Genomic DNA, 56,509 nt, shown 5'->3' with positions numbered 1-56,509 from the left:
ATCGAGATCGAGGGCCGCGACGTCGCGCGCATGCCGCGCAGCGAGCTGATCGCGCTCCGGCGCCGCGACATCAGCATGGTCTTCCAGTCCTTCGCGCTGCTGCCGAACCGCACCGTCATCGACAATGCCGCCTTCGGGCTGGAGGTTGCCGGCATGGGCGAGGCCGAGCGCAGGCAGCGCGCCCGCGCCGCGCTCAGGGCCGTCGGGCTGGACGGCTATGACGACAGCCGCACCGACCAGCTTTCCGGCGGCATGAAGCAGCGCGTCGGCCTTGCCCGGGCGCTTGCCGGCGAGCCGACCGTGCTCCTGATGGACGAGGCCTTTTCCGCGCTCGATCCGCTCATCCGCACGGAGATGCAGGACGAGCTGGTGCGCCTCCAGGCCGAGCACAGCCGGACCATCGTCTTCGTCAGCCACGACCTCGACGAGGCCATGCGCATCGGCGACCGCATCTGCATCATGCAGAACGGTGCGGTCGTGCAGGTCGGCACGCCCGACGAGATCGTGCTGAAGCCCGCCAACGACTATGTCCGCTCCTTCTTCCGCAATGTCGATGTCTCGCAGGTCTTCCGCGCCGGGGACGTCGCGCGCAAGACGCAGGTGACCATCATCGAGCGCCAGGGCGTCTCCGCTGCCGCGGCCCTGGAACGCATGGAGCATTTCGACCGGGATGTCGCCATCATCCTCGGCCGCGACAAGACCTTCCACGGCATGGTCAGCCGCACATCGCTGATCGAGACCAGCCGCGACGGCGCGAGCGATCCCTATCGCCGGGCGTTCCTGCCGGGCATCGAGCCGATCCCCGCCTCGGAAAACCTCGCCAACGTCCTCGGCAAGGTCGCCGCCAGCGCCTTTCCGGTCCCGGTCGTCGACGAGGCCAACCGCTACCTCGGCTCGATCAGCAAATCCGCGCTTCTCGAAGCGCTCGACCGCACCGCCTGATCCCGCCAGCCCGGAGAAAAATCCATGACATTCGATATCGGCGACGGCGTCGACAACGCCGTCAACTACATCCTCGACAACTTCGCCCCGCTGCTCGACTTCATCGCCGCCGTGATCGGCGCGGTGACGAACGGCATCCAGGCGGCGCTTCTCGCAACGCCGATGCCTGTCGGCCTTGCGATCTTCGTGCTGCTGTCGCTCTGGCGCGTCGGCTTCGGCTTTGCCGCCTTCACCGCCGCCGCGCTCTGGCTCGTCGATCATATGGGCCTGTGGTCCGCCGTGATGGAGACGCTGTCGCTGGTTCTCGCCTCGACGCTTGTCGCCATGCTCGTCGGCCTGCCGCTCGGCATCGCCATGGCGCGCAGCGACCGGGTCGCGGCCGTCGTCCGCCCCGTGCTCGACCTCATGCAGACCATGCCCGCCTTCGTCTACCTGATCCCGGCTGCGATGTTCTTCGGCCTCGGCGCCGTGCCCGGCACCATCGCGACCGTCATCTTCTCGATGCCGCCGGTCGTGCGCCTCACCAATCTCGGCATCCGCCAGGTGCATGTGGAATATATCGAGGCCGGCAACGCCTTCGGCTGCACGGCCCCGCAGCTGCTCTTCAAGGTGCAGCTGCCCAACGCCATGCCCTCCATCATGGCCGGCATCAACCAGACGATCATGCTGTCGCTGTCCATGGTGGTGATCGCCTCGATGATCGGCGCGGGCGGTATCGGCAACACGGTGCTGACCGGGATCCAGCGTCTCGATGTCGGCACCGGTTTCGAGGGCGGCATCGCCGTCGTCATTCTCGCGGTGATCCTCGACCGGATCACCCAGAGCCTCGGAAAGGAACGCGCCGGCCTCTGGCGCACCGTCTTCCGAACCCGGACGCAGGCCCCGGCGGCGTCCATCGCCACGGCCTGACGCCCGAAAGCCGGCGGCGCGCGCCGCCGAATGCGAACCTTCCAAAAGGAGCAAAGATGTTCAAGACACTCGTTACCCTCGGCCTTGCGGCCGGAATGTTCATCGGTGCGGCCGGCACGACGCTGGCCGAAGACAAGGCGCCGGTGAAGATCGGCTGGGCCGCCTGGTCCGACGCCGAATTCGTGACGAAGCTTGCCGCCAAGCTCATCAAGGACGAACTCGGCCACGAGGTCGAGCTCGTCCAGACCGACGTCGCGCCGCTCTACCAGGGCGTCGGCCGCGGCGACCTCGACGTCATGATGATGGCCTGGCTGCCACAGACCCATGCCGACTACTTCGCCAAGGTGAAGGACAAGGTGACGACGCTCGGCACCGTCTATGACGGCGCGAAGCTCGGCTGGGTGGTGCCCGCCTATGTGCCGGAAGACGCCATCGCCTCCATCGAGGACCTGAAGAAGGACGACGTGAAGGCGAAGCTGAAGGGCAGCATCGAGGGCATCGATCCTGGCGCCGGCCTCACCCGCCTTTCGGAACAGGCGGTCAAGGACTACGACCTCGACGGCTACAAGCTGCAGATCTCCAGCGAAGCCGGCATGCTGACGACGGTCGACCGGGCGATCCGCAAGGAGGAATGGTTCGTCGCCACTTCCTGGAGCCCGCACTGGATGTTCGGCAAATACGAGCTGCGCTACATCGACGACCCGAAGGGCACCCTCGGCAAGGCCGAGCATGTCGATGTGATCGCCCGCAAGGATTTCGACAAGGACAATCCGGAGGTCGCGGCCTTCCTGTCGCGCATGAAGCTGCCGATCGGCGACCTCGAGGCCGCGATGTTCGACGCGCAGGAGACCTCGTATGAGAAGGCCGTCGACGCGTACATCGCGAACCATGCCGACCAGATCAAGGCCTGGCTTGCCAAGGAAGACGGCTGACGCCGGCCGCAGGACCGACAGCCTGCCTCGCGCGAACCGCGCGGGGCATCCCTCCACGAACAAAGGATATCGACATGTACAACGACGCCACGCTTGCCCCAAGGACCGCTGTCGACACGGCCTATGACACGATCGGCGGGCGGATTTCGCTCGCGCGCGATGCCGTCGGCCTTACCGTCGAAGAGATCTCCGCCATTGCCGGCGTGACGGTCGAGACCTGGACCAACTGGGAGAACGACCGCGCGGAGCCCCGCGCCAACCGCCTCGACATGCTCGCGCGCATCCTGCAGGTCAGCATCGCCTGGCTGCTCGACGGGCAGGGCAAGGGGCCCATGGAGAGCTAAGTCCTAGCTTGCGTCGAGCGCCTGCACCAGATCGGCCACCAGGTCATCGGGATGCTCGATGCCGATGGACAGGCGAATGGTCGATTCGAGCACGCCGATGCGCTGGCGCACCTCGACGGGGATACCCGAATGGGTCATCGTCGCGGGATGCGAGGCGAGCGATTCCGTGCCGCCGAGGCTGACAGCGAGCTTGAAGATCTTCAGCGCGTTGAGGAACCGGAACGAGGCCGGCTGCCCGCCCTTTATGTCGAAGGAGAAGGTCGAGCCGGCACCGCTGCACTGGGTGGCAAAGGTCCGGCCGGCCGGCGATGCGGGGTCGTAGAAGGGCAGGTAGTGGATCGCCTCCACCTTGGGATGCTCGCGCAGGAATTCGGCGACTGCTGCCGCATTGCTGTTCGCCCGCTCCATGCGGATCTGCAGCGTCTCCAGCGAGCGCCCGAGCATCCAGCAGGAATGCGGGTCGAGCTGCGTGCCGATCGCGCCGCGCAGCGCCTTGACCTGCTTCATGACCGCCTTGCGGCCGAGGGCCGCCCCGGCGATCAGGTCCGAATGACCGCCGACATATTTGGTCAGCGAATAGAGCGAGAGATCCGCCCCATGCTCGATCGGCCGCTGGAAGACCGGGCCGAGCAGCGTGTTGTCGCAGGCAACGACCGGCACATGCCCCTGCCGCTTGCCGATCGCATCGGCGACCCGGCGGATCATCGCGATATCGACGAGGCTGTTGGTGGGGTTTGCCGGCGTTTCGACGAGGATCACGGAGACGCGGCCCTTCTGCATCGCCGCCTCCGCCGCGGCCTGCACCGACGCCTCGCTGACGCCATCGGCAAAACCCACGGCCGAGACGCCGAGATTGAGGAAGGTCTTTGCCAGCAGGGTTTCGGTGCCGCCATAAAGGGGCTGCGAATGCAGCACGGCATCGCCCGGCCGCACGAGGGCGAGGAGCGTGGTGGCGATCGCCGACATGCCCGAGGAGAACAGCGCACAGCTTTCCGTCCGCTCGTAGACGGCCAGGCGATCCTCGACGATCTCGCTGTTGGGATGGTTGAAGCGCGAATAGACGAGGCCGGCGCCCCTGCCTTCCGGCGGCTCCTTGCGCCCGGAGACGTAGTCGAAGAAGTCGCGCCCGTCCTCGGCGGATGCGAAGACGAAGGTCGACGTCAGGAAGACCGGCGGCTTGACGGCGCCTTCGGAGAGTTCTGGATCATAGCCATAGTTCAGCATCTGCGTTTCGGGATGCAGGGCGTGGTTGCCGATATGGGTTCTCGACGGATGCGGCGCGGTCATGAAACGTCTCCCTCGTTCGTGTAGCGATCTCCAACGACAAATTATATCAGAGGCGGCGGCGTTTCCTTGCTATTTGGTGCGGCTTGTTGTTTTTTAAAGCAACTTCTTGCGAGGAAAGCTGAAAATTGTCGCAGAAAATTGCAGATGACATCGACCGGCGCATCCTGCGCGAGCTCGCCGCGGATGCCCGCATCACCAACAACGAACTGGCCGAGCGCGTCGGCCTGTCCGCATCGGCGTGCCTGCGACGGCTGCGGCGCCTCGAGGAAACCGGGATTATCCGCGGATATACCACGATCATCGATCCGGCCGTCGAGGGCTGGACGATGACCGCCATCGCGTCGATCCGCCTCAGCCGCCAGCACGACGACGAAATCCGCATGTTCGAGGAGGCCGTCAAGGGCTGGGACGAGGTGATCGAGTGCCAGCTGGTGACGGGTGCGCGGGACTATGTGCTGATGGTGATGAGCGCCGGCCTCGATCACTACGAGCGCTTCATCAAGGACAAGATCGCCAAGCTGAAATGCGTCGACACGATCGAGACCAGCTTCGTGATGAACACGATCAAGGCGCGGCGATCCTAGCGCCGCGCCTTGAGGAGGCTGCAAATTCCAGGGCTCAGGCGAGGGCCGCGGTCACTCCGCCGGCTGCAGGACCGGCACTGGTACCGGTGTTTCCTCGATGCCGCCGCTCAGCGCCGCATTCAGCTTGGCGACGTCCAGCTCGTCTTCCCACCGGGCGACGACGATCGTCGCGACGGCATTGCCGATGAAGTTGGTAAGCGCCCGGCACTCCGACATGAAACGGTCGATGCCGAGGATGAGCGCCATGCCGGCAACCGGCACGGAGGGCACGACGGAAAGCGTCGCGGCAAGCGTGATGAAGCCGGCACCGGTAATGCCAGCGGCGCCTTTTGAGCTCAGCATCGCCACGAGCAGCAGCAGGATCTGGTCGCCCATCGACAGCGGAATGTCGACGGCCTGCGCGATGAAGAGCGCGGCAAGCGTCATGTAGATATTCGTGCCGTCGAGATTGAACGAGTAGCCCGTCGGAATGACGAGGCCGACGACCGAGCGCTTGCAACCCGCCCGTTCCATCTTCTGCATCAGGCCCGGAAGCGCCGCCTCGGACGAAGACGTGCCGAGGACGAGCAGCAGCTCTTCCTTGATATAGCGGATGAGCGCGATGATCGAGAAGCCGTTGTACCGGGCAACGGTGCCCAGCACGACGAAGACGAAGAGGAAGGCGGTGAGGTAGAAGGTGGCGATCAGGAAGGCGAGGTTGGCGACCGAGCCGATGCCGTATTTGCCGATGGTGAAGGCCATGGCACCGAAGGCACCGATCGGCGCCGCCTTCATGAGGATGGCGACCAGCCGGAAGATCGGCGTCGTCAGGGCCTGCAGGAAATCGACGACGGGCTTGCCCTGCTCGCCGACCATGCCGAGCGCAATGCCGAACAGCACCGAGAAGAACAGCACCTGCAGGATGTCACCCTCGGCGAAGGCGCCGACGATGGTTTGCGGTATGATGTTCATCAGGAAGCCGGTGATGGTGGATTCATGCGCCTTGCTGGCATAGGTCGCCACCGCATCGGCGTCGAGCGAGGCCGGATCGATATGCATGCCGGCGCCAGGCTGCACGACATTGGCGACGAGCATGCCCACGGCGAGCGCGAGCGTGGAGAAGGTGAGGAAATAGATCATCGCCTTGCCGGCAACGCGCCCCACCTTCTTGAGGTCCGACATGCCGGCAATGCCGGTCGCGACCGTCAGGAAGATCACCGGCGCGATGATCATCTTGACGAGCCGGATGAAGGCATCGCCGAGCGGCTTCAGGCCGGCGCCGAAATCGGGATAGTAGTGGCCGACCAGCATGCCGGCGACGATGGCGACGATCACCTGGACATAGAGGTGGCGGTAGAACGGCAACGGGCCACGGTCGGGCGTGGCGACAGACGAGATGTGCATGGCTTCCTCCTTTCGCACCCCAACCAGCGCACTGGCTCTTCCCGGGGTGGCTTTGCTGCAATCGCAGGAGGTTCAGCAAGCGGCGTGCCAGTTTGCATTTCTTCATTTAAGTGGCTGTAATAAATAAATTATTTTAAAACCATGCAAATCTCTAAAAGCAAAGGAGTGCGGGTTTTCGCACTATTCTTCTTGAGGATCGTGCGGTTTCATGCTCAAAATCTCCGATGAACCCGCTTCCGACGACGAGCAGCCAGATCGCCCTCGACCGCGCGACGCGGCGGCAATGGGTGGCGTTCGCCATTGCCGTCCTCGTCCTCACTCTTGCCGCGCTCCACGCTGCCGGCCTCTACGGCCGCGCCTCGGCCCTTTCGGGACTTGAGGCGCAGGGCCGGATCGATGCGAACCTCAAGGTCGCGCTCCTGCAGGCCGTTCTGGAACGCCCGCGGGCCCTTCCCTTCCTGCTGTCCCGCGACCGGGACGTCATGGAGGCCCTGGCAGACACCGACGCCGCCCGGCGCTCCTTCCTCGACCGCAAGCTGGAGGAACTGGTTGCCGGCACCAATGCGGCGGTGATCTATGCCATCGACGGCAAGGGCGCGGCGATCGCCGCCAGCAACTGGCGCGAGCCGACGAGCTTCGTCGGCAACGACTATTCGTTCCGCGCCTACTTTTCCCGCGCGATGGCGGAGGGCACGGCAGAGCATTTCGCGCTCGGCTCGGTCAGCAAGCGGCCCGGCCTCTACATTTCCCACCGGATCGGCCCGGCCGCCGCGCCCCTCGGCGTCATCGTCGTCAAGATGGAATTCGACCAGCTGGAGCGCGACTGGCACGAAACGCAGCGTCCGTCCTACGTGGTGGATGCCAATCATGTGGTGCTGATCACCAGCATCCCCTCCTGGCGCTTCATGACCACGCAGCCGCTGCCGGCCGAAAGCCTCGCGGCCATTCGCGAAAGCCTGCAGTTCGGCGAGGCGCCCCTCGCCCCCCTCCCCTTCGATCCGGTGGAGGGAAGCCTGCTGCTGCGCGCCGTCCAGCCGGGCGGCGGCGCGGAGACCTATCTCAGGATCATCGCGCCCGTCGCCTCGACGCCGTGGCATTTCGAATATCTCGTACCGGCCCGCGGCGCCGTCGACGCCGGCATGCGGGAGGCGCGCCTCCTGGCCCTCGTGGCCGTCGGCGCGGTCACACTCATAGCCGCGCTCTGGCTGCGCCGGCGCCAGACGGCGCTTGCCGACGCCGCGCGCGACCAGGCGGCGCGCGAAGAACTCGAACGCCGCGTGATCGAGCGCACGCGCGACCTCAGCCTCGCCCGCGACCACCTGCAGGCCGAGATTGCCGATCACCGGGAAACCGAAACGAAGCTGCAGGCCGTGCAGGAGGACCTGGTGCAGGCCAACCGGCTCGCCATCCTCGGCCAGGTCGCCGCCGGCGTCGCCCATGAAATCAACCAGCCGCTCGCCACCATTCGCGCCTATGCCGACAATGCAAAGGTTTTTCTGACGCGCAACCGGCCAGAGCCGGCAAAGGAGAACCTCGATCTCATCGCCGGCCTCACCGACCGGATCGCCGGCATCACGGAAGACCTGAAGGCGCTGGCGCGCAAGGGGCGCACCGCCGCGGAGCCCGTCGTGCTGCAGGAGGTCATCGACGGCGCGATCCTCCTGCTGCGCAGCCGCTTCACCGGCCGGCTCGAACGCCTGATCGTCGCCCCGCTGTCGGAGGGCCTGCGCGTGACCGGCAACCGGCTGCGGCTGGAACAGGTCTTCATCAACCTGTTCCAGAACGCCCTCGAGGCCGTGGAGGACCGCGCGGACGGGCGCGTTACTGTCTCCATCGCCGCCGGGAAAAGCGATGTCGTCGTTTCGGTGGCCGACAACGGTCCCGGCCTGCCGGCCGACATCCTCGCCTCGCTCTTCGAGCCGTTCAACACCTCCAAGGAAAAGGGCCTCGGCCTTGGCCTCGTCATCGCCAAGGACATCGTCTCCGATTATGGCGGCCGGCTGGAGGTCGAGACGGGCGAGCGCGGCGCCACCTTCCGGGTCCACCTGCGAAAGGCTGACGCATGAGCACGCCCGTTCTCCTCATCGATGACGACAGGCAGCTTCTGCGCGCCACGGCCCAGACGCTGGACCTCGCGGGCTTTGCCGTGTCGCCGCTCGGTTCCGCCGCCGAGGCGCTGGACCTGCTGAACACGGATTTTGCCGGCGTCGTCGTCTCCGACATCCGCATGCCCGGCATGGACGGCCTCCAGCTTTTCGCGCGCGTTCGCGCGCTCGACGCCGAGATCCCGGTCGTGCTCGTCACCGGCCACGGCGACATCGCAACGGCGGTCAAGGCCATCCAGGAGGGAGTCTACGATTTCATCGCAAAGCCCTTTCCCGCCGAACGGCTGATCCAGTGCGTCCAGCGCGCGGCGGAAAAACGCAGCCTCGTCCTGGAGAACCGTCGCCTGCGGGAAAGCGTCCGGCAGGCAGAGGACGACATCCCCCTGATCGGCCAGACGCCGGCGATGGACCGGCTTCGCCAGACGTTGCGCCAGATCGCCGATACGGATGTCGACGTGCTCGTCACTGGCGAGACAGGGAGCGGCAAGGAGGTCGTGGCCCGTCTGCTGCATGGCTGGAGCCGCCGGGCGAAGGGTAACTTCGTGGCGCTCAACTGCGGCGCCCTGCCCGAGCAGGTTATCGAAAGCGAGCTTTTCGGCCATGAACCCGGCGCCTTCACCGGCGCGCAGAAGAAACGCATCGGCCGCATCGAACATTCGAGCGGCGGCACGCTTTTCCTCGACGAACTGGAAAGCATGCCGCTTTCCACGCAGGTCCAGATGCTGCGCGTGCTCGAACTGCGCGAGGTGACGCCGCTCGGCACGAACGAGGTCCGGCCGGTGGATATCCGCATCGTCGCGGCCGCCAAGGTCGATCTCGCCGATCCCGCCCAGCGGAAGACCTTCCGCGAAGACCTCTACTACCGGCTGAACGTCGTTTCCCTCACCATTCCGCCGCTGCGCGAGCGCCGTGAGGACATTCCGCTGCTGTTCAGCTATTTCGCCGAGCGCGCCGCCCGGCGCTTCCAGCGCGCGGCGCCCGGTCTTTCGGCCGATATCCTGCGCCACCTGCGCGAGCACGACTGGCCCGGCAATGTGCGCGAACTCTCCCATTTCGCCGAGCGCACCGTGCTCGGCATGACGTCCGCGGTGCTTTCGTCGCAAAGCCCCTCGCCCGAGACCGGCGGCGCCGGCTCGCTGCCGGAACGGCTGGAGCGGCTCGAGGCCGAGATCATCCGCGACACGCTCAGCGCCCATGACGGCGACGTGCAGGAAACGATCGCCGCCCTCGGCATCCCGCGCAAGACCTTCTACGACAAGCTCCAGCGCCACGGCATCGTCCGGCGGGATTTTTCCGCCGGAAGCGACAAGGCGGCCCCGGCGAAAACCCGTCGTTGACAGGGTCTCTCAGCGGTTGGGAAGGCCGGATGCTTGACGGGCCGATATCATGGGCCGATCTCTCAATCTTGTTTGCCTCGCGTGGCTATACGAGAGGCCCTGCCACGGGTTGACTCTGCAAGCCGTTTACGTTGATATCAACATCAATATCCCCAGGCAGCGGATCCTGCGTCGCGGACAAAACGACAACCACGAGGAGGAATGAAGCATGAAGATCGTGACCAGCCTGAGTTTCCAGGGACAGTGCCGCGAGGCATTCGAATTCTACGCCAAGGTTCTGGGCGGCAAGATCACCGCCGCCATGCCCTATGGCGAAGGCCCGCCGGACATGCCGATCAGCGATGCGAAGTACAAGGACTGGCTGATGCACTGTTGGCTGGACGTCGGCGACCAGGCACTGATGGGCGCCGACATGGATGTCGGATGGGCGCCCAACATCGACAAGCCCAAGAACGGCTTCGACGTCACGCTGCACACCACGGACAAGGCCGAGGCACAACGCTGGTTCGACCAGCTCGCCGAAGGCGGCAAGGCCGTCATGCCGTTCGGCGAGACCTTCTGGTCGCCGGGGTTCGGCTCCGTGGTCGACAAGTTCGGCGTCCCGTGGATGATAAACTGCATTCCTCCGGCGGACTGGAAGCCGGCGCAGGGCTGACAGGCGGCCGCTTGCCCGCCCGCAATCCACCGCCCCGGCTCCGGGGCGGCGTTCTCCTTACCGGTATCGGGATATACGCCCCTACGCCTTCACGCGCAGCGCCTTCGGATCGTAGGCCGGCGCGAGGCAGGGCGTCAGCGGGAACCGCTCGCCCGCAAGGTCGATCTCGAAGCGCCCGCTCTCCAGGAAGGCCTTGTCGACGCCCGAAGGGTTCTCGATGAGGCCGAGAGCGACGGAGCGGGCGAGCGTGTGGCCATAGGCCGCCGACCGGGCCTCCCCGACGGGCTTGCCGTCCCGAAGAATGAGCTCGCCGCCCCAGAGCATGGGCAGCGGGTCATCGACGGTGAACTGCACGATGCGCTTCGTCGGCGTGCCCCTGGCCTTTGCCGCGACCAGCGCCTCCCTCCCGATGAAGCCGCCTGCCTTGTCGAGGCAGACCGCAAAGGCAAGGCCCGCCTCGTAGGGGTTGATGTCCGGCGTCAGTTCGCGGCTCCAGGCGCGGTATCCCTTTTCCAGCCGGAGCGCTTCCAGCGCATAATAGCCGCAATCCACCAGCCCGAGATCACGCCCGGCCTCCTGCAGCGCCTCGTAGACCCCGACGGCAAATTCCGTCGGCACGATCAATTCCCAGCCGAGCTCGCCGACATAGGTCATGCGGTTGGCATAGGCGGTGGCGTAACCGATGTCGATCTCACGGATCGTGGCGAAGGGGAAGCCTTCGCCGGAAAGGTCGGTGGAGGTGAGGCGGGCGAGGATATCGCGCGATTTCGGGCCCATCAGCGCCAGCACGGCATAGGCCGACGTGACATCGGTGAGGCTCACATGAGCGTCCACGGGGATGTTCTTGCGAATCCAGTCCGCGTCATGGACCGCCTGCGCCGAACCGGTGACGAGAAGGAAACGGTCGGCCGCAAGACGCATGACCGTCAAGTCGCTCTCATAGCCGCCGCGCTCGTTCAGCAGGCCGGTATAGACGGAGCGGCCGATTTCCACATCGATCACCGCTGCACAGATACGGTTCAGCGCTGCGGCGGCATCCCGTCCCTGCACGAGCAGCTTGGCGAAGGAGGTCTGGTCGAAGATGCCGGCCGCCTCGCGCGTCGCCTTCATCTCGCGCTTCACCGCCGCGTGCCAGTTCTGCCGGCCGAAGGCGTATTCCGTGACCGGCCGCTCGCCCTCCGCGGCAAACCAGTTCGCACGCTCCCAGCCCATTTTCGAACCGAAGCAGGCCCCTTTCGCGGCCAGCCGGTCATAGAGCGGCGAGCGGCGGAAGGGCCGCGCGGTGTCCAGCTCCCGGTTCGGCCAGGGCATGGCATAGTGCAGGCCGAGCGTTTCCTTGACACGGTCGTGCAGCCAGCGCGGATTGTTGTTGAAGCCTGCGAAACGGCGGATGTCGACGGGCCAAAGGTCCATGGTCGGCGCGCCGTTGACGATCCATTCGGCCAGCGCCCGCCCCGCCCCGCCCGCACTGGCGATGCCCATGGAGTTGAAACCGGCGCCGACATAGAAGTTCTTCAGCTCCGGCGCTTCGCCGAGGATGAAATTGTTGTCCGGCGTGAAACTTTCCGGGCCGTTGTAGAACGTCCTGACCTCCGAGGTTGCCAGCTGCGGCACGCGCTGCAGCGCGCTCTGCATGAGGATCTCGAACTGGTCCCAGTCGTCGGGCAGCAGGGCGAATTCGAAATCGTCCGGAATACCGGCCATGCCCCAGGGTTTGGCCTCCGGCTCGAAACCGCCCATGACGAGCCCGCCGACCTCTTCCTTGAAATAGATGTAACCGTCGGGATCGCGCATCACCGGCAGGTCGGGATGCACGCCCTCGATGCGGCCGGTGACGATATACATGTGCTCGGCCGAATGGAGCGGCACGGCGACGCCGCACATCTTCCCGACCTTGCGCGCCCATTGACCGGCGCAGTTGACGACGATTTCGGCGGCGATCGGCCCGCGATCCGTCTCCACGCCGGTGACAGCGCCTTTCGCCGTGGCGATGCCGGTGACCCGGACGCGTTCGAAAATGCGCGCGCCACGGCTGCGCGCGCCCTTGGCGAGCGATTGCGTGAGATCCGTCGGATTGGCCTTGCCGTCTCCCGGCAGCCAGACGGCGCCGACGAGGTCGTCGATCGCCATGACCGGCCAGAGATCCTGCGCTTCCTTCGGCGAGATCACCTCGATGGCGACACCCTGCGCACGGGCGGAGGCGACGGTACGCTTCAGCACGGTCATGCGATCCGCCGTGCGCGCGACGGAAAGCGAACCGCAATTCTTCCAGCCCGTGGCAAGTCCGGTCTCGGCCTCCAGCTCGCTGTAGAGCTGCGTCGAATATTTGATGAGGCTCGTCATGTTGGCGTGGCTGCGCAGCTGGCCGACGAGGCCGGCGGCGTGCCAGGTGGTGCCGCCGCTCAGCTGGCCCTGCTCCAGGAGAACCACGTCCCGCCAGCCGAGCTTGGTCAGGTGATAGGCGAGCGAGCAGCCGATGATGCCGCCGCCGATGATGACAACCTGCGCCTGGGTTGGAAATGCCTGCGCCATGAAACGACCTCCCGAAGTGATGGAAGGCCGAAAGGTACCAAATCACCGAGAAAGAACAAGACAAAATATTACAAAAAATTACATTTCATCACGCAGGAATGAGCAATGCCGGCCCCCTGCGCTCCAGTGCCTCGCAGATCGCCTCCGGCGGGCGGCGGTCCGCGATCACCCCTGCTGCCATCTCGAAGCGTGGAATACGCAGCGGCGTCAGCCGGCCGAACTTGGAGCTGTCGAGCACGAAATAGGCCTTGCCCGCCGTCGCCACCATGCGGGAGCGCTGCTCGGCACCGTTGCGGGTGAAGTCGGTCACCTCGCCGTCGGGCGATAGGCCGCCGCCGCCCAGGAAGGCGACATCGACGCGGAAATGGCCGATCCCCTCCAGCGCATCGATGCCGACGGCCGCCTCCTCGTCCGGGTCGATCTCGCCGCCGAGCATATGCACACGCACCAGCGGCTGGCGGCACATGAGCAGCGCGATGGACAGCGACGTCGTGCAGATCGTCAGGTTCTTCCGCTCGGAAAGCGCCTGCGCGACGGCCAGCGTCGTCGTACCGGAATCGAGGAAGACCACCATGCCATCGCGCACCAGGCCGGCCGCCACGCGGCCGATCGCCGCCTTGGCATCGGCATTTTCCTCCCGCCGCTCCGTGAAGGCGGCCTCGGTCGGCTCGAACAGGGTCGCCCCGCCATGAACGAGATCGAGCTGGCCGCGATCGGCAAGCAGCTTCAGGTCCCGCCGGATCGTCTGCCGCGACACGTCGAAGAAATCGGCGAGCTCCGTGATGCTCACCGTCCCATCCGCCGCAAGGCGGCGCAGGATTTCACCGTGGCGACGAGGAGCCAAGGCTCGCGTGCTTTGAGAGTCAGACATGCCGCTATCTGCGATCATTTTTGTCGTTTTGACAAGCCGGACGGGAAAAGCCCGATCCAGACGGGCTTTTCCCATTGCCCAAGCGGTGTTCTTGCTTCCGACACATCAGAAACGCCCGTGATGGCGTCCATTTATGTTGCATTATGTAATCTTTTTTCCCATCTTGCATTCTTGCCAACCCTTCACGCTCAGGAGGAGACAATGCAACAGGCATGCACGGGCGACCGCTTCTTCACCTTCTATCTGCTCGACGGCTTTGCGCTGCATGGATTTTCCGCGGCCGTCGAGGCGCTGCGGCTCGCCAATGACGTAGCCGGCCGGCCGGTCTACGATTGGCTTGCCGTCACGGCGGATGGGCAGCCGGCCGTTTCGTCCTGCGGCATGCGCATCGCGGCCGACAGGTCGCTCGCCGAGGAGCGGGACCGACTGTTGCGGGTGGCGCCGCCCCGGTGCATCGTCGTTTGCGGCGGGCGCATGGCACCGCCGCCCGACCGGGCACTGGAGGCCTGGCTACGGCTGTGCGGCCGCAACCGCCTGGCCCTCGGCAGCTTTGCCAGCGGCCTTTATCCCCTTGCGCGCGCCGGCCTCACGGACGGGCGCCGCTGCGCAGTACACTGGGAGCATTTTCCGGATTTTTCCGAGCGGTTCTTCACCGCAAAGGCGCGCCAGACCGCGTTCGAGATCGACGGCAGCCTCTATACCTGCGCGGGTGGCAACGCGCCATTCGACCTGTTCCTGCGCCTCATCGAGGCGGATCTCGGCACGGACACCGTCAATCGCATCTGCGAGATCGCGCTTCGCGAGCGGTTGCGCGAGACCGGCGAGCGCCAGCGCCTGCCGCTTCAGGCCCGCCTCGGCACCGACAATGCCTTCCTGATCCGGGTCATCGAGCAAATGGAGGCGAACCTGTCCGAGCCGCTGAGGCTCACGGCCCTCTCGCCCGCCAGCGGGCTTTCCCGCCGGCAGATGGAGCGCCTGTTCCGGCGGGAGATGGGGCGCACGCCCGCGCGCTACTATCTGGATCTGCGGTTGGAGCGCGCGCATCTCCTGCTCCTGACCGCGTCCCAGCCCATCATCGAGATCGCCATGGCCTGCGGCTTCTCCACCGCCTCGCACTTTTCCCGAACATACCGGGAGCGTTACGGCTGCACGCCGCAGCAGACCCGCCTGGCGGAAACCGCGCGCCGCCGTGCGGGCGGCAGAGGCAATGCTCCGGAGATGGAACACGAGCGGCATGTCGCCTGAGGAGAAGGTGCCGGGCGGTGCGGCCGCCCGGCATGAGGCCTATCGCCAGGCCTGGGTGCGTGCCAGCAATCCCCGGGCGATCAGCGCATGGATCAGCTTGGCGGCGACATTGGTGTAGAAGATCATCATGCCCATCGCCGCCGCCGGAGCGATGTCGCCGGCATCGTCCATGTTGAGCACGGCGACCGAGGCGAGCTTGGTGTCCGTGGCATAGAGGAAGACCACGGCGGAGACCGTCGTCATCGCATTGACGAAGAGATAGATGGCGATGTTGAGGATTGCCGGCAGGCAAACCGGCACCGTGACCCGGAAGAACAGCCGGTGGAAGGGCTGCTTCAGCGAGGCGGCGACGGATTCGAATTCCGGATCCATCTGCTTGAGGGCAGTGAGCGCGGTCAGGTGCGCGACCGTGTAGAAATGAGTCACAGTGCAGACGACGAGGATCGTCATCGTGCCGTAGATCGGGTTGAGCGGGTTGGCCGGGTTGTTGAAGAAGAAGATATAGGCAAGGCCGAGAACCATACCCGGCACGGCCATGGGCATCATCGCCAGGAAGTGGAAGAGGCCGCGGCCGAACCGAAAGCCATCCGCCTTCTCGACCATATAGGCGCCGGCGAAGACGACAAGCGAGCCGAACAGCGCCGTCAGCAAGGCGAGCCGGATGGAGTTGCCATAGGCCGCCCAGCCGCCGCCGTCCATCAGGTCGAAGGCGAAGTTCTTCGTCGTCAGCGTCAGGTCATAGGGCCAGAACTTCACCACCGCCGCGACCTGGCACATGGCGATCATGCCGAGGATGAACAGGCTGACGAGGCAGGCGAAGGCAAAGCACGGTGCGTCCACGCGCACGTTCGGCTTCGGCGCATAGGGCACCGCCCGGGCCGAGAGCAGCGCCACCTGCCGCTTCTGCATGCGCCGGTCGACGGCAAAGGCGAGCACGGCCGGCACGAGCAGGATGACGGAGACGACCGCCCCCATCTCGAAATTCTGCTGGCCGATGACCTGCTTGTAGATGTCGACGGCGAGCATGCCGTACTGCCCGCCGATCACCTTGGGCAGACCGAAGTCGGTGATGACCAGCGTGAAGACGACAAAGGCGGCCGAGACGATGCCATAGCGCGCGCCGGGCACCGTGACCGTCCGGAAGGTACGCCACTTGCTCGCCTTCAGCGAGGCGGCGGCCTCGTAGTGCCGCGCATCGGCGACGGACAGCGCCGTCAGGATGATCAGGAAGGCATGCGGCAGGGTGAAGAACACCGAGCCGATGACGATGCCGATCGGCCCATAGATGGAGTAGCCGAGCAGCCAGTCCTTGAAGACCCCCTGGTTGCCGAAGAGATAGACGAGCGCAATGCCGGGAAGCAGCGAGGGCACGAGGATCGGAATCGTCAGGATGCCGCGGAAGAGGCCTTTCAGCGGCATGCAGCTGCGCGTCAGCCCATAGGCGAGCGCAAAGGCTATGGAAACGGTGACGACCGTGCTGATCGCCGCCATCAGCACCGAATTGTAGATCGACTGGGCGAGCGCCGGCGTGGAAAAATAGTTCGAAAAGTTCTCAAGGCCGATGGTGCGCGCCGGGCGCAGCACGACGCGGCGGAACGTGCCGGAATCGTATTCACGCCACGCCGTCCCCTTCTCCAGCGTCGAACCGACGAGAAAAGCCGCGTCCTCGTCCACGCCGCGGATTCGGTAGTTCACAGGGCTGCGGAAGCTGAATTCCGGGAAGAATTTTGTCGCCGCAAGCCGGCCGTCGGAATTGGTGGACAGGTCCGCCTCCGCCACGGCCCCGGCCTGCCGGTTGAGCGCGTCGGCCGTGACGACCGGCCCCCAGTTCGCACCCGTCCCGTCACTTACCTGGAACTCGTAGGCCGTAAGGTCGAACCGGTAGGTCGACAGCGACTTCGACAGCATGACGAAGAGCGGCGCGCCGAGCGCGATGACGAGATAAAGGCCGATGACGGCCATGAAGCCGAGCTTGATGCGGTCGTCGCGGGAGGTCTGCTGGCGCAGGTGCTTGCCGGCGAGCGGCGGGTGGGCTGTCTCAAGGGCGATGGCCATCCTCAGGCGCTCCTCGGATAGAGCAGCAGGCGCTCGCGCGGGATTTCCACCTGGATGACTCCCCCCGTCTCGATGCTGAGCCGGCGCACGGCATTGACGGAGAAATCGGCGACGAGCGTGCGCTCGCCGAGCCGTGGCGCGGTCAGGCGCGTGCGCCAGAACATGCCGAGGAACTCCATTTCCCGCACCTCGGCGTCGATGAGGTTTTGCGGCGTCGCGGGCCGGTCGATGGCGTTGACGGCATGGGCATGCGCACCGTGCGGGATGATGTCGACCGGGCGCACGACGGCGGTTGCGGCTTGCCCGGCCGCAAAACCGTCCGTCGCGCAGCAGAAGGCCGAATGGCCAATCTCGACCTCGCCGCCCCGGACGACCCTCGCCGGGAACTGGTTGGTCTCGCCGATGAAATCGGCGACGAACAGCGTTTCGGGATAACGGTAGATCTCCGTGGGCGAGCCGACCTGCTCGATGATGCCATGGTTCATCACGACGATGCGGTCGGCCATGGCAAGCGCCTCTTCCTGGTCGTGCGTCACCATGATGGTGGTGACGCCGAGCTTGCGCTGCAACGCCTTGATCTCGTGGCGCAGGTGCACGCGCACCTTGGCGTCGAGCGCCGAGAGCGGCTCGTCGAGCAGGAGCAGGCCCGGCGAGATGGCGATGGCGCGGGCGAGCGCGATGCGCTGCTGCTGGCCGCCGGAAAGCTGGGCGGGATACTTCTTGCCATGAGCCGAAAGGCCGACCGTTTCCAGCAGTTCGGACACGCGGGAGGCCACCGCCGCCTTGGACCGGCCGGTATTCTCCAGGCCGAAGGCGATGTTCTGCTCGATGGTGAGGTTCGGGAAGAGCGCGTAGGATTGGAAGACGATGCCGTAGTCGCGGCTGGACGCCGGCAGGGTGGAGATATTGCGGCCGCCTTGCAGGATGGTGCCCTGCGACTGCAGGTCAAGGCCGGCGACCGCCCTGAGAAGAGTCGTCTTGCCGCAACCGGAAGGGCCGAGGAAACAGATGAACTCGCCCCTGGCGATGCTGAGCGAAATATCGCGCAGCGCGACGAAATCGCCGTACGCCTTCCACAGATCGGTGATCTCCAGATAGGGGGCCGCGGGATCGGCGGCGCGGGGAAGGCTCGTGGGCGTCGGTTCGATCGACAGGGCATGTCTCATCGGCAAGCTCCGCTGGCTTCAGGGATTTCAGGAGAATGCGATGGGCGGAGCGCAAAAAGGCACCCCGCCCGGCCGATCGGTCAGCTCTTCGGCTCCGACTTGGCGTCGTAGCGCTTCTGCCATTCCTTCAGAATGGTGGTGCGGTTGTTGGCCGCCCATTCGAAGTCGTTGTCGATCATCCTGGAGGCGATGTCCGACGGCAGGTGCTCGACCTCCTTGGCGACGCCCGGATAGGCAACCACCGCGTAGCCGACGTTGTACATCTCGTTGGCTTCCTTGGTGATCGACCAGTCGACCAGCGTCTTGGCGGCCTCAAGGTTCGCCGTGCCGGCGATGATCGCCGTCGCCTCGGCTTCCCAGCCGGAGCCTTCCGAGGGGAAGATGATGTCGATCGGCGCGCCGGCGCTCTTGGCCTTGGCGCCGGGGAACTCGAAGGAGACGCCGATCACCGCTTCGCCGGCGCCCGCCATCTTGCAGGGCTTCGAGCCGGAATGGGTATAGGCGGAGATGTTCTCGTGGAGCTTGTCCATGAAGTCCCAGGCCTTCTCCTCGCCCCACATCTGCATCCAGCCGGAGACGTCGAGGAAGCCTGTGCCCGACGACGCCGGGTTCGGCATCACGATATGGCCCTTGTATTCCGGCTTGGTGAGATCCTCCCAGCTCGCCGGCGCCGTCAGGCCGAGCTTTTCGCCTTCCACCGTGTTGTAGCAGAGCGCGGCGACATAGGCGTCCATGCCGACCCAGCTCGGCGGATTGTCCTTGTCGACGAATTTCTTGTCGAGCGCTTCGACGCCCTTCGGCGCGTAGCTTTCCAGCATGCCCTCCGTCTTGAGAAGAAGCAGCGAGGTGGCGGCAAGGCCCCAGACGACGTCTGCCTGCGGATTGTCCTTTTCGGCGAGCAGCTTGGCGGTCATCACGCCGGTGGAATCGCGCACCCAGTTGATCTTGATGTCGGGGTGGGCCTTCTCGAAGGTCGCCTTGTAGCGGTCGAGGTCGACGGCCTCGACGGCGGTATAGACAGTGAGCTGGGTTTCAGCGAAGGCAATGGTCGGAAGCACGGCGGAAACCGCGCCGGCAAGCATAAAAAGCATGCGTCTGTTCATGATTGAAAATCTCCTCTGAAGGCCTGGAAAAATCCGGGAAGCGCGGCGGGCGATCTAGATGTCACCCTTCATATGATCGGCTTCCAAAGGCATTCTGGCAGGGGTTTTGGGTAAGTAAAATTTATTATTCTTATCGTTTGGAAGATAAAAATTATAAGAAAACTGCCGTTTGAACAGGCAATTCGGAACCCGTAGCCGCCGGAATCATCACGCTCCGCGAGAAAAACAGGCAACAAAAAAGGGAGCCGCACGAAGCGGCTCCCAGAAGGGGTGATCCCGCAGGGGATTGCTTCAGATCACCACGGCAAGGAGAAGGTTTTCACGTTGGTAAAGCTCTTCATCGCCTCGATGACGCCTTCCTTGTAGCCGTTGCCCGAATCCTTGATGCCGCCGAAGGGGCTCATCTCGATGCGATAGCCAGGCACCTCCCAGATGTTCACCGTACCGACCTTCAGGCCGGCGATGTATTTCTGCATGCGGCGGAAATCGTTGGTGCAGACGCCGGAGGAAAGGCCGAAGGCGGTGGAGTTGGAGAGCGCGATCAGCGCATCGTCATCATCCGGTGCCCGGACGATCGGGATGATCGGCGCAAAGGTCTCCTCCATGACGAGCTCGCTCGAATGGGAGACGCGGTCGACGACGATCGGCGGCAGGAGGGCGCCCTTGCGGCCGGGATCGTAGAGGATCTCCGCCCCTTCTTCCGCTGCCTGGTGCACCCGGCGCTCGAAGACCTCCGCGGCCTTGGCGTGCACCACCGTGCCGAGTTCCGTGGCGCGGTCCATGGGATCGCCGAATTTCAGCTTCTTCGCCCGCTCCAGCACCAGCGGCACGAAGCGGTCGGCGACGCGCTCCTGGCAGAGGATGCGCTTGACCGCCGTGCAGCGCTGGCCGGAATTCTTCGTCGCGCCGGCCACCGCAAGGTCGGCCGCCCTGGCGAGGTCGTCGTCGGAGAGGTCGTTGAGGATGATCAGCGGATCGTTGCCGCCGAGTTCCAGGATCTGGCGCTTGTAGTGGGCGTGCGCGGCGATCAGCTTGCCGACGGGCACGCTGCCGGTGAAGGTGATCAGGTCGAAATTCGGGTTGGTGATCATCTCCATGCCGATATCGCCCGGCCAGCCGGTGACGACGGAGAGCATTTCAGGCGGCAGGCCGGCTTCATAGAGGATGTCGGCGAAGACGAGCGCCGTCATCGGCGTCAGCTCCGTCGGCTTCAGCACGACGCAATTGTTGGTCGCGATCGCCGGGGCGACCTTGTGTGCCACCATGTTGAGCGGGTGGTTGAAGGGCGTGATCGCCGAGATGGCGGTCAGCGGCTCGCGCGTGGTGAAGATCTTGCGCGCCTTGCCGTGCGGAGTGAGATCGCAGGAGAAGATCTCGCCGTCGTCGTGGATGCACATCTGGCCGGACAGCGTCAGCACGTCGAAGGCGCGGCCCACCTCGTAGAGCGAATCCTGCTTGGAAATGCCGAGCTCCAGCGTGATGAGGTCGGAAATCTCCTCCTTGCGGGCGACCAGCAGTTCGGCCGCCTTCAGGAGAATGCGCTGGCGCTCGTAGCGCGTCAGCTTCGGCTGGTAGGCGGCCGCGATCTCGAAGGCCTTTCTGGCATGCTCGGCATTGCCGGCCGGCACGGTGCCGATGACGGCATCGTTCCAGGGGTAGTGCACCTCGACTCGCCCCTCGGTATCGACCATCCTGCCGGCGATCCGCATGGGCTCGTGGCGGATCGCGAATGTCGTTTCCACTTTGGTCATCGCTCCCTCCTCAGTGCGCCGGCTGCGCGGCGGCGACGAGCGCGTAGTAGAAGGCGTCGAAATTGCGCAGCGTACCGGCGGAAGACAGTTCCGGCAGCGTGCGGTTGGCAATGAAGGGCACTTCCTGTTCCGTCAGGCCGCCATGCGAGCGCAACGGCTCGTTGAGCGCGGCAAGGTCATGCCGGTGCTCGCTGGTGCCGAGCGTCTTGTTCTCCGAGGAGACGAGCACGATGTCGCCGATGCGGTCGTCCGGCAGCTCGAAGCGGACACAGGCTTCCGGCCGCGACAGCACGACATCGATACCCTCGATCGACTTCAGCCGCTCGATGATCTCCTCCTTGTCGGCCATTTCCGGCAGATAGGCGGTGGCGAAGGAGCCGAGCGCGCCGTGATGCACGACATAGGGGTCGGTGATCGGCAGGATGACGCGGGCGGCATCCTTGCCGAGCCATTCGTCGAGCAGGTCCTGCACGTAGATGACATCGGGCGAACCGTCCGCCTTGTGCTTCGGCTTCATGCCATGGTCGGCCGTGACGACGATCGCCGCACCGAGCGCGTCGAGTTCGGTCAGGTACTTGTCGAACATCTCGTAGAAGGAATTGGCCTCCGGCACGCCCGGCGCATATTTGTGCTGCACATAGTCGGTGGTGGTCAGGTACATGACGTCGGGGCGGAATTCCTTGAGAAGCTTCACACCCGCGGCGAAGACGAATTCCGAGAGATCGGCGGAATAGACCTCCGGCACCGGCCGGCCGAGCCAGGCCGAGGCGTTGTCGAGGCCGTTTTCGGCCTTGGTCGTGGTATCGGACTTTTCCGAGGAGAAGCAGACGGCGCGGCCCTCGTCGAACTTCAGGCCATGGCCGAGCAGCGCCCGCAGCTTGTCCTTCGCCGTCACCACGGCGACCTTGGCGCTGGCATCGTAGAAGGCCTTGAAGACGGTCGGCGCGCGGAGGAACCGCGGGTCGTTCATCATCACTTCCTTGCCGGTCGCGGGCTCGTAGAGGTAGTTGCCGCAGATGCCGTGGATCGCCGGCGGGCGGCCGGTGGCGATGGACAGGTTGTTCGGGTTGGTGAAGCTCGGGATGACGCTGAGCGCGGTGCGCTCCGTGCCGGTCTTGCGGATGCGTGCCAGCGTCGGCATCAGGCCGGCCTTGATGGCCTCGTCGAGATAGGCCGGCTCGCAGCCGTCGAGGCAGATGGCGATGGCCGGGACGTTCGGCCAGGGATAGGTGCGGCGGTTGGCGGTGACGGTGATCTTGGACATCTGGTTCATCGAAAAATTCCGTTCTCGGTTAGGCCGCAAGGCGGCTGCGTTCTTCAAGGGCGATGGCCGGCGGGGCGGCGCTGTCGACGCCCATTTCGGCAAGGGAAGTGCGGGCGGCGTCCACCACGCGGCCCATGACATGCTCGTCCATGCGGCCGATGCAGCCGACGCGGAAACTGTCGACCACCGTCAGCTTGCCGGGATAGATGATGAAGCCCTTGTTCTTCATGAGATCGTAGAAGCGGTCGAAGGCGAAGGCCGGGTGGGCCGGGCTGAAGAAGGTGACGATGATCGGCGAGAGCCACTCGTCGGCGAGCAGCGTCTCGAAGCCGGCCTCGCGCATGCCCGCCACCATGACGTCGCGGTTGCGGGCGTAGCGCGCGCCGCGGGCGCCGACGCCGCCCTCTTCGCGATGGATGCGCAGTGCCTCCAGGAAGGCGGCGACGACATGGGTCGGCGGCGTGAAGCGCCATTGGCCGGTCTTGTTCATGTAGTCCCATTGGGCATGCATATCGAGGCTCAGCGAATGGCTGCGGCCCTTGGCGGCCTCCAGCTCGCTCTTACGGGCGATGACGAAGCCGAAACCCGGCACACCCTCGATGCATTTGTTGGCCGAGGAGACGATCGCCTCGTAGCGGAAATCGGAAATGCCCGCCGGCACCGCACCGAAGGCGCTCATGGAATCGACGAGCAGCTTGCGGCCGTGCGCATAGACGGTGTCGGAGATTTCCTTCAGCGGATTGAGGATGCCGGAGCTGGTCTCGCAATGGACGACGACGACATGGCTGATGGCGGGGTCGGCATCCAGCGCCGCGGCAACCTCGGCCCCGCGCGGCGGCATGTAGTCGCCCTTGTCGATCACCGCATGGTCGCGGCCAAGATAGGAGAGCGTCTGGGCGATGCGCTTGCCGTAGGCGCCGTTGCTCAGCACCAGCACCTTGCCGTCCTTCGGCACAAAGCTGGCGAGCATGGCCTCCACCGAGAACGAGCCGCTGCCCTGCATGGGCACGCAATCGAATTCGCCCGCCGTATCGCCGGCGATCTCCAGCAACTGGCGGCGCAGGTCGGCCGTCATGGCGCGGAAATCACCGTCCCAGGAGCCCCAGTCCCGCAGCATGGCTTCCTTGACCGCATAGGCCGTCGTCAGCGGGCCGGGCGTCAGGAGATACGGCTCGCCGAGCCGCGGCGTTTCCAGCGGCGCGATGGTTCTGTCAGAAGCAGTGTTGGGCATGGTCCGTCCTCGCGTTTGGCTTATCCGGACGTGACAATGCGGGGGAAACATATATCTGTAAAATCGTTCTTTTGTATCAATCCATCGATTTAATTTATAATTTTCAGGCGGCCGGGATCAGCCGGCTTTCCAGGAGGTCACCGGTCTCGCGCAGGCGCGGATAGGCCATGGTCGTGACGAGGGAATTGACCTCCTTCAAGGCGCGCACGATCTCCAGATGCATGTCGCTGGACTGGATGCTGGCGGCGATGCCCTGGCGCAGCCGCTCCAGATGGCTCTTGCTGCTGCCCTCGACGAGACGGCGCACATGCTCCTTTTGCCGCACCATCTCGCGGGCGATGACCGGGTCCGGCGAGACGAGCAGATTGGCGGCAAGCCGGACATTGGAAAACACCGCGGCATGCAGCAGCGTCAGCTCGCGCCAACCCTCCTGCGAGAAGGCGCCCGCCCCGGCGATGCGCTCCTCCGCCATCTGCAGCAGGCTCTTCGCCACCACGTCGCCGGCATATTCGAGGTGGATCGCCGCCTCGGTGAGTTCGATGCCGCGTGCGGACTGCTCCTCCGTCAGCACGCCGCGGTTGACGGCGGCGATATAGAGCTTGATCTCGCTGTGGGCGCGGTGGATGTCGCCGTCGATACGACGGAGCGCCTTCACGGCCTCGGGCGTCGGCGCCTCGATGACCGTCATTACCGGCTCCAGCATGCGGGTGATGAGGTTGCCCATGTGCAGCACCTCGCGCGCCGCGGCCGCCAGCGCCTGCGCCGGCTTGTCGATCAGCGCACGGTCGAGCGCGCTGGCATGGGCGGTGAGGTCGCCTTCCCGCGCCGCCTCGGGCGTCAGCAGCCGGACGAGACGCGCCATCGGACCGCAGGTGACGAGCCCGACGAGAACCAGCGCAGCATTGAACAGCACGTGCAGGTTGACAAGCTTGCCGGCGACCGTGTCGCCCGGCAGCCAGGCGAAGGGCGCATGCAGCGAAAACAGGATAAAGGCCGCCACGCTGAACAGCGCGCGGAAGATGAGATTGCCGAGCGGCAGGCGCCGGCCCTCGACCGGCAGGCCGCGCGTCAGCCAGAGCGCGATCAGCCCGCCGCCGAGATTGACGCCGAGGATGAGCGGAATGCCGACATCGAACGGCACGATGCCCTTGGCCGCGAAGGTGAGGATGAGGAGGATCGCCGCGACGGTGGAATGCAGTGCCCAGGTAAAGAGCGCGGCAAGGATCATCACCGTCAGCCCGTCCTTGCCGATGAAGGCGATGGCGGAAGGCAGCAACGGGCTTTGCGCCAAGGGCGCCGTCGCATGGCCGATCATCTGCAGCGACAGCAGCAGGAGGCCGATGCCGAGCACGGCGCGGCCGGCCTCGACGCTCTTGCGCTTATGTGTCTTCAGGTGCAGCAGCCCGCCGATGGCGACGAGGAGCGGCGCCAGCCAGTGGAGGTCGAAGGACAGGATCTTGACGACCAGCGCCGAGCCGAGATCGGCCCCGAGCAGCACCGCGAGACCGACATCGAGCGCCAGAGCGCCGCTGATGGCGAAGCCGGCCGCGAGCATGGCGACCGCCGTGGAGCTCTGCAGGCCGATAGCGACGAGACAGCCATAGAGCGCGGCGCGCGGTCGGCTGCCGCCACCGCCGACGCTGCGCGCCACGAGATCGCCCGAGGCCGCCTCGACACCCGCTTTCACGAGGCTGACGGCATAGAGCAGAAGGACGGTGGCAGCGGCAAGTTCGAGGGCGACGGCCGGCAGACTCATGGGCGTGCTCCGCAGGAGGATGGGAATCCGAAAACTATCCGTCGCGGCTTTACATAAATCAAATCGTTCGTATTAATGAAAGCATAGATATAATCTATTCATAGGGGTCGCCGCATGCGCTATGTCCAGCTTCGCGCCTTCCACAATGTCGCCATCCATGGCGGCTTTTCGCGCGCGGCGGAGGCGCTGTTCCTGACCCAGCCGGCGGTGTCCGACCAGGTGCGCAAGCTGGAGGAGGAATACGACGTCCTGCTCTTCAACCGGAACAAGAAGCAGGTGACGCTGACCCAGGCCGGCCAGCATCTTCTGGAAATCACCCGGCGCATGTTCGACGTCGAGCAGCAGGCGCTGGACCTGCTGTCGGAATCGCGCGCGCTCAGGGCAGGCAAGCTGCGCATCGTTGCCGACGCCGCCCACCATCTCCTGCACATCCTCGCCGCCTTCCGCCGCGCCTATCCGACCGTGCAGGTGTCGATCGACGCCGGCAACACCGAGACGGTCATCACCAGCCTGCACGCCTACGAGGCGGATATCGGCGTGCTCGGCGAGGTGCCGCAATCCAGCGACTTCGAGATCCTGAAGCTCAACTCGACGCCGATCATCGCCTTTACCAGCCGCGACTACCCCCTCGCCGGCCAGACGACCGTCACATTCCCGGAGCTGGCGACGCATCCCCTCGTCATGCGCGAGCGCGGCTCCAAGACCCGCCAGAAGCTGGAGGCCATGGCCGCCGAATGCGGCGTGCCGCTGACGCCGCTCATCGAGGCGGAAGGCCGCGAGGCGGTCCGCGAGATCGTGGCCGCCGGCGGCGGGGTCGGCTTCGTATCCTCGGCCGAGTTCGGCCAGGACAACCGGCTCGTGCCCATCTCCATCGACGCACCGGAAATGCTGATGGACGAGGCTCTCATCTGCCTGCGCGAGCGCGCCAACGGCAAGCTTGTCAACGCCTTCTTCGACATTGCGCGAAGGCTCGCGCCCGCCGCGGCGTGACAAGTACGAAAGGGCGGCCTCAGCGGGGCTTGAACTCGACCAGCAGTGATTTGAGCTCGATCTCGCGCACGCGCCGCGCCGCCTCGTCCGGGCTGACCCAGGCAAGCTGGCGCTCGCCCTTCTCCTTGAATTTCGTGGCAAGCTCGGTGGCCTCGATCTGGAACACATCCACGATGCAGGGCGCCACGTCGCCGTCGTCCAGCAGTTTCAGATAGGTGTAGCTGCCGACCGGCTTCTTGCGGACCTTCCCCCGAATGCCGGCCTCCTGGAAGGCTTCGATCGCGGCCGCCTCATAGGGCTTCCTGTCCTTCATCGGCCAGCCTTTCGGGATGATCCAGCGGCCGGTATCACGCGAGGTCACAACGAGGATCTCGATCCCGGCCCCATCCGGCGCGCTGCGGAAGCACAGGGCAGCATATTGCTGGCGAAACGCCCCCGAAAACAGCTTTTCGGGGGTAGCCGCCAGCTTCTGCAGAAGGGTCTTGGGCCTGCGGCTCTTCTGCGCCTTGGTCTTCTTGGTCGTTTTCAGGGTTCTTGCCGCCAAAGCATCGGAAAATGGGGCAAAACCTATGACGAGTTGCCCATCATGTCAAAGGCGCGCCCTCAGCCGACGACCATCTGGAACCAGGCATCGAGGAACCGGCTGCGCTTGATCATGTCGCGGAAGACCAAAAGCTCCGGCCCGAGCTCGATCTTCTGCAATCCCTCGAAACCCGACGGCTGCTGCGGAGGCACGAAGCCCGCTGCGACAAGCGCGGCCTTGCCCTCCGGTGCCAGCAGCATGTGCAGCAGGATGCGGGCCTCGCGCAGGTTCGCCGCCCCCTTCGGCATCAGCACCGTCCACGGCACGGCGAGCACGTAATCCTGCGGGACGAGGACTTCCATGCCCTGGGGCAGCTCGCCGCCGGCGCGAAGTGCCGAGAGCGGCACGTTGTACGCAACGTCGAGATCGCCCGCCTGCAAGGCCTCCAGGAGATCGTCCGTCGTGTCGTAGATCCTTGCCTTCGCCCCGCCGAGCGCCCGGATCAGCCGCCAGTAGAGCGAGGTCCGGATCGAATCCTGCGAGGCCAGCAGGTAGCCGACATCGTCGATGCCGACATTGACGACGCCGACCCGGCGGGCGAAGCGGCCGGTATTCTGCTCGAGCATGCGCACCAGCTCGATGCGGGTGCGCGGCACGCGGTTCTCGAATGCCGCCTTGCGCACGACAATGACGGCAGGGTCGGACCAGAAGCCGAAGACCTCGTTGCGCCACTGCACGCCGGCCATCGCTCCGGCCGCCTCGTCGGATATGGCATACCCTTCATTGGCAATGGAGACGGCGACATCGGGCGAGGACAGGAAGGCGATGTCGAACGGCGCGTCGTGCGGGCGGCGGGCGGCGGCGGCGATCTGCGCGGAGGAAAGCCGGCTATAGACGAGCCGCGTGCCGGGCAGGTGCACCGAGAGCGAGACGATCAACGGTGCCATGCGCGCCTCGGAAACGACGCCCGCCAGCCGCAGCGTCCGCTCCTGCGCTGCCGCAAAGCCCGGCATGACCACGGCCACGAAGAGGAGAAGGGCAAGGGCGCCCCTAAGCCGAAGGAATTCAGGCAGAAACAGCATCATCCCGTCCTTTCCCGGACGACCGGCAGGACGACCTCGACGACGAGCCCGCCGCCCTCGCGGTCGGCCACCGTGATGGCGCCGCCGAAGGCGACGGCCACATCCTTCGCGATCGCCAGGCCGAGGCCCGAGCCGGCGGACCGGTGATCGGCGCGCACGAAGCGCTGGAACACCCTGCCCTTGGCGCTGTCCGGTATGCCCGGTCCCCGGTCCATGACCTGCAGCACGGCCTGTCCCTGCCGCTCGAACAGCCGTACGAGCGTCGGTCCCGGCGCATGGATGAAGGCATTCTCGACGATGTTGCGGACCATTTCCCGCAAGACCACCGGTTCGGCCATGACATGCAGGGCGCTGCCCTCCATGTGAAGGGCAAGCGATTGCATCAGCCCGGCATAGGCGCTCTCCGCCCGAAGCATCTGCAGCGCGTCCTGCACCGACTGCCCGACATCGACGGCCTCGCGCTCCTGCGTTTCGAGGCGATGTAGCGTCGTCGCGTCGGAGAGCAGCTGGTTGGCCAGGAGGCCCGCCTCGCGCGCATTGTGATGGATACGCGTCAGCCGCCGCTTCACCCGTTCGCCGGCGGCCTCTTCCAGCGCCACCTCGGCCTGCGCCTGGATGGCCGCGAGCGGGGTCCTCAGCTGGTGGGCCGCATCCGCCGTGACGCGCTTGACGCCGTCAAGCACCGAACCCAGCCGGTCCATGAAATCGTTGAGCGCGGAAACGAGCGCCGAGACCTCGACCGGCACCTCGGTCTCGATGCGGCTGAGATCGGACGGGCGACGGCTCCGCAGATTGCTTTCGATGAGGCGCAGCGGCGAGAAGGCCGAGCGCACCGAGGCGAGGATGAGGCCGCAGGCAAGCAGCGCGATCGCCACTGCCGGCAGCATGCCGTTGAGCGTCAGCTGCCCCGCCAGCTCCCGGCGGGCCTCCCGCGTCTCGGCCACCTGGATGCCGATCCAGCCGCCCGTTCCGGTGACCGTGTCGGCGCGGTAGCGCTGCACGGCGGCGATACGCACCGGTTCGCCGCGATAGACAGCGTCGTGCAGATGCAGCGTCTCGTTCGCGCTCGCCGGTATGTCGAGGCCAAGCGTCGGCGAGCCGGTCACCAGGCTGCCATCCGGCGCCGTGATCCGGTAGAAGACCCGGTTGAGGCGGGACGTGCCGAGAATGGCGAAGGCCGAATAGGGAATGTCGACGGCGACGGCCCCCTCCTCGATGGCGACCGTATCGGCGATGGAGAGGGCCGAGGCCGTCAGCACCCGGTCGAATGCCTCGTCGGCGGCACGGCGCGCATAGGCACGCACCGTCAGCGCCAGGACGCTGCCGATGACCAGGAAGAGGCAGGCGGTCGTGATCAGAAGCCGGCGCTCGATCGACAGTCGCGCCATCAGGTCACCGTGCCGGCCTTGCTGCGCAGCACGTAGCCGGCGCCGCGATGGGTGACGATTTCCACATCGCCCGATTCCAGCTTCTTGCGGACGCGCGAGACCAGGAGCTCCACGGCATTCGGCGTTCCCACGTCGTCATGGCCGAAGAGCTTCACATAGAGCCGGTCCTTGCTTACCGTGCTGCCGGCATGGGCCGCGAGCATCTCCAGCACCTCGAACTCGCGGCGCCCCAGTTCGAGCGGCCGGCCGGCGATCTGCGCCGCCCGGGCGGACATGTCCACCTCGAGCGGACCGACCCGGATGAGCGACTTTGAAAGGCCCTGGTGCCGCCGTGTGACGGCCCGCAGCCGCGCTTCCAGCTCGCCGATATCGAACGGCTTGACGATATAGTCGTCGGCACCGAGATCGAGCAGGCTGATCTTGTCGTCCAGCTGGTTGCGGGCGGTTATGACGAGCACGGGCGTCGGGGAGTTGCGGCCGCGCATATGCGCCATCACGTCGAAGCCGCTGCGCCCCGGCAGGTTGATGTCGAGCACCACCACGTCGAATTCGCCGTGGATGGCGAGCTCCTCGCCGGATATGCCGTCTTCCGCCAGCGTGACATGATGGCCGGCCCGCGAGAGCTTCGCGTCGATCGCCTCGGCGATGTCGATGGAATCTTCGATGACCAGGATGCGCATGATGCTGACAGGACTCTGACAGGAACTTTGAAGTATTCCCTCATCCTATAGCAAGGGCTTTGCCGAACGCGAGACGGTAATACCCTTCGGGAGGATAAAATGAAACGCTACAGCGCCATTGCAGCCTGCATGATGCTGGTCGGCTTCCTGTCGGCCGGCAGCGTCGCGGCCCGCGCCGATCCTTGCCGGCCGGGAACAGGCCTGGACGAAGCTTACTGCGACGCCGACGGTGACCTCGTGGCGGACCTGCCGTCGGACCCGGCCAAGTGGCGCAATCCCGATACGCTCGTCTGGGCCTTCGCCCCTATCGAGGATCCGGCGGTCTATGCGCAATTGTTCCGGCCGTTCACGCAGCACCTGTCACAGTGCCTCGACCGCCAGATCGTCTATTATCCTGTGCAGTCGAGCGCGGCGGAAATCAGCGCGATGCGCGCCGGGCGCCTGCATTTCGCCGGCTTCTCCACCGGCCCGACGGTTGAAGCCGTCAACAAGGCGGGGGCGGTGCCCTTTGCCGGCAAGGGCGAGAACGGCGCGTTGCGCGGCTATCATCTGGTCGCCATCGTGCGCGCGGATTCGCCCTACCAGACACTTGCGGACCTCAAGGGCAAGCGCGTTGCCCATGTCTCCGCGGCGTCGAATTCCGGCAATCTCGCGCCCCGGGCGCTCTTTCCCGTCGAAGGCCTGGTTCCCGATACGGACTACAGGCCGATCCTCTCCGGCGCGCACGACAAGTCGGTAATGGGCGTGCTTTCCGGCGACTACGACATGGCGGCCGTCGCCTCCGACGTGCTCGAGCGGCTGGTGGAACGCGGCGCGGTGGAGCGTAATGCCCTGCGGATCCTCTATCAGAGCCCGCTGTTCCCGACATCGTCCTTCGCCCATGCCCACGACCTCGATCCCGCGCTGACGAAGAAGCTGACGGCCTGTTTCTTCGCCTTCCGCTTTCCGCCGGAGATGACGGCGGCCTTCAATGGCGACGAACAGTTCCTGCCGCTCCGCTACGACACGGCCTGGCAGGCGGTCCGCGACGTCGTCGCCGCGGTTGGCGCCTTACCGGACTGACACGCCCGAACCCCTTTCGTCCCGCACGCAAGAGTGAGCCCATGACCCTGCAAATCCCTTTGCCGGAGGACCGTTCGCGTCCCGAGCCGGCCTCACCCTGGAGACGCGTCTCCTACCTGATGCGCGTCAACAGCGCGGATCCGACGCTGCTGCTCGGCCTCGCCCTGCTCGCCGTCTTCGCCTATCTCATCCTCGCGCCCGTCCTGCTTCTGCTCGCGGACGCCGTCACCGTGCATTTCGCCGATACCGCGCGCACCAGGCAGGAGCTCGGCGCGTTCACGCTCTACTACCTCAACCGCGTCCTCCTCTCGCCCATCGCACGGGACCTCTTCTGGTGGCCGCTCGCCAATACGGCGATCATCTCCGCCGGCGCAATCGCCATCGCCTTCCTCGTCGGCGGTCCGATCGGCTGGCTGCTCGCCCGCACGGATCTCATCGGCAAGAAGTGGCTCTCGACGGCCCTGCTTGTCCCCTACATGCTGCCGTCCTGGACCTTCGCGCTCGCCTGGCTGACCCTCTTCAAGAACCGCACGACGGGCGGGCTTCCCGGCTGGATGGAGACCTTCGGCGTCACCCCGCCGGACTGGCTCGCCTATGGCGCCCTGCCGATCGCGCTCATCCTCGCCCTGCACTATGCGCCCTTCGTCATCCTCCTCTTCGGCAATGCGCTGAAGCAGTTCGACACGCAGCTGGAGGATTCCGCCCGCAGCCTCGGCGCCAGCCCGCTCGACGTGGCGCACAAGATCATCCTGCCGCTGATGCTGCCCTCGCTCATTTCGGCCGCCACGCTGATCTTCGCCAAGTGCCTCGGCGATTTCGGCGTCGCCTATGTGCTCGGCGTGCCGGTGGGCTTCGACGTGCTGGCGACCTCGCTGTTCCGGGCAATCTCGACCAGCCAGACCGGCGCCTCCGCCGTGCTTGCCGGCGTGATCGTGCTGCTCGGCACCTTCTCCATCCTCATCGACATGCGCCTCCTGAAGGAAGCAAAACGCTTCGTCACCATCGGTTCAAAGGGCGCGATGGTGCGCGCCACGTCGCTCGGCAAGTGGCAGACGCCCGCCTTTCTCTGGGCGCTTGCCGTCTTCACCTTCAGCGCCGGCATTCCGCTCGTCGCGCTGGCGCTGACCACGGTCATGCGGGTCCCAGGCGCCTTCAGCCTCGACAATTTCACGCTCAATTACTGGATCGGCACAGAGCTCGGCACGACCGCGCTGCGCCAGGGCATTCTCCTGACCGGCGAATTCTGGCTGGCGCTGTGGAACACGGTGTGGATGGTGGGCCTTGCCGCCCTCGGCGCCGGCGTGCTCGGCCTGCTTGTCGGCTATGCCGTCGTGCGCTCGCCCGTCCGCTTCGTCTCCGTCGCGCTGCGGCAGGTCACCTTCCTGCCCTATCTGGTGCCGGGCATCGCCTTTGCGGCCGCCTATCTCTCGATGTTCGCCGTTCCCCGTCCGCCACTGCCCGCGCTCTACGGCACGCCGGTCATCCTCGTGCTCGCGATCCTCGCGGACCAGATGCCCTTCGCCTCGCGCGCCGGCATCGCCTCGATGATGCAGCTCGGCCGCGAGCCGGAAGAGGCCGGCCAGATCGTCGGCGCCGGCTGGCTGCGCCGCATGCGCTCCATCGTGCTGCCGATCCAGCGCGGCGCCCTCGTCTCGGCGATCCTCTTGCCCTTCATTTCCGGCATCAAGGGGCTCAGCCTCGTCGTCGTCCTTGCCGTTCCCGGCACGGACCTGCTCACCACCTACGCAATCCGCCTCGTCGACTACGGCTACAGCCAGGCTGCCAATGCGGTCGTCCTGATGCTCTGCGTCGTCGCCTTCACCGGCACGATGCTCGTCCAGAAGATCGGCCGGGCCAACCTCTCAGACGGCATGGGAAGCAAGTAATGTCCAGCATCACCTTGGAAAACATCCGCAAGACCTATGGCCGCGGCGGCCCTGCCGCCATCGGCGATCTCAGCATGGCAATCGGCAAGTCGGAATTCCTCTGCCTGCTCGGCCCTTCCGGCTGCGGCAAGACGACGACGCTGCGCATGATCGCCGGCCTCGAACATCCGACCGGCGGGCGCATCCTCGTCGACGGCGAGCCGATCGTCTCCGTCGCCGACGGCGTCTTCACCGTGCCGGAAAAGCGCAATATGGGCCTCGTCTTCCAGAACTACGCCCTCTGGCCGCACATGACGATCCGCGAGAACGTCGCCTTCGGCCTGAAGCTGCGCAAGACGCCCGCCGCCGAGCGCGACGCCACCGTCGAGCGGGTGATGACCAAACTCGGCATCGCCCGCTATGCCGCCCGCTACCCGGCGGAACTTTCCGGCGGCCAGCAGCAACGCGTGGCGCTTGCCCGCATGCTGGCGCTGAACCCGTCCGTCATCCTGCTCGACGAGCCGCTTTCCAACCTCGACGCCAAGCTGCGGCTGGAAATGCGCGCGGAACTGAAGCGCATCCATGCGGAAGCCGGCTCCACCATCGTCTTCGTCACCCACGACCAATGGGAAGCGATGACGCTGGCGACGACCATCGCCGTGATGAGCGAGGGCGAATTGCAGCAGGTCGGCACGCCCGACGACATCTACGAGCGCCCCGCCAACCGCTTCGTCGCGGAATTCGTCGGCAGCCTGCCGATCAACATCGTCGAGCGGGGCGAAGCGCAATCCGGCCCGCTGCATGGCTGGGTCGATCGCCTTCTCGCACATTTCGCGATCGACGGCACACAAGTCGCCTCGGCCGGCATCCGGCCGGAGGCCGTGCGCCTTGCCGATCTCGACGAGGCGGCGGCCGCGCGCTGCGCCGCCGGCCGGGGAACCATCGTCGACATCGTGCCCACCGGCGGCAGCTGGATCGTCGAGCTCGACGTCGACGGCAGCCGCTTCTTCGCGATCGCGACCGAAAACCCGCGCAAGGCCGCGGGCGAGACTACCCATTTCTGGGTCGAAAGGCAGCATCTGCACCTTTTCGACCGGGACAGGAATCGCATCGCCCTGTGACGGGGCATGCGCCATCGAGGCAAAGGAGGAAATGATGCCTAAGACATTGATCTGCCTGTTCACGACCGCATCCGTCCTGGCCATGGGCCTGACAGGCGCCATAGCTCAGGAGGCCAAGGAGATCGGCATTCCCGACAGCGACTATTCGCTGGAGGCGCTGATCGAGGCAGCCAGGAAGGAAGAACCGATCACGGTCATCGACGCGACCGGCAAGATCGTCACTATGGCCGAGAACTTCTCGGCGAAATACGGGCTGAAGGCGACCGGCGTGAAGATGAGCGGCCAGGACCAGGAACAGGTCATCGCCCGGGAAGCGGCCGCCGGCAATGTGCGCACCGACGTCTTCAACATGAGCAACCTGCCCTCGGTGACCAGCCAGATCCTGCCGCAGGGTTTCGGCATCTCCTGGCTCGCGCCCGACCTCAAGGACAAGATTCCGGCCGCCTACCAGAGCCCGGCGATCACCAGCAACAACCCTTGGGTCTTCGCCTACAACACCGACGTCAACGGCGAGACCTGCCCGGTCGACAATCTCTGGGCGCTGACCACCGAGGAATGGAAGGGCCGCGTCGCCATTCCCGATCCGCTGCTGCGCAACGAGACGATGTTCTGGTTCAACCAGCTCGCCACGCACGAGGACGCCGCGATGCGCGAGGCCTACAAGGCTCAGTTCGGCGAAGAGCTGACGACCGACGAGGCGAGCGCGACGGCCGAATGGGTCAAGCGTCTTGCCAAGAACCAGTCGAAGGTCACGCGCAGCGACACTGATGTCGGCCCCATCGTCGGCGCGAAGGAGGAAAAGCCGCCGATCGGCTTCCTTTCCGCCGCCATCTTCCGCGACGCCAAGAAGGACGGCTACGGCATGGGCATCTGCAAGGAGATGAAGCCGTGGATCGGCCAGCTGACGCCGCGCGTCGCCGTCATCGCCGCCGGCACGAAGAGCCCGAACACCGCAAAGCTCTTCGCCCGCTTCATGATGACCGAGGAAGGCATGGCCCCGCAGCTCGGCGACGGCAAGATCTCGACCAACACGGAGGCCAAGATGCCCGAGAGCGAGGTCTCCGGCATCGCGAACCATGTCGACAAGCTCTACGTCAACCACTCCGAAACGAGCCAGGACGATTTCGCCAAGCTGCAGGACTGGCAGGATTTCTGGCTTCAGCACTCCCGTTGATCCCTGCCCCGCGCGCTCCGGCGCGCGGGTCTTCCATCCCGGTCGCCGATTGCGCATCACGGCCGACGGGTATTCTCCCGGTCGGACCTATTTCTCCTGCCGGAAGGCGATCTGGACGGCGCGGTTGAGTGCAACGGGCAGAACGGACATATGGTTCTCGCCGGCATATTCCTCGAAACGGGCAACACCCGCGAGGCCCGGGGACGCCTCCCAACGTTCCGCCATCGCCCGGGCAAGCTCCACCGTTCGGGTTTCGAGGGCGCGGGCCTGTCTTTGCGCCTCGTCGGGCCGGCCCTTGTGGAAGGGCGCTATGCGCGCCTTGCTTTCGTATTGCCCCGCCGAAAGGTGCAGTTCGATGCCCGCAGGCACGTCGGAACGTTCCAGAAACGCCTGCTCCGTCGACAGAATGGCCGCATCCTCCCAGTAGATCGCCGGGCTTGCCGCGATCCAGCGCCGATAGGCATGGGGCCTGGTAAACAGCGCGTGGAGCACGAGCAGCCCCCCGAAGGAGTGGCCGAAAAGCGCCTGGCGAGACCGGTCGATCGGCACCTGTCGTTCGACCCAGGGCTTCACCTCGTCCTCGATCGCAGAAAGAAAACCGTCACCGCCACCGGTCTTGACATCAGGCGTATCGGGAAAGAACGGCGGATAGATCCGGCCGGGCGGCGGGCTGAGATCCCAGGAACGGCGGAAGGGATCATAGGCCTCATCGGAGGGGTAGCCGATCGCCACGATCACGCCATCGCAGATGTTCGTGCCGCTCGGATAGGACATCTGCACCTTGCACGCATCGACAGCCGTCGCAAAGCAGGCATTGCCGTCCGTCATGTAGAGAACGGGCCAACCTTGGGGCGGCGCGGGCCTTGGCGGGCGATAGAGGAAGATCCGGTGCGGCTGGTCGCCCGTGCCGAGCGTCATATCGGTGAATGTCGCGCCGGCGAGCGTGACGGGCGATGACTGGGACATGCTTTCTCCGGGCAGCCGAAGGGGACGACGCGAAACGCTGCCGTTACCGCATAAAGTTGACTGGAATTCCCCTGTTATATGATTCGCCACCGGGCAGAAATGCCGGCGAAGGGGCCTTGGAACTGAGGCTATCGGGCGACATCACGCCGCCCGATCTCGCGCGTGTTTCTCAAGGCCGCGCGGCACGCGTCCTCACTCCGGCCGCGGCCGGTTCGCATGCATCCGATCCTCGATATCGCGAATGTGCTTCTCAAGCTGCTCATCGCTCATATAGGCGCTGAGGGAGCCGATGCGCTTGCCCCTGTAGAGATCATTGCCTTCGGCCGCCTTGAGGCGAGCCAGGAGATCGATGCGTTTCATGTCCCCTCCTTTGATTTCAGATGGAGTGTTCAGGCGGCCTCGCAGCGGCGACGGAGCACCGGACGAGGACACCGGCAAAAAGGTCGGAAATTTGGCGGGCATGCCAATGCTATAGGCGACGACACCGGCGCCATCGCCATGAACAGATTCCGGCTTTTCATGTATTCATCCCTTCAAGGGATGTAGAACAGCCGACGTCCTAGCCGAGGGCCAGGCTGGAAAAGAATTCCATCATACGGTTGATGATGATTGCCGGCATACAACGGTTCCGAATTCTTCTGCTGCGCCCATTCCTCCAGGGAATGCAGGCGATGACGATGCCCGCAGGAAGAAGACACCGGCAAAGCGCAATGTCAATCGGTTTGTCCATGCCAAACCGGAATGCCTGGCGATCTTCCGCCGAAGCGGCGCGCCGGACGCCTCTGCAGGGCACCGGCGCGCGGGGATAGTCTCAGATATCCTTGGCAAGGCGCAGCGCATCATAGATGGCCGCATGCGTGTTGCGGGCGGCGACCGCATCGCCGATCCGGAAGAGCTGGTAGGCGCCGTCGGGATTGCGCGCGATGGTCTGTGGCACGCCGGCAAGCAGGTCGTCGTAGGAGACCTCGCCGAGGTTCTTCGAGCCCGGCTTCAATTCGAAATAGAGATCGTCCAGCGGGATAGTGCCGTGGTTGACGACGATCTGATCAACCACGCGCTCCTTGGCGACGCCGCCGTAATCGCTGCCGACATGGGCGATGAGCTGGTTGCCGCTCCTTTCCGCCGCCTCCAGTCGGTAGGTGACGGTGAAGGTCGTGTCGAGTTTCTGCAGCGCGCGCATGTAGGGAACGAGGTTCATCGCCATGACCTCCGGCGCGAAGGCGCGGTCCGGCGTCATGATCTCCACCTTGCCGCCCGCCCTGGCGATCATTTCGGCCGCCTGCAGGCCGGCATGGTCGCCGGCATCGTCATAGACGAGCACGTTGGTGCCCGGCTTCACGTCGCCGGAAATGATGTCCCAGGAGGAGACCACCAGCTCGTTGCCCTTCGAAAGAACCTCGGTGTGCGGCAAGCCGCCCGTCGCGACGATCACGACATCGGGGTTTTCCGCAAGGATCGTGTCCGCCTCGGCCCAGCTGTTGAAGTGGAAGGTCACGCCGTGCTTCTCGCACTGGCTCATGCGCCAGTCGATGATGCCGATCATCTCGCGCCGCCGCTCGCTCTGCGCCGTCAGCCGGATCTGGCCGCCCGGATCGCTCGCCGCCTCGAACACCACCACCTCGTGGCCGCGTTCGGCGGAGACCCGCGCCGCTTCGAGGCCGGCCGGGCCGGCACCGATGATCACCACCTTCCTGCGCACCGCCGCCTTCGGGATCGCATGCGGCATCGTCTCCTCGCGGCCGGTCGCCGCATTGTGGATGCAGAAGGCAAGGCCGCCCTGGTAGATGCGGTCGAGACAGTAATTCGCGCCGACGCAGGGACGGATATCGTCCTCGCGCTTTTCGATGATCTTGCGCACGATATGCGGGTCGGTCATGTGGGCGCGGGTCATGCCGATCATGTCGACCTTGCCGGTGGCGATCGCATGGCGCGCCGTCGCGACATCCTGGATCTTCGCCGCATGGAAGGTCGGGAACCTGGTGGCGGCGCGGATGTCGCCGGCGAAATCCAGATGCGGCGCGCTTGCCATGCCCTGGATCGGGATGACGTCCGTCAGGCCCGGATCCGTATCGATATGGCCGCGGATGACATTCAGGTAGTCGATGAGACCGCTTTCCTTGAGACGACGGGAGATTTCCAGGCCCTCGGCCTTTCCGGTCCCGCCGGGAAGACATTCGTCAGCCGTGTAGCGCACGCCGAGGATGAAATCCTCGCCAACCCTTTCGCGCATCGCCCTGAACACGTCGAGACAGAAGCGCAGGCGGTTGTCGAGCGAGCCGCCATAGGGACCGTCGAGCTCGTTGGTCAGCGGCGAGGTGAACTGGTCGATGAGGTGGCCATAGGCCTCCAGCTCGACCCCGTCCATGCCGCCCGCCTTCATGCGCTCGGCGGCATCGGCGAAATCCTTGATGATGCGCGCGATGTCCCAGTCTTCCAGCTTCTTGGGAAAGGCGCGGTGCGCCGCCTCGCGATGATGGGAAGGCGCAAGGACGGGCAGCCAGTCGCCCTTGTCCCAGCGCGTGCGGCGGCCGAGATGGGTGAGCTGGATCATGATCGCCGCACCCTCTTCATGCACGGCGTCGGTCATTTCCCGGATCCACGGCACGATCTCGTCCTTGTAGGCGAGCAGGTTGTTGAAGACCGGCGGGCTGTCCTTCGAGACAGCGGCGGACCCGGCCGTCATCGTCAGCGCCACGCCGCCGCGCGCCCGCTCCACCGTATAGGCCCGGTAGCGCCCCTTCGGCATGCCGTCCTCGGGATAGGCCGGCTCATGCGAGGTGACGATGATGCGGTTGCGCAGGGTCAGATGCTTCAACTGATAGGGCTGAAGCAGGGGATCGTTCGACATGCGACGGGCTCCGGACTTGGGGGGACTTTCGCGAACGGTAAGGGGAAATGTACACATGTGTCAACGTCCAAAACACCATAGTCAATAATATCGACATGACTGTACATTCCACTTGCCGCGACATACCGGATTTGTTAGGAGGGCACCATGGAACAGGCGACGAGTGACAGCGGCTGGCGCGGCTCCCCGGAAGGGTGGCTGGAGGCCGCCTACGACTGCCTGCTCGAATCCGGCGTGGAATCGGTGAAGATCCTGCCGCTCGCCAAGCGGCTCAATCTGTCCCGCACCAGCTTCTACTGGTTCTTCAAGGACCGGGAGGAACTGCTGGGCGCCCTCATCGCGCGCTGGCGGGAGAAGAACACGGGCAATCTCGTGAAGCAGTCCGAGGCCTATGCGGAAACGCTTGCCGAAGCGATGCTCAACGTCTTCGACTGCTGGCTGGACAAGGACCTGTTCGATTCCCAGTTCGAGTTCGCCGTGCGCAGCTGGGCGCTGCAATCGCCGGACATCCTGGCGGAGGTGCAGGCGGCCGACCAGGCGAGAATAGAGGCGCTCGGCCGCATGTTCGTGCGGTTCGGCTATGACGAGGGCGCGGCGGACGTTCGCGCGCGAACGACCTATCTCGTCCAGATCGGGTATATCTCGATGCAATCCACGGAAGACATCGCGCTGCGCATGAAGCGCATCCCCGACTATATCGCGATCTATACCGGAGAGATTCCCCGGAAACGGGAACTCGACCGCTTCTTTGCCCGGCACGGCTACAAGCCGGACTGAGCGCGGGGGCCTAGCACAGGACAGGCACGTCGGCTCATCCTTATTTCGCCGTCAGGCCAGGCAAATGTCTCCGCCTTAGGTTCGTCTTAACGAACTCTGTTCAATTTTACCGATCGCAAGCGCGCGGTTCTCGCGCCGGCTGCCATGAAGGCGCGTTTTTCCTGACATCTGCTGTGCCGAGCCCGTGCCCGCAAGACGCGTGCGGTCGGCAATGGAATACTGGGGGGTTTCCTTGAGCGTACGTTTCAATCTCATGACCAAAATTCTTCTGGCCGCCTCGCTCGCCGTCATTGCGGCCTTCTGCGGCTTTTCGGTCTATATCGACAGCCTTCAGCGAAACACGCTCTCCAGGGAAGCGGCCTCCGAGATCGAATCCGCCGGCGAGCTGGCGGCCACCGGCATTGCCAACTGGCTGAATGCCCGCGTCATGCTGACCGAGCTCGCCGGCGCCGGTGTCGCCCGGGCGGAGAATGCCGAGGAGATCCTCAAGGGTTTCGACAACGCGCTGCTCGGCCGCGAATTCGCCCTCGTCTATTTCGGCGGCGAGGACGGCACCATGACCCGCATTCCCGCCGCGACGATGCCGAAGGGCTACGACCCGCGCAAGCGCGGCTGGTACAAGGACACCGTGAGGCTCGACGCGCCGGTGCTGACCGATCCCTATGTCGATTCCGCCTCGCAGAAGCTGGTGATCAGCGCCACCGCCCCGGTCAAGCGTGACGGCAAGCTGCTCGGCATCGCCGGCACCGACTTCCCCCTGCAGGGCCTGCTCGGCATGATCGGCGAGGTCGATCTCGGCGGCATGGGCTCCGCCTTCCTCGTCAACAAGTCCGGCACGGTTCTCGTCCATCCCAACGGCGATCTGGTCGCCAAGCCCCTGACCGAGGTCTTCCCGCAGGAGACCCCGTCGATCGAAGCGACCGGGCTGGCGGAAACCGAGCTCGACGGCAAGCGCGTCCTCGTGCGCTTCGTGCAGGTCACGGGCCTGCCGGTGATCGACAGCTGGTATCTCTGCCTGATCGTCGACCGCGACATGGCCTATGCCGGCATTTCCGAATTCCGCATCGCCGCCACCATCGCCACCGTCGTCGGCGTTCTCGCCATGATCGGCGTTCTTGCCCTGCTTCTGTCCAGCCTCGTCGTGCGGCCGGTGGTGCGCATGACCGGCATGATGAGCAAGCTGGCGCGCGGCGACGTTTCCGAGGAGATCCCGGATGCTGGCCGCAGCGACGAAATCGGCCAGATGGCGGCTGCCGTCACCGTCTTCCGCGAAAACATCATCGAGCGCGCGCGCCTCGCCCGTGCGGCGGAAGAAAACCAGGCCCTGAGCGAACAGGAGCGCCGCGAGCGCGACGCGATCAAGGCGCAGGAGGCCGAGACCGTCGCGCTGGCCGTCCAGACGGTCGCCGATGCGCTGGGCCGCCTTGCCGACGGCGACCTCGTCTCGCGCATCGACACCCCCTTTGCCGGCGATCTCGACCGCCTGCGCATCGACTTCAACAACTCCGTCACCCGCCTGCACCAGGCCATGTCGACGGTCGGCGAGAAGGCGCTGGCGATCGACGGCGGCGCGAACGAGATCCGAGGCTCCGCCGATGCGCTCGCCCGCCGCACGGAGCAGCAGGCGGCTTCCGTGGAAGAAACCGCCGCCGCGCTGGAGGAGATCACCACGACCGTGAAGGACTCCACCCGCCGCGCCGAGGAGGTCGGTTCGCTCGTCTCGCGCACCCGCCAGGGTGCGGAGAAGTCCGGCGAGGTGGTGCGCCGCGCCGTCTCGGCCATGCAGGGCATCGAGAAGTCCTCGCACGAGATCTCCAACATCATCGGCGTCATCGACGACATCGCCTTCCAGACCAACCTCCTTGCGCTCAATGCCGGCGTGGAAGCGGCCCGCGCGGGCGAGGCCGGCAAGGGCTTTGCCGTCGTTGCGCAGGAAGTGCGCGAGCTTGCCCAGCGCTCGGCCAATGCCGCCAAGGAGATCAAGGCGTTGATCACCGCGTCGGGCGAGCAGGTCCGCTCCGGCGTCGCCCTCGTCGACGAGACGGGCGCCGCGCTGGAGGCCATCGTGCGCGAGGTGCAGGAGATCAACGGCCATGTGAACGCCATCGTCCTAGCCGCCCGCGAGCAGTCGACGGGCCTGCAGGAGATCAACACCGCCGTCAACACGATGGACCAGGGCACGCAGCAGAACGCCGCCATGGTGGAGGAACAGACGGCGGCCAGCCATGGCCTTGCCGCCGAGGCGGGCGCCCTCAACGCCCTGCTCGCCCAGTTCCGCCTCGACAGAGCAAGGAACGCGCCGCAGGCTGCACGCCAAGCCTACGCCGCCTGACGGACCACGCCGACCCGCGCTCCCAGCCCCCTGCAGCTGCTGCAGGGGGCTTTTTTCTTGCCTTCAAAAGAATCCGCCACGGCGCCTATCGCCATGCACGGCCGGCACACCACTGGCCCCGTACCCCTGAACAGGGTGACACGGGCAAGATCCGGCGCAGCACAGATGAAAGCAACCGTGACGGAAGCAGCCGCTATGGCCGTGAATGTGGGCGCGGCCGTCGTGCCGCCCTTTGTCCCGATTAGACGAAGACCATCACGCCCGCATAGCCGACCGCAATCAGAATCAGCCCGACGACGAGCATCGGCATCAGGCTGCTGCCATTGACGTCCCGGCCGCTGACGTGCTCGCCGGAAAACACCAGGGGCTTGCGGGTTTCTTCCTTGTTCATGGGCCTCTCCTTTTAATGTGGCAAATGATATACCACTTTAACGCGGCGCGCGACGTGACAATTCAGCGCCGCGACATGGAAGGGCGTCCGCTTCCAGCCGTAAGGCCAGGAATGTCGTTGCCGATTGAAATTGCCATGCATTTGGCCGACAAGAATGCATGACAAAATGGCACCCCGATCCCGGCCAGTTGCGGCGGCCCGTCTATATCTCCCTCGCGGACCAGTTCACGGCGGCGATCAAGAGCGGCCGGCTTGCCGAGAATGACAAGCTGCCGCCGCATCGTGATCTTGCCTATGACCTGAAGATCTCGATCCAGACGGTGAGCAAGGCCTATGACGTGCTTGCCCGCCGCGGGCTGGTTTCGGGCGAGGTCGGCCGGGGCACCTATGTCAAGGCAGGCGGCTCCGCACCGCAGTCGCCCTATATCGCGGAGCGGCTGGCGAACGAGATCGACCTTTCGATCGTCACGCCCGTCTGTACGCCCTCTCACCTGGAAAGGATGAAGGACGCCCTGCACCGGCTCGGCGATGGCCTTCCGTCTGCCGCGGCCCTGTCCTTCCGCCCCAACACCATCTTTCCGCGGCACAATGAGGCCGCCGCCACGTGGCTCTCCACGCTCGGTGTCGAAACCGCGCCGCGCAACCTGCTCGTGACGAACGGAGCCTCCTCGGCCTTTACTGTCGCCCTCCTCTCCGCGGCAGGCCCCGGCGCGATCCTTGCCGCCGAGGAGGTCTGCTACCATGTCATCCGGCCGCTCGCGGATTATCTCGGCATCCGGGTCCGCCCGATCGTCGCGGACGCGGACGGCATGGTCCCCGAAGCGCTGGAGGAGGCTTGCCGCAGGGAGGAGGTGCGCGTGGTCGCCCTCCAGCCCAATCTTGCCAACCCGACCGCTTCGCTGATGTCGGAAGGCCGGCGCCGCGCCATCGCCGAGACGGCGCGCCGACATGACGTGACGATCATCGAAAACGACGTGTTCGGCCCGCTTCTCTCCCGCCGGCCGCGCGCCATCGCGGCGTTGGCGCCCGAACGGACGGTCTATATCACCGGTTTCAGCAAGGTCGCCCTTCCCGGCCTGCGGATCGGCTATGTCGCCGCGCCGGATCATCTTGCCGCCACGATCGCCAACCGGCACCTGATGGCGAACTGGATGGCGACGCCCGTCATGGCAGAGATCGCCACGCTGTGGCTCTCTGACGGCACAATACAGGCGCTGGTGGACTGGCAGCGCGAAGCCCTCGGCCAGCGGCATCGGATCGTCTCCGCGGTGCTCGAGGGCGCCGCCTACCGCGCACATCCCGAGGGGCTTCATCTCTGGCTGCCGCTTCCGCCGGAGCACGATGAGCCCGCCTTCGTTTCCCAGGCGCGCGCCCGCGGCGTGGCGGTCGCGCCAAGCACGCCCTTCTCCCTGTCCGGCGCGCCGGCGGGCGCCGTCCGGGTATCGCTCGGCGCGACCGAGGCCGACGAACTGCGCGCCGGCCTCGACATCCTCGCCTCTCTGCTACGCGCCGCGCCCGACCGGAGCGTCCTGGCACCCTGAAGCGCCGCGATCCCTCTCCTTGCGCTTCGCACCCTTGCTTCAAGAAATTCGTCGTCGCAAGATCGTCTGGCGCTTTGCACGACACGCGTCGGAAATTGACATGTGTCTTTTTCCCAGATTGACATGCATTTCTCCGCGCGGCTGAATGGCGCCACCCATAGCGGCGGAGCGCGCATGATCGAGGAAATCCAGCATCAATCGGCCCTGGAGGCCCGCGCCGCGGCCCGGCGCATCGGCCTGATCGCGCTCGCCACGGACCATACGGTGGAGGCGGATTTCCGCAGGCTTGTCGCCAGCGATGACATCGCCGTGCATGTGACACGCGTCGGCTATGCGAACCCCACGACGCCGGACAATCTCCGTGCGATGCATCCCCATCTTGCCGCGGCCGCGGCCCTGCTTTTGCCGGGCGAGGCGCTCGACGCCGTCGTCTATGGCTGCACCTCGGCCTCGGTCGTCATCGGCGAAGAGGCTGTCGCCGCCGCCATTCGCGAGGGCAAGCCTGGCGCCGCCGTCATCACGCCGGCCGGCGCGGCCGTCCTGGCGCTGCGTGCGCTGAAGGCGCGGCGCATCAGCATCCTGACACCCTATATCCGCCAGACGGCCGAACCCATGCAGGCCTATTTCGAGGCGAACGGCTTTGCCGTCGATCGCCTCCTCTGCCTCGGCATGGAAGACGATCGTGACATGGCGCGCCTGCCGCACGCGGAGATCGTCCGGCTCGCGGCGGGCATCGCCGCTGCCGGCACCGAAGCCCTGTTCATCGCCTGCACGGCGCTGCGCGCGGCGCAATGCGCATCCGAGATCGAACGGCAGACCGGCCTGCCGGTCGTCACCAGCAATCTGGCGGCCGCCTGGGCCAGCCTGCGGCAGTGCGGCATCGCGCCCGATCCGAAGGCCGCGTGCCGCCTGCTCGCAACCGCCTGACATTCCCGTTTCGTCAATCAGGATGCCTTTCTCATGATCGAACTACCCTTCGCCCTTTCCGAGTACAGAGCCCGGCTCCAGGCCATCCGAGCGGAGATGGCGCGACGCAACCTCGATCTCCTCGTCGTCAACGATGTCGCCAACCAGCATTACATCACCGGCTATGACGGCTGGTCCTTCTATACGCCCCAGGTCGTGCTGGTGCCGCTCGTCGACGAGGAGCCGGTCTGGATCGGCCGCGCCATGGACGCCGCCGGCGGCCTGCTGACGGCCTGGATGAAGCCGGAAAACGTCGTCGGCTTCCCGGAGGACCACGTCCAGCGAGCCGACCGCCACCCGATGGACTGGATTGCCGCCTGGATCAGCCGGAAGGGCTGGGGCCGCGGCAATATCGGCATCGAGCTGGAAGCCTATTATTATTCGCCGAAGGCCCATGCCCGCCTGACCGCGGGCCTGCCGAACGCCACCTTCCACGACGCCGACCTACTGGTGAACTGGATCCGCAGCGTCAAGTCGCCGGCCGAGGTCGATTATTTGCGCAAGGCCTCGCGCCTTGCCGAGGCCGCGGTGCGCGCAGCCTATGACGCCATCGCGCCGGGCGTGCGCGAATGCGACGCGATCGCCCGGATCCAGGCCGCCCAGGTTGCCGGCGCGCCGGACTTTGCCGGCGACATTACCGCCCTGCCCCCGACCATCCTCGCCGGCGAGAATGCCTCCGCGCCGCATGTCATGTGGAGCGACCGCCGCTTCGGCGAGAACGAGACCGTCGCGCTCGAGCTTGCCGGCGTCGTCCGCCGCTACACGGCCGGCCTTGCGCGAACCCTCCAGCTCGGCAGGATGCCGACCAAGGTGAGCGACACGAGCAAGGCCGTCCTCGAGGGCATGGAGGCCGTCCTCGCCAGCATCAGGCCGGGCGTGACGGCCGAGGCAGTGGAAGCGAGCTGGCGGCGGGTCATCGAACGCCATGGCCTCAAGAAGGAATCGCGCATCGGCTACTCGATCGGTGTCGCCTATCCGCCGGATTGGGGCGAGCACACGATCAGCCTGCGCCCCGGCGACACGACCATCCTGAAGCCCGGCAACGTGCTGCACTCCATCCTCGGCATGTGGATGGACGGCTGGGGCATCGAGGTGAGCGAGACGATCCTCGTCACCGAAACCGGCTGCGAGACGCTGACCGACTTCCCCCGGGACATCCATGTCAAGGCCTGAGCCCGACACGGCGGCAGTGGACGCGGCCCTCGCGCGCCGGATGATCGAGATCCGCCGCCACCTCCACCGCAATCCGGAACTTTCCAATGCGGAGCGCGAGACGCAGGCCTATCTGAAGCAGGCGCTGGAGGAGGCGGGGCTCGGCCCGGTCCGGCCGGTCGCCGGCTTCGGCCTTGCCGTCGATATCGTCGGCACGGCCGGCCCCTCCAACCGCAAGGTCGTCATCCGCGCCGATATCGACGCGCTGCCGATCATCGAGATGTCGGGCGAGCCCTTCACCTCAGAGAAGCCGGGCGTGATGCATGCCTGCGGCCATGACGCGCATGCGGCGATGGGCTACGCCGCCGCCATCCTGCTGGACAGGCGCAGGCAATCCTTCAGCGGCACCGTGCGGCTGATCTTCCAGCCCGCCGAGGAGGCGGAACCGCTCGGCGGACGGCGGGTCGTCGCGGAAGGCCTTCTCGACGACGTCGACGCGGCGATCGGCATCCATGTCGATCCCTATACCCCGACAGGCAGGATCGCGGTCGGCGCCGGCCCCTATACGCTGGCCTGCGATATCTTCGACGTCGTCGTGACCGGAAATTCCGCGCATGCCGCCCGGCCTTCCGACGGCATCGACGCCATCGCCGTCGCCTGCTCGATGGTGACGGAACTGCAGAAGATCGTCGCGCGCGAGATCGATCCCTACGATCCCCTGGTGATTTCCGTCACGGGCATCGAGGGCGGCGGCGCCTACAACGTGATCGCCGCCGAGGCCCGGCTGAAGGGCACCATCCGCAGCGGCCACGAGGAGACCCGCCAAAAGGCGTGGCGCCGGCTGCGGCAGATCCTGGAAGGGGTGGCGGCGACGCATGGCGCGACGGTCGCGGTCGACCTGCAACGGGGCGAGCCGCCCGTCGTCAATGCACCGGAAATGGTCGAGATCGTCCGGCAGGCCGGCAGGGCGATCGTCGGGCCGGACAACGTGCTGTCGGCGCCCGGCTGGACCGCTGCCGACGACTTCGCCTTCTATAGCGAAAAATGTCCATCGGTCTATTTCCGCCTGGGCATCCGCAACGAGGCGGCCGGCGCGATCCATCCCCTGCACCATCCGCAATTCCGCATCGACGAGGCCGCCCTGCCGCAGGGTGCCGCGGTGCTTTGCGCCACGGCCGAAACCTTCCTGAAGACGATGGAGTAAGGAAGACGCGGGGCCGGCGCGCAGCCGGCCTTGCCGCGCCAGCAGGCCTCTTGGCCGGAACGGCGAAAAACATCTCGGGCAGATGTGTCGGAATCCCGTCCAGCCGGTCGTCTTCAAGCAGATACGCTATGGAGGACAGCATGACGATCACCATAACCGCCTTTGCCCAATCGCCCGATCGCGGCCGGGGCCTGGCGCGTGACATGCGCGTTCGCTGGGCGCTTGAGGAGGTGGGCCAGCCTTACGCGGTTCGTCTTCTCACGTTCAAGGACATGAAAGAGCCCGCGCATCTTGCGCTTCATCCCTTCGGGCAGATCCCGACCTATGAGGACGGCGCTCTCGTCCTGTTCGAATCGGGGAGTATCGTGTTCCACATCGCGGAGCGCCATGCAGGCCTGCTGCCGGACGATGCCAATGCGCGGGCGCGGGCGATCACCTGGATGTTCGCCGCGCTCAGCACGGTGGAGCCGCCGATCCTCGACCGCGAAATACCGGGCTATACGGAACGCGACAAACCCTGGTATGCGGAGCGCCTGCCGATCCTGGAAGGCCGTATCCGCCCGCGGCTGGACGAGCTCTCCCGCCGGCTCGGCGGTGCCGAATGGCTCGACGGCGCCTTCAGTGCCGGCGACCTTCTCATGGTCACCGTTCTGCGCAGGCTGGAGGGATCGGGCATATTGGACGACTATCCGGTCCTTTCCGCCTATATCGCCCGCGGCAAGGACCGCCCCGCCTACAAGCGGGCCTTCGACGCGCAACGGGCGGTGTTTGCCGCCGTTTCCTCCGACTGATCGAAGTCGGTCGATTTCGGGCAAGCGTGACATGTCGGCCATCCTGCGGATTCCGGCCGCTACAGTTTCGCCCTTGTCGAGCGCGGCGTGGAGAGGAGGATGCTCGTTTCACTGCCCGTGATGCCCGGCACGAGGCGGATCTTGCGCAGGACGGCGTCGAACTCTGCAAGGCTCGAGGCACTGAGCTCCACCAGCAGGTCCCACCGGCCGTTCGTCGTGTGGATTTGTGAAATCTCGGCGAACCCGCCGAGTGTACGGATCACGCGATCGGTCACATGGCCTTCGATCTCGATCGTCATGACGCCGCGAACGACATCTTCGAGGGCATCGGCACGCAGCATCACCGTGTAGCCGAGAATGGTGCCGTCCTGCTCCATCCGCTCGATGCGGGAACGCACGGTCGCCCGCGACGCTCCGGTTTCCAAAGCGAGGTCCGAAACGCTCCTGCGCCCGTTGCCGCGCAGCAGCGTCACGATCTTCTGGTCGAGCTCGTCCATGCCAATCTGGTTTCCTGGCTTCTCATTATGATCAATATGGCATTCCGAGATGCCAAAATTCAATATTCAATCTGCCGTTCGGGGCTTCTAGAATCTGGAAAAACAATGAGGAGTTAAGTCATGGAGTGCACGCTGATCGGCGCGCCCTTGCAAATCGGTGCAGGGCAGCTTGGCTGCGAGATGGGGCCGAGCGCCCTTCGCATCGCCGGCCTTCGCACGGCGCTGGAGGAACTGGGCCACACGGTGAAGGATATCGGCAACCTCACGCCCCGCGCCTTCGACGAGATGCCGCATCCGAACGCCGCCGTGCACCATCTCGGCGAGACGGTGGCCTGGGTGGAGGCGCTGTCGGCCGCGGCCTACGAGCACGGCGAGGCCGGCATGCCGATCTTCCTCGGCGGTGACCATGCGATATCCGCCGGCACCGTTCCGGGCCTTGCGCGCCGGGCCGCCGAACGCGGCCGGCCGCTCTTCGTGCTCTGGCTGGACGCCCATACGGATTTCCATAGCCTTGAAACGACCGCCAGCGGCAACCTGCACGGCACCCCCGTCGCCTACTATACCGGCCAGGCCGGCTTCGACGGCTACTTCCCGGCGCTCGCCCATGCCGTGCCCACGGAAAATGTCTGCATGATCGGCATCCGCAGCGTCGATCCCGCCGAACAGGCCGCCATCCGGAAGACCGGCATAACGGTCCACGACATGCGCGTGATCGACGAGCACGGCGTCGGCGTCCTCGTGCGCACCTTCATCGAGCGGGTCCGGGCCGCAAACGGCCTCCTGCATGTCAGCTTCGACGTCGATTTCCTGGAGCCGGATATCGCGCCGGCCGTCGGTACCACCGTGCCGGGCGGCGCGACGTTCCGCGAGGCGCACCTGATCATGGAAATGCTGCATGACAGCGACCTGGTGACGAGCCTCGACATCGTCGAGCTCAATCCGTTCCTCGACGAACGCGGCAAGACCGCAAAGCTGCTCGTCGATCTTGTTGCCAGCCTGATGGGCAAGCGGGTGATGGATCGCCCGACGCTTGCAGGCTGAACCGGCTGTTCCTGGTTGGAGGGAAAATGAACACTGATCCGAAATTGAACGTGGTTCCGTTCGTCAGCGTGGACCACATGATGAAGCTGGTCCTGAAGGTCGGCATCGACCGGTTCCTGACGGAACTGGCGGCGACGATCGAGGAAGACTTCCGGCGCTGGCCGGTCTTCGACAAGACCCCGCGTGTCGCGTCCCATTCCAAGGAAGGCGTCATCGAACTGATGCCGACCAGCGACGGGACGCTCTACGGCTTCAAATATGTCAACGGCCACCCGAAGAACACCCGCGATGGCCGGCAGACCGTGACGGCCTTCGGCGTGCTGTCGGATGTCGGCAACGGCTATCCGATGCTGCTCACCGAGATGACAATCCTGACCGCGCTGCGCACCGCGGCGACCTCGGCGGTGGCGGCCAAATACCTGGCACGGCCGAATTCCCGCACCATGGCCATCATCGGCAACGGCGCGCAGAGCGAATTCCAGGCGCGCGCCTTCAAGTCGCTTCTCGGGATCGACAGGCTCCGCCTCTTCGATATCGACGCGTCGGCGACACGCAAATGCGCCCAGAACCTTGCCGGCCTCGGCTTCGTGATCGAGGAATGCCGCTCGATCGAGGAGGCCGTCGAGGGTGCAGACATCATCACCACCGTCACCGCCGACAAGCAATATGCGACGATCCTTTCGGACAACCACGTCGGCCCCGGCGCCCATATCAATGCCGTCGGCGGCGACTGCCCCGGCAAGACCGAGCTCAGCAAGGATATCCTGCTGCGCTCCGACATCTTCGTCGAATATCCGCCGCAGACGCGCATCGAGGGCGAAATCCAGCAGCTGCCGGCCGAGCATCCCGTCATCGAACTCTGGCAGGTCATGACCGGCGAGACCGAGGGCCGCAGGAGCGCCGACCAGATCACCCTGTTCGACAGCGTCGGCTTCGCCATCGAGGACTTCTCCGCGCTGCGCTACGTGCGGGAGAAGATTGCCGAGCATCAGATGTTCACGGAACTCGACCTGCTCGCCGATCCCGACGAGCCGCGCGACCTCTATGGCATGCTGCTGCGCTGCGAGAAGAAGCTCACCGCAGCCTGATAGATACGGCCACCCGGTTCGGTAAATCACGAGCCGGGCGGCAAAGCCCATCGGCGGCATGGGGCGCGGCATCCTCGGCCAAGGCTGGCAAGCGCCCCGCGGCGGACGATCGCCCCTCACGGTCATTCGAAGGTCAGCTCCGTGGTGCCGAGGCCGTCCTCATCCGGACCTACCGGCGCGCCTCGATCGGCAGTGCCTCGCCCCGTGCCGCAAGCTCCGAAAAAAGAAGCGCGCTGAGGCCGGCGATACAGAAACCGACGGACAGGATGGACAAGGCCCGATCCCGACGCGATCAGCGATGCGCCGAGGCCTGCCACCCGCCCCAGTGAATGCGCCTGCTGCAGCCACCGATACCGGATGGGAATGGCGAAGGGCCGGCATGCGCTTTTCCCAGTCTGTGCCCGCCGCAAGCCGCGACATCCTGACCCACACAAGCTGGGCGACGCTCGCGCAGCATCATGCGACCTTCCTCTGCGCCGCCGATCCTGCCGCCCTTCCGCCGCACGGCAGACAAAAGGGTCGAAGAACTGGCCGCCTAAGACGCGGGCGGGAAATGGGGGCGGTGCGCGAGAATCCTGAATCTGCGTCACGAATCCGCACCGGGGCGCGAGGTTGCGCACAACTCCCCACCGAATTTATGGCCACCCTGTGCCGTTCTTTCTTCGTCCCCTCAAAAAATGCAGTGATTTCAGGCAGATTATGACATTTCCTACAATCAAGCTTCCCGCCCGTCCCCTCACCTTGAAGCGCGGGGTGATTTCGACGCCGATCGCCTACTATTTCGCCACGCCGATCCTGCTGGCGATCGCCGTCTTCATGGTGGCGACGGAGGCGCCGGGCATTCTGCGCGACTATAAGATCAGTCAGAATCCGCTCGTCATCGAAAACGGCGATATCAGAGGCAGCTGCACGACGCGCAAAGCCATCTTCACCACCTGCGAGGTCGATCTCTCCTACGAACATGGCGGCCAGCGTTACGACAAGGACGTCGAGGTCATGTTCGTCGACATGCACACCGGAAGCTACGAGACAGGCCTTGTGATTTCGGCGGATCGACCGGATCTCGCCACGATCACCCTCGGGCTCGACATGCTGTGGAACAGGATCATCACGCTGGCCGCATTTGCCCTTCTGCTCGGCGGCGGGTCCCTGGCGATGATCTTCCTTGCCTTGCGCATCCTTCGCGTTCGCGGCCGGTTGCGGCATCCCGCGCCCCTCACCCCCGTCCCGGTCGAGATCACCGGCATGGACAAGAAACGCAATCGCCTCGCGGTCACCTATGCGGACAGGCTGAGCGAACGGAAGACCAAGCGCGTTGCCTTCACCCGTTTCGAAGCCGGACAGGAGCCGATCATCATCGGGGATGCCGGCAGCAATGCGGTCGCGCTGGCCGTCTGGCACGGCAATACGTCCCTGCCCGTTCTGCTGGATGACCGGCTGGAGCGGATCGAGATGTCGGATCGGGAGCGGGAGGACGCCCTTGCGCCGCTCTATGCGGCAACGCCAGCCGGCCGGCCGGCAGCGGCGTCGTCTTCTGTTCCGGTGAAGACGGGGCTGTCGCTGGCGCGAAGGCTGGGTCTGTTCCTCCTTGTCGTCCTGCTCATCGCCGCCGGCATTTTCGGCTATTGGCTCTGGTACGTGACCAGCGCATCCTCGCAGTTCAATTCCCCGGGAATGGACATCAACGACCTGATGCCCGAGGCCCTCAACCGATGGGGCTGCGACCAGCTGCAAAAGCGCTTCGCCGACGGCCCGGCGCCCTTTGGATGCACGGCTGCAGACTATCGAAGCTGGAAATAAGGACGCAACTGCGCGGCGCAGTTGGTTTTCCCGCACAGGGCGCCCCGCCGCGGCATGTGGACGAAGCGGGGCGCGACATGACGCGCTCCACCCGCCATTCGAGACAGAAGAAGACATGGCGACCCGGGCATGTGCCGAGGCCGGCGTCGATCCACTTATTGCCCGGTGAAGTCCGGCTTCCGTTTCTCGATGAAGGCGGCCATGCCTTCCTTCTGGTCCGCCGTTGCGAACAGGGCGTGGAACAGACGCCGCTCGAAGACAATGCCTTCGCGTAGGCCCAGTTCGAGCGCGCGGTCCACGGCCTCGCGGGCGGCCATCGCGGCCGTCTTTCCGTAGCCGGCGATCGTTTCGGCGGCGGCAAGCGTCTCCTCCATCAGCCTGTCGGCCGCGATCACGCGGGAAACGAGGCCGCAGCGTTCCGCTTCCGCAGCGTCCATCATCCGGCCGGTGAGGATGAGGTCCATCGCCTTGGTCTTGCCGACGAGCCTGGTCAGCCGCTGGGTGCCGCCCATGCCGGGGATCACGCCGAGCTTGATCTCGGGCTGGCCGAACATGGCCGTGTCGGCGGCAAAGATCATGTCGCACATCATGGCAAGCTCGCAGCCACCGCCGAGCGCATAGCCGGAAACCGCGGCGATTTTCGGCGTGCGCAACGCGGCGAAACGCTCCCACGCGGCGAAGAAGTCTTCGCCATACATCTCGGCAAAGGTCTTGTCCGCCATCTCCTTGATGTCCGCGCCGGCCGCGAAGGCCTTTTCCGAGCCGCGGATGATGAAGCAGCCGACGCCGGGGTCGCGATCAAGTGGGGCGAGATCATCGGCCAGGGCGAGCATAACCTCGGAATTCAGCGCGTTGCGCGCCGCCGGCCGGTTCAGCGTGACGATGACGACGCGGCCCTGCCGCTCGACGATGATCGGGTGTTCCATCGCAGTTCCTCCCTCGCCGGCTATTCGGCGCCTGCCTTGTCCCGCAACATGGTGATGATGGCGGAAAAGTCCTTGTCGCCAAAACCCTCGTCCGCGAAGCGCTGGTAGAGCGCCGCGGCCTTTGCGCCGAGCGGCGTCGCCGCGCCGGTATCCTTCGCTGCCGCCTGCGAGAGCATCAGGTCCTTCAGCATCAGCGCCGCGGCGAAGCCGGGCTCATACTCTCGATTGGCCGGCGAGGTCGGGACAGGCCCCGGCACCGGGCAATAGGTGGTCAGCGACCAGCATTGGCCGGAGGAGACGGAGGCGACGTCGAACAGCGCCTGATGCGTGAGGCCGAGCCGTTCGCCGAGCACGAAGGCCTCGCCCACGGCGATCATACTGATGCCGAGGATCATGTTGTTGCAGATCTTCGCCGCCTGGCCGGCGGAGGCGTCGCCGCAATGGATGATCCGCTTGCCCATCGCCTCGAACACCGCCTTCGCGCCGGCAAAGACCGCGGCATCGCCGCCCACCATGAAGGTGAGCGTGCCGGCCGCCGCCCCGCCCGTACCGCCGGAGACGGGCGCATCGAGCGCGGGACTGCCATGCGCCTCGGCCAGCGCATGGGCCTTGCGGGCGCTGTCCATGTCGATGGTGGAGCAGTCGATGAGCAGCGTGCCGGGGGGCACGACGGACACCAGTTCCTGCCAGACCGCAAGCACATGCTTGCCGGCCGGCAGCATGGTGATGACGAGGTCGGCGCCGGAGACTGCCTCATCGATCGAGGCAACCGTCGTCACGCCATTGTTTCCTGCAAGATCGAGCGAGTCGGCCGACAGGTCGAAACCGCGGACCGCATAACCGGCCTTCACGAGGTTTGCGGCCATGGGGCCGCCCATATGGCCGAGGCCGACGAAGGCGATGGTACTCATCTCATGTCTCCTTTCCCTCTACCCCGGCAAAGAGCGGCTCTTCCGAAGGCGCGAAGAAGGCGGCGACATCCGCGGGGGTGACGTCGCCCAGTCGCGCCGGACGCCATTGCGGATTGCGGTCCTTGTCGACGACCGCGGCCCGCACGCCCTCGTAGAAATCATGGCTGCGAAGCACGGCCGCCGTGGCGGCGAACTCCCGTTCCAGGCACGCTTCAAGCGACGTTTCCTGCCGCCCGAGGCGCAGCAGGCGCAAGGTCACCTTCAGGCTGAGCGGCGATTTCGTTTGTAGAACACTGAGCGTTCTTTCGGCAAAATCCGACCCATCCTTTGCAAGCGCGTCCAGAATTTCCTCGATAGTGTCGAAGGCGAAGAGACGGTCGATCGATGCGTGCTGTCGCGCCACCTGTGCCGGTGGTGGCGCATCGGCAGAGGCGGAAACTGTCGCCGAGACCGCCGCCCGCGTGGCAGAAGCCGGCAGGCGGGACAGATTTTCCGCCAAGTCGGGCAGCCGATCCGAAGGGACATAGCTGTCCGCAAGGCCGAAGGCGATGGTGTCGGCGGCCGCAAGCGGTTCGCCGGTCAGCCCGGCATAGGTGCCGAGTTCGTCCCGACGGCGCGTCAGGAACCACGACGCGCCGACATCCGGGAAGAAACCGATGCCCGTCTCGGGCATGGCGAAGCGCGTCCGCTCGGTGACGATGCGGTGGCTGGCATAGACGGAAACGCCGCCGCCGCCGCCCATGACGATGCCGTCCATGAAGGCGACGAAGGGTTTTTCCAGCCGGTTCAGGTGCGCGTTCAGGTGATATTCCTCGCGCCAGAAATCGACGGGCTCCTGCGAGCCTGCTCTGCCGCCGTCGTAGATCATGCGGATGTCGCCGCCCGCGCACAGCCCACGCTCGCCCTCGCCGGTGATGAGCACGGCACCGATCCCGGGATCGGCCTCGAAGGCGTCCAGCGCCCTTTCAATGTCGCGGACCATCGGAAGGGTCAGGCTGTTGAGCGCCTTCGGCCGGTTGAGCCGGATGCGGCCGAGCGTGCCGGTGCGTTCGATCAGGGTTTGCGGATCAGATGTGGAGGGCATGGCCAAGAGCTTTCAAGGCGGCTTCCTGCAAGCCTTCGCTGCGGGTCGGGTGGGCGTGGATGGTGCCGGCGATGTCCTCCAGCCGCGCGCCCATTTCGAGCGCCAGCGAGAAGGCGCTGGAAAGCTCCGAGACGCCGGCACCGACCGCCTGAAGGCCGAGCACGAGGTTGGTATCCGCCCGCGCCACGGCGCGCACGAAACCGTCCTCGGACTGGGTGGTCATGGCGCGGCCGTTGGCGTTGAAGGGGAAGAGGCCGACGCGGATCTCGTAGCCCTGGGCGCGGGCCTCGTCGGGCGAGAGCCCGGCGGTGACGATCTCGGGATCGGTGAAGCAGACGGCGGGGATGGCGCGCTTGTCCCAGGCGCGCTTGCGGCCGGCGACGATCTCCGCCACCATCTCGCCCTGCGCCATGGCGCGGTGCGCCAGCATCGGCTCGCCGGTGACGTCGCCGATGGCGTAGACGCCGCGCATGGAGGTGCGGCAGCGCTCGTCGATGCGGATGAAGCGGCCGGCGCGGTCGAGATCGAGGTCTTCGAGGCCCCAGCCCTCGGTGCGCGGCCTGCGGCCGACGGTGACGAGCACCTTGTCCGCAGCAATGCGCTTTTCCGCGCCGGACGCGGTCTCGACCGTCAGCGCCTCGCCGGAATAGCCCTTCGCCTTGACGCCGGTCAGCACGCTGACGCCGAGGTCGGCGAGGCGCTTTGCCACCGGTTTTACCAGTTCGGCATCGTATTGTGGCAGGATTTGCGGCATCGCCTCGACCACGATCACCTCCGCGCCCAGCTTGGCGAAGGCGGTGCCGAGTTCGAGGCCGATATAGCCGCCGCCCACCACGGCGAGCCTCTGCGGCACGCTT

49 protein-coding genes (2 of these 49 cut by a window edge) are annotated in these 56,509 nt (G+C 65.7%); 24 read left to right on the top strand and 25 right to left on the bottom strand.

The genetic code is table 11. From position 1 onward, the window contains the following. The 4 genes from proV to MUU56_RS18495 form a co-directional block, all read left to right on the top strand. Nucleotides 1-942 carry the 3' portion of a glycine betaine/L-proline ABC transporter ATP-binding protein ProV gene (gene proV / locus MUU56_RS18510; protein WP_244768754.1) on the top strand. It extends 291 nt beyond the left edge of the window, so 942 of the gene's 1,233 nt are visible here — the last part of the coding sequence; its start codon lies beyond the left edge, outside the window; the stop codon is at nt 940-942. 24 nt (nt 943-966) lie between these two features. Beyond that, nucleotides 967-1,851 (top strand): ABC transporter permease, encoded by an 885-nt coding sequence (locus tag MUU56_RS18505; RefSeq protein WP_244768753.1) that lies wholly within the window; start codon nt 967-969, stop codon nt 1,849-1,851. 56 nt (nt 1,852-1,907) lie between these two features. Continuing rightward, nucleotides 1,908-2,783 (top strand): glycine betaine ABC transporter substrate-binding protein, encoded by an 876-nt coding sequence (locus tag MUU56_RS18500; protein ID WP_244768752.1) that lies wholly within the window; start codon nt 1,908-1,910, stop codon nt 2,781-2,783. 74 nt (nt 2,784-2,857) lie between these two features. Next, on the top strand, nt 2,858-3,127 hold the full coding sequence (locus MUU56_RS18495; protein ID WP_244768751.1) for a helix-turn-helix domain-containing protein: 270 nt from the start codon (nt 2,858-2,860) through the stop codon (nt 3,125-3,127). A 3-nt stretch (nt 3,128-3,130) separates the two neighbouring features. Here the strand turns inward: MUU56_RS18495 and MUU56_RS18490 are convergent, their stop codons facing one another. Beyond that, nucleotides 3,131-4,414: a cystathionine gamma-synthase family protein gene (locus MUU56_RS18490; RefSeq protein ID WP_244768750.1), complete on the bottom strand. Its 1,284-nt coding sequence runs from the start codon at nt 4,412-4,414 to the stop codon at nt 3,131-3,133. A 125-nt stretch (nt 4,415-4,539) separates the two neighbouring features. On the opposite strand from MUU56_RS18490, the gene MUU56_RS18485 reads away from it, so the two are divergent. Continuing rightward, nucleotides 4,540-4,998 (top strand): Lrp/AsnC family transcriptional regulator, encoded by a 459-nt coding sequence (locus MUU56_RS18485; RefSeq protein WP_244768749.1) that lies wholly within the window; start codon nt 4,540-4,542, stop codon nt 4,996-4,998. Nucleotides 4,999-5,049: 51 nt separating this feature from the next. Here MUU56_RS18485 and MUU56_RS18480 read toward each other — a convergent pair whose 3' ends face one another. After that, entirely contained in the window at nt 5,050-6,381 is a 1,332-nt protein-coding gene (locus MUU56_RS18480; RefSeq protein WP_244768748.1) for a dicarboxylate/amino acid:cation symporter, read from the bottom strand. 224 nt (nt 6,382-6,605) lie between these two features. Between MUU56_RS18480 and MUU56_RS18475 the strand changes: the two genes are divergently transcribed. The 3 genes from MUU56_RS18475 (at nt 6,606) to MUU56_RS18465 (ending at nt 10,478) form a co-directional block, all read left to right on the top strand. Next, nucleotides 6,606-8,447 carry a sensor histidine kinase gene (locus MUU56_RS18475; RefSeq protein WP_244768747.1) on the top strand — a complete coding sequence of 614 codons (1,842 nt, stop codon included), beginning with the start codon at nt 6,606-6,608 and terminating at the stop codon, nt 8,445-8,447. After that, entirely contained in the window at nt 8,444-9,823 is a 1,380-nt protein-coding gene (locus MUU56_RS18470; protein WP_244768746.1) for a sigma-54-dependent transcriptional regulator, read from the top strand. Before MUU56_RS18475 ends, MUU56_RS18470 begins: the two co-directional genes overlap by 4 nt. A 208-nt stretch (nt 9,824-10,031) precedes the next feature. After that, complete coding sequence (locus MUU56_RS18465) at nt 10,032-10,478, top strand: VOC family protein (RefSeq protein WP_244768745.1); 447 nt, start codon at nt 10,032-10,034, stop codon at nt 10,476-10,478. Nucleotides 10,479-10,559: 81 nt separating this feature from the next. Here the strand turns inward: MUU56_RS18465 and MUU56_RS18460 are convergent, their stop codons facing one another. Together MUU56_RS18460 and MUU56_RS18455 are read right to left on the bottom strand one after the other, a co-directional pair. After that, nucleotides 10,560-13,010, bottom strand: coding sequence for a GcvT family protein (locus MUU56_RS18460; RefSeq protein ID WP_244768744.1), 2,451 nt, complete (start codon nt 13,008-13,010; stop codon nt 10,560-10,562). 88 nt (nt 13,011-13,098) lie between these two features. Further along, complete coding sequence (locus tag MUU56_RS18455) at nt 13,099-13,881, bottom strand: DeoR/GlpR family DNA-binding transcription regulator (RefSeq protein WP_244768743.1); 783 nt, start codon at nt 13,879-13,881, stop codon at nt 13,099-13,101. A gap of 201 nt (nt 13,882-14,082) precedes the next feature. Here MUU56_RS18455 and MUU56_RS18450 point away from each other — a divergent pair, with 201 nt between their 5' ends. Beyond that, entirely contained in the window at nt 14,083-15,126 is a 1,044-nt protein-coding gene (locus MUU56_RS18450; protein WP_244768742.1) for a GlxA family transcriptional regulator, read from the top strand. A gap of 39 nt (nt 15,127-15,165) precedes the next feature. Here MUU56_RS18450 and MUU56_RS18445 read toward each other — a convergent pair whose 3' ends face one another. From MUU56_RS18445 to MUU56_RS18415, 7 genes are all read right to left on the bottom strand, one after another. Beyond that, nucleotides 15,166-17,181: a putative 2-aminoethylphosphonate ABC transporter permease subunit gene (locus MUU56_RS18445; protein WP_244768741.1), complete on the bottom strand. Its 2,016-nt coding sequence runs from the start codon at nt 17,179-17,181 to the stop codon at nt 15,166-15,168. A gap of 2 nt (nt 17,182-17,183) precedes the next feature. After that, nucleotides 17,184-18,347 (bottom strand): putative 2-aminoethylphosphonate ABC transporter ATP-binding protein, encoded by a 1,164-nt coding sequence (locus MUU56_RS18440; RefSeq protein ID WP_244768740.1) that lies wholly within the window; start codon nt 18,345-18,347, stop codon nt 17,184-17,186. 80 nt (nt 18,348-18,427) lie between these two features. Next, a complete protein-coding gene (locus MUU56_RS18435) occupies nt 18,428-19,450 on the bottom strand; it encodes a putative 2-aminoethylphosphonate ABC transporter substrate-binding protein (protein ID WP_244768739.1) in 1,023 nt (340 codons plus the stop codon). A 296-nt stretch (nt 19,451-19,746) separates the two neighbouring features. Further along, complete coding sequence (gene phnY / locus MUU56_RS18430) at nt 19,747-21,201, bottom strand: phosphonoacetaldehyde dehydrogenase (RefSeq protein ID WP_244768738.1); 1,455 nt, start codon at nt 21,199-21,201, stop codon at nt 19,747-19,749. Between the two features lie 10 nt (nt 21,202-21,211). Further along, on the bottom strand, nt 21,212-22,474 hold the full coding sequence (gene phnA / locus MUU56_RS18425) for a phosphonoacetate hydrolase (RefSeq protein WP_244768737.1): 1,263 nt from the start codon (nt 22,472-22,474) through the stop codon (nt 21,212-21,214). A gap of 19 nt (nt 22,475-22,493) precedes the next feature. Continuing rightward, a complete protein-coding gene (locus tag MUU56_RS18420) occupies nt 22,494-23,696 on the bottom strand; it encodes a 2-aminoethylphosphonate--pyruvate transaminase (RefSeq protein WP_244768736.1) in 1,203 nt (400 codons plus the stop codon). A 103-nt stretch (nt 23,697-23,799) separates the two neighbouring features. Continuing rightward, a complete protein-coding gene (locus MUU56_RS18415) occupies nt 23,800-25,452 on the bottom strand; it encodes a Na/Pi cotransporter family protein (RefSeq protein WP_244768735.1) in 1,653 nt (550 codons plus the stop codon). 114 nt (nt 25,453-25,566) lie between these two features. On the opposite strand from MUU56_RS18415, the gene MUU56_RS18410 reads away from it, so the two are divergent. Beyond that, on the top strand, nt 25,567-26,442 hold the full coding sequence (locus MUU56_RS18410; protein WP_244768734.1) for a LysR substrate-binding domain-containing protein: 876 nt from the start codon (nt 25,567-25,569) through the stop codon (nt 26,440-26,442). 19 nt (nt 26,443-26,461) lie between these two features. On the opposite strand, the gene MUU56_RS18405 is transcribed toward MUU56_RS18410, so the two are convergent. The 4 genes from MUU56_RS18405 to MUU56_RS18390 form a co-directional block, all read right to left on the bottom strand. Further along, nucleotides 26,462-26,971 carry an NUDIX hydrolase gene (locus tag MUU56_RS18405; RefSeq protein WP_244768854.1) on the bottom strand — a complete coding sequence of 170 codons (510 nt, stop codon included), beginning with the start codon at nt 26,969-26,971 and terminating at the stop codon, nt 26,462-26,464. Between the two features lie 74 nt (nt 26,972-27,045). Further along, on the bottom strand, nt 27,046-28,050 hold the full coding sequence (locus MUU56_RS18400; RefSeq protein ID WP_244768733.1) for an ABC transporter substrate-binding protein: 1,005 nt from the start codon (nt 28,048-28,050) through the stop codon (nt 27,046-27,048). Next, entirely contained in the window at nt 28,047-29,435 is a 1,389-nt protein-coding gene (locus MUU56_RS18395) for a sensor histidine kinase (protein ID WP_244768732.1), read from the bottom strand. The genes MUU56_RS18400 and MUU56_RS18395 overlap by 4 nt, the downstream gene beginning before the upstream one ends. After that, complete coding sequence (locus tag MUU56_RS18390; RefSeq protein ID WP_244768731.1) at nt 29,435-30,115, bottom strand: response regulator transcription factor; 681 nt, start codon at nt 30,113-30,115, stop codon at nt 29,435-29,437. The genes MUU56_RS18395 and MUU56_RS18390 overlap by 1 nt, the downstream gene beginning before the upstream one ends. A 99-nt stretch (nt 30,116-30,214) precedes the next feature. Between MUU56_RS18390 and phnD the strand changes: the two genes are divergently transcribed. The 4 genes from phnD to MUU56_RS18370 are packed head-to-tail and all read left to right on the top strand — an operon-like array spanning nt 30,215 to nt 35,337. Then, nucleotides 30,215-31,177 (top strand): phosphate/phosphite/phosphonate ABC transporter substrate-binding protein, encoded by a 963-nt coding sequence (phnD, locus tag MUU56_RS18385; RefSeq protein WP_244768730.1) that lies wholly within the window; start codon nt 30,215-30,217, stop codon nt 31,175-31,177. A gap of 41 nt (nt 31,178-31,218) precedes the next feature. Beyond that, nucleotides 31,219-33,063: an ABC transporter permease gene (locus tag MUU56_RS18380; protein WP_398432740.1), complete on the top strand. Its 1,845-nt coding sequence runs from the start codon at nt 31,219-31,221 to the stop codon at nt 33,061-33,063. Beyond that, the gene (locus MUU56_RS18375) at nt 33,063-34,163 is read left to right on the top strand and encodes an ABC transporter ATP-binding protein (protein ID WP_244768729.1); all 1,101 of its coding nucleotides are present in this window, start codon (nt 33,063-33,065) and stop codon (nt 34,161-34,163) included. Before MUU56_RS18380 ends, MUU56_RS18375 begins: the two co-directional genes overlap by 1 nt. Nucleotides 34,164-34,197: 34 nt before the next feature. Further along, on the top strand, nt 34,198-35,337 hold the full coding sequence (locus tag MUU56_RS18370; protein WP_244768728.1) for an ABC transporter substrate-binding protein: 1,140 nt from the start codon (nt 34,198-34,200) through the stop codon (nt 35,335-35,337). Nucleotides 35,338-35,424: 87 nt separating this feature from the next. Here MUU56_RS18370 and MUU56_RS18365 read toward each other — a convergent pair whose 3' ends face one another. From MUU56_RS18365 to MUU56_RS18355, 3 genes are all read right to left on the bottom strand, one after another. Then, entirely contained in the window at nt 35,425-36,303 is an 879-nt protein-coding gene (locus MUU56_RS18365) for an alpha/beta hydrolase (protein WP_244768727.1), read from the bottom strand. A gap of 192 nt (nt 36,304-36,495) precedes the next feature. Further along, nucleotides 36,496-36,663 carry a hypothetical protein gene (locus tag MUU56_RS18360; protein WP_244768726.1) on the bottom strand — a complete coding sequence of 56 codons (168 nt, stop codon included), beginning with the start codon at nt 36,661-36,663 and terminating at the stop codon, nt 36,496-36,498. Between the two features lie 451 nt (nt 36,664-37,114). Further along, complete coding sequence (locus MUU56_RS18355) at nt 37,115-39,151, bottom strand: NADH:flavin oxidoreductase (protein ID WP_244768725.1); 2,037 nt, start codon at nt 39,149-39,151, stop codon at nt 37,115-37,117. A 147-nt stretch (nt 39,152-39,298) separates the two neighbouring features. Between MUU56_RS18355 and MUU56_RS18350 the strand changes: the two genes are divergently transcribed. Next, a complete protein-coding gene (locus MUU56_RS18350) occupies nt 39,299-39,928 on the top strand; it encodes a TetR/AcrR family transcriptional regulator (RefSeq protein ID WP_244768724.1) in 630 nt (209 codons plus the stop codon). Between the two features lie 75 nt (nt 39,929-40,003). Here the strand turns inward: MUU56_RS18350 and MUU56_RS18345 are convergent, their stop codons facing one another. Further along, a complete protein-coding gene (locus tag MUU56_RS18345) occupies nt 40,004-40,183 on the bottom strand; it encodes a hypothetical protein (protein ID WP_244768860.1) in 180 nt (59 codons plus the stop codon). On the opposite strand from MUU56_RS18345, the gene MUU56_RS18340 reads away from it, so the two are divergent. Continuing rightward, nucleotides 40,161-42,260: a methyl-accepting chemotaxis protein gene (locus MUU56_RS18340; protein WP_280531099.1), complete on the top strand. Its 2,100-nt coding sequence runs from the start codon at nt 40,161-40,163 to the stop codon at nt 42,258-42,260. The two genes, MUU56_RS18345 and MUU56_RS18340, sit on opposite strands and share 23 nt — an antisense overlap. Nucleotides 42,261-42,501: 241 nt before the next feature. Here MUU56_RS18340 and MUU56_RS18335 read toward each other — a convergent pair whose 3' ends face one another. After that, nucleotides 42,502-42,651 (bottom strand): hypothetical protein, encoded by a 150-nt coding sequence (locus MUU56_RS18335; protein WP_244768722.1) that lies wholly within the window; start codon nt 42,649-42,651, stop codon nt 42,502-42,504. A gap of 158 nt (nt 42,652-42,809) precedes the next feature. On the opposite strand from MUU56_RS18335, the gene ehuR reads away from it, so the two are divergent. From ehuR to MUU56_RS18310, 5 genes are all read left to right on the top strand, one after another. Further along, entirely contained in the window at nt 42,810-44,192 is a 1,383-nt protein-coding gene (ehuR, locus tag MUU56_RS18330; protein ID WP_244768721.1) for a MocR-like ectoine utilization transcription factor EhuR, read from the top strand. A 174-nt stretch (nt 44,193-44,366) separates the two neighbouring features. Continuing rightward, nucleotides 44,367-45,119 (top strand): aspartate racemase/maleate isomerase family protein, encoded by a 753-nt coding sequence (locus MUU56_RS18325; protein WP_244768720.1) that lies wholly within the window; start codon nt 44,367-44,369, stop codon nt 45,117-45,119. A 33-nt stretch (nt 45,120-45,152) separates the two neighbouring features. Beyond that, entirely contained in the window at nt 45,153-46,331 is a 1,179-nt protein-coding gene (locus MUU56_RS18320; protein ID WP_244768719.1) for a M24 family metallopeptidase, read from the top strand. Beyond that, a complete protein-coding gene (locus tag MUU56_RS18315; protein ID WP_244768718.1) occupies nt 46,318-47,514 on the top strand; it encodes a M20 metallopeptidase family protein in 1,197 nt (398 codons plus the stop codon). Before MUU56_RS18320 ends, MUU56_RS18315 begins: the two co-directional genes overlap by 14 nt. A 140-nt stretch (nt 47,515-47,654) precedes the next feature. Beyond that, on the top strand, nt 47,655-48,305 hold the full coding sequence (locus MUU56_RS18310) for a glutathione S-transferase family protein (protein ID WP_244768717.1): 651 nt from the start codon (nt 47,655-47,657) through the stop codon (nt 48,303-48,305). A gap of 59 nt (nt 48,306-48,364) precedes the next feature. On the opposite strand, the gene MUU56_RS18305 is transcribed toward MUU56_RS18310, so the two are convergent. Next, the gene (locus MUU56_RS18305; RefSeq protein WP_244768716.1) at nt 48,365-48,802 is read right to left on the bottom strand and encodes an Lrp/AsnC family transcriptional regulator; all 438 of its coding nucleotides are present in this window, start codon (nt 48,800-48,802) and stop codon (nt 48,365-48,367) included. Nucleotides 48,803-48,922: 120 nt separating this feature from the next. Between MUU56_RS18305 and rocF the strand changes: the two genes are divergently transcribed. The 3 genes from rocF to MUU56_RS18290 all read left to right on the top strand — a co-directional run bounded on the left by rocF (nt 48,923) and on the right by MUU56_RS18290 (nt 52,731). After that, nucleotides 48,923-49,843 (top strand): arginase, encoded by a 921-nt coding sequence (gene rocF / locus MUU56_RS18300; RefSeq protein WP_244768715.1) that lies wholly within the window; start codon nt 48,923-48,925, stop codon nt 49,841-49,843. 26 nt (nt 49,844-49,869) lie between these two features. Further along, the gene (locus MUU56_RS18295; RefSeq protein WP_244768714.1) at nt 49,870-50,931 is read left to right on the top strand and encodes an ornithine cyclodeaminase; all 1,062 of its coding nucleotides are present in this window, start codon (nt 49,870-49,872) and stop codon (nt 50,929-50,931) included. A gap of 699 nt (nt 50,932-51,630) precedes the next feature. After that, on the top strand, nt 51,631-52,731 hold the full coding sequence (locus tag MUU56_RS18290) for a hypothetical protein (RefSeq protein ID WP_244768713.1): 1,101 nt from the start codon (nt 51,631-51,633) through the stop codon (nt 52,729-52,731). Nucleotides 52,732-52,886: 155 nt separating this feature from the next. Here the strand turns inward: MUU56_RS18290 and MUU56_RS18285 are convergent, their stop codons facing one another. The 4 genes in view from MUU56_RS18285 to lpdA are tightly spaced (at most 20 nt apart) and all read right to left on the bottom strand, a layout consistent with a single transcriptional unit that may run on beyond the window. Further along, on the bottom strand, nt 52,887-53,657 hold the full coding sequence (locus tag MUU56_RS18285; RefSeq protein ID WP_244768712.1) for an enoyl-CoA hydratase: 771 nt from the start codon (nt 53,655-53,657) through the stop codon (nt 52,887-52,889). Nucleotides 53,658-53,677: 20 nt separating this feature from the next. Next, complete coding sequence (gene mmsB / locus MUU56_RS18280; RefSeq protein ID WP_244768711.1) at nt 53,678-54,568, bottom strand: 3-hydroxyisobutyrate dehydrogenase; 891 nt, start codon at nt 54,566-54,568, stop codon at nt 53,678-53,680. 1 nt (nt 54,569) lies between these two features. Beyond that, on the bottom strand, nt 54,570-55,652 hold the full coding sequence (locus MUU56_RS18275; RefSeq protein WP_244768710.1) for an enoyl-CoA hydratase/isomerase family protein: 1,083 nt from the start codon (nt 55,650-55,652) through the stop codon (nt 54,570-54,572). Then, nucleotides 55,636-56,509: the 3' portion of a dihydrolipoyl dehydrogenase gene (gene lpdA / locus MUU56_RS18270; RefSeq protein WP_244768709.1), read on the bottom strand. 515 nt of this gene lie beyond the right edge of the window; 874 of the gene's 1,389 nt are visible here — the last part of the coding sequence; its start codon lies beyond the right edge, outside the window; it ends in the stop codon at nt 55,636-55,638. Before lpdA ends, MUU56_RS18275 begins: the two co-directional genes overlap by 17 nt.

This window comes from Shinella yambaruensis (genome assembly GCF_022899355.1).
GTDB lineage: Bacteria > Pseudomonadota > Alphaproteobacteria > Rhizobiales > Rhizobiaceae > Shinella > Shinella yambaruensis.
The sequence above is the reverse complement of the archived record's forward strand: the minus strand, read 5'-3'. Positions and strand labels throughout refer to the sequence as shown.

Excerpts from the sequence above, each read along its gene's own strand:
- MUU56_RS18505 (WP_244768753.1), top strand. The coding sequence starts at position 967 with ATGACATTCGATATCGGCGACGGCGTCGACAACGCCGTCAACTACATC.
- MUU56_RS18500 (WP_244768752.1), top strand. The coding sequence starts at position 1,908 with ATGTTCAAGACACTCGTTACCCTCGGCCTTGCGGCCGGAATGTTCATC.
- MUU56_RS18495 (WP_244768751.1), top strand. The coding sequence starts at position 2,858 with ATGTACAACGACGCCACGCTTGCCCCAAGGACCGCTGTCGACACGGCC.
- MUU56_RS18490 (WP_244768750.1), bottom strand. The coding sequence starts at position 4,414 with ATGACCGCGCCGCATCCGTCGAGAACCCATATCGGCAACCACGCCCTG.
- MUU56_RS18480 (WP_244768748.1), bottom strand. The coding sequence starts at position 6,381 with ATGCACATCTCGTCTGTCGCCACGCCCGACCGTGGCCCGTTGCCGTTC.
- MUU56_RS18475 (WP_244768747.1), top strand. The coding sequence starts at position 6,606 with ATGAACCCGCTTCCGACGACGAGCAGCCAGATCGCCCTCGACCGCGCG.
- MUU56_RS18470 (WP_244768746.1), top strand. The coding sequence starts at position 8,444 with ATGAGCACGCCCGTTCTCCTCATCGATGACGACAGGCAGCTTCTGCGC.
- MUU56_RS18465 (WP_244768745.1), top strand. The coding sequence starts at position 10,032 with ATGAAGATCGTGACCAGCCTGAGTTTCCAGGGACAGTGCCGCGAGGCA.
- MUU56_RS18460 (WP_244768744.1), bottom strand. The coding sequence starts at position 13,010 with ATGGCGCAGGCATTTCCAACCCAGGCGCAGGTTGTCATCATCGGCGGC.
- MUU56_RS18455 (WP_244768743.1), bottom strand. The coding sequence starts at position 13,881 with ATGTCTGACTCTCAAAGCACGCGAGCCTTGGCTCCTCGTCGCCACGGT.
- MUU56_RS18450 (WP_244768742.1), top strand. The coding sequence starts at position 14,083 with ATGCAACAGGCATGCACGGGCGACCGCTTCTTCACCTTCTATCTGCTC.
- MUU56_RS18445 (WP_244768741.1), bottom strand. The coding sequence starts at position 17,181 with ATGGCCATCGCCCTTGAGACAGCCCACCCGCCGCTCGCCGGCAAGCAC.
- MUU56_RS18440 (WP_244768740.1), bottom strand. The coding sequence starts at position 18,347 with ATGAGACATGCCCTGTCGATCGAACCGACGCCCACGAGCCTTCCCCGC.
- MUU56_RS18435 (WP_244768739.1), bottom strand. The coding sequence starts at position 19,450 with ATGAACAGACGCATGCTTTTTATGCTTGCCGGCGCGGTTTCCGCCGTG.
- phnY (WP_244768738.1), bottom strand. The coding sequence starts at position 21,201 with ATGACCAAAGTGGAAACGACATTCGCGATCCGCCACGAGCCCATGCGG.
- phnA (WP_244768737.1), bottom strand. The coding sequence starts at position 22,474 with ATGAACCAGATGTCCAAGATCACCGTCACCGCCAACCGCCGCACCTAT.
- MUU56_RS18420 (WP_244768736.1), bottom strand. The coding sequence starts at position 23,696 with ATGCCCAACACTGCTTCTGACAGAACCATCGCGCCGCTGGAAACGCCG.
- MUU56_RS18415 (WP_244768735.1), bottom strand. The coding sequence starts at position 25,452 with ATGAGTCTGCCGGCCGTCGCCCTCGAACTTGCCGCTGCCACCGTCCTT.
- MUU56_RS18410 (WP_244768734.1), top strand. The coding sequence starts at position 25,567 with ATGCGCTATGTCCAGCTTCGCGCCTTCCACAATGTCGCCATCCATGGC.
- MUU56_RS18400 (WP_244768733.1), bottom strand. The coding sequence starts at position 28,050 with ATGATGCTGTTTCTGCCTGAATTCCTTCGGCTTAGGGGCGCCCTTGCC.
- MUU56_RS18395 (WP_244768732.1), bottom strand. The coding sequence starts at position 29,435 with ATGGCGCGACTGTCGATCGAGCGCCGGCTTCTGATCACGACCGCCTGC.
- MUU56_RS18390 (WP_244768731.1), bottom strand. The coding sequence starts at position 30,115 with ATGCGCATCCTGGTCATCGAAGATTCCATCGACATCGCCGAGGCGATC.
- phnD (WP_244768730.1), top strand. The coding sequence starts at position 30,215 with ATGAAACGCTACAGCGCCATTGCAGCCTGCATGATGCTGGTCGGCTTC.
- MUU56_RS18380 (WP_398432740.1), top strand. The coding sequence starts at position 31,219 with ATGACCCTGCAAATCCCTTTGCCGGAGGACCGTTCGCGTCCCGAGCCG.
- MUU56_RS18375 (WP_244768729.1), top strand. The coding sequence starts at position 33,063 with ATGTCCAGCATCACCTTGGAAAACATCCGCAAGACCTATGGCCGCGGC.
- MUU56_RS18370 (WP_244768728.1), top strand. The coding sequence starts at position 34,198 with ATGCCTAAGACATTGATCTGCCTGTTCACGACCGCATCCGTCCTGGCC.
- MUU56_RS18365 (WP_244768727.1), bottom strand. The coding sequence starts at position 36,303 with ATGTCCCAGTCATCGCCCGTCACGCTCGCCGGCGCGACATTCACCGAT.
- MUU56_RS18360 (WP_244768726.1), bottom strand. The coding sequence starts at position 36,663 with ATGAAACGCATCGATCTCCTGGCTCGCCTCAAGGCGGCCGAAGGCAAT.
- MUU56_RS18355 (WP_244768725.1), bottom strand. The coding sequence starts at position 39,151 with ATGTCGAACGATCCCCTGCTTCAGCCCTATCAGTTGAAGCATCTGACC.
- MUU56_RS18350 (WP_244768724.1), top strand. The coding sequence starts at position 39,299 with ATGGAACAGGCGACGAGTGACAGCGGCTGGCGCGGCTCCCCGGAAGGG.
- MUU56_RS18345 (WP_244768860.1), bottom strand. The coding sequence starts at position 40,183 with ATGAGATTGAAACGTACGCTCAAGGAAACCCCCCAGTATTCCATTGCC.
- MUU56_RS18335 (WP_244768722.1), bottom strand. The coding sequence starts at position 42,651 with ATGAACAAGGAAGAAACCCGCAAGCCCCTGGTGTTTTCCGGCGAGCAC.
- ehuR (WP_244768721.1), top strand. The coding sequence starts at position 42,810 with ATGACAAAATGGCACCCCGATCCCGGCCAGTTGCGGCGGCCCGTCTAT.
- MUU56_RS18325 (WP_244768720.1), top strand. The coding sequence starts at position 44,367 with ATGATCGAGGAAATCCAGCATCAATCGGCCCTGGAGGCCCGCGCCGCG.
- MUU56_RS18320 (WP_244768719.1), top strand. The coding sequence starts at position 45,153 with ATGATCGAACTACCCTTCGCCCTTTCCGAGTACAGAGCCCGGCTCCAG.
- MUU56_RS18315 (WP_244768718.1), top strand. The coding sequence starts at position 46,318 with ATGTCAAGGCCTGAGCCCGACACGGCGGCAGTGGACGCGGCCCTCGCG.
- MUU56_RS18310 (WP_244768717.1), top strand. The coding sequence starts at position 47,655 with ATGACGATCACCATAACCGCCTTTGCCCAATCGCCCGATCGCGGCCGG.
- MUU56_RS18305 (WP_244768716.1), bottom strand. The coding sequence starts at position 48,802 with ATGGACGAGCTCGACCAGAAGATCGTGACGCTGCTGCGCGGCAACGGG.
- rocF (WP_244768715.1), top strand. The coding sequence starts at position 48,923 with ATGGAGTGCACGCTGATCGGCGCGCCCTTGCAAATCGGTGCAGGGCAG.
- MUU56_RS18295 (WP_244768714.1), top strand. The coding sequence starts at position 49,870 with ATGAACACTGATCCGAAATTGAACGTGGTTCCGTTCGTCAGCGTGGAC.
- MUU56_RS18290 (WP_244768713.1), top strand. The coding sequence starts at position 51,631 with ATGACATTTCCTACAATCAAGCTTCCCGCCCGTCCCCTCACCTTGAAG.
- MUU56_RS18285 (WP_244768712.1), bottom strand. The coding sequence starts at position 53,657 with ATGGAACACCCGATCATCGTCGAGCGGCAGGGCCGCGTCGTCATCGTC.
- mmsB (WP_244768711.1), bottom strand. The coding sequence starts at position 54,568 with ATGAGTACCATCGCCTTCGTCGGCCTCGGCCATATGGGCGGCCCCATG.
- MUU56_RS18275 (WP_244768710.1), bottom strand. The coding sequence starts at position 55,652 with ATGCCCTCCACATCTGATCCGCAAACCCTGATCGAACGCACCGGCACG.